This is a genomic window from Nonomuraea sp. NPDC005501 (genome assembly GCF_040605905.1).
Classification (GTDB): domain Bacteria; phylum Actinomycetota; class Actinomycetes; order Streptosporangiales; family Streptosporangiaceae; genus Nonomuraea.
This window is the reverse complement of record NZ_JBEXDT010000059.1, coordinates 1-57671: the sequence shown is the minus strand read 5'-3', so window position 1 is coordinate 57671 and position 57671 is coordinate 1. Positions and strand designations below refer to the sequence as shown.

Annotated in this window: 47 protein-coding genes and 1 pseudogene (1 of these 48 running past the window's edge); 23 read left to right on the top strand and 25 right to left on the bottom strand. The window is 72.8% G+C overall.

Annotated elements, in window-relative coordinates; all coding sequences use genetic code 11:
• Positions 1 to 261, bottom strand: partial view of an alpha/beta hydrolase gene (locus ABZS51_RS26290; RefSeq protein WP_355446056.1) — the start only. The gene continues 594 nt to the left of window position 1, outside the view; the window shows 261 of its 855 coding nt (coding positions 1–261); it begins with the start codon at positions 259 to 261; its stop codon lies off the left edge, out of view.
• 47 nt (positions 262 to 308) lie between these two features.
• Here ABZS51_RS26290 and ABZS51_RS26285 point away from each other — a divergent pair, with 47 nt between their 5' ends.
• Positions 309 to 911 (top strand): TetR/AcrR family transcriptional regulator, encoded by a 603-nt coding sequence (locus tag ABZS51_RS26285; protein ID WP_310708852.1) that lies wholly within the window; start codon positions 309 to 311, stop codon positions 909 to 911.
• 12 nt (positions 912 to 923) lie between these two features.
• Here ABZS51_RS26285 and ABZS51_RS26280 read toward each other — a convergent pair whose 3' ends face one another.
• A complete protein-coding gene (locus tag ABZS51_RS26280; protein WP_310708851.1) occupies positions 924 to 1913 on the bottom strand; it encodes a LacI family DNA-binding transcriptional regulator in 990 nt (329 codons plus the stop codon).
• 193 nt (positions 1914 to 2106) lie between these two features.
• On the opposite strand from ABZS51_RS26280, the gene ABZS51_RS26275 reads away from it, so the two are divergent.
• Both ABZS51_RS26275 and ABZS51_RS26270 read left to right on the top strand, forming a co-directional pair.
• Positions 2107 to 2997, top strand: a complete 891-nt coding sequence (locus tag ABZS51_RS26275; protein ID WP_355446053.1) for an amidohydrolase — start codon at positions 2107 to 2109, stop codon at positions 2995 to 2997.
• On the top strand, positions 2994 to 3683 hold the full coding sequence (locus tag ABZS51_RS26270; protein WP_355446050.1) for a cysteine dioxygenase family protein: 690 nt from the start codon (positions 2994 to 2996) through the stop codon (positions 3681 to 3683). Before ABZS51_RS26275 ends, ABZS51_RS26270 begins: the two co-directional genes overlap by 4 nt.
• A 152-nt stretch (positions 3684 to 3835) precedes the next feature.
• Here ABZS51_RS26270 and ABZS51_RS26265 read toward each other — a convergent pair whose 3' ends face one another.
• Positions 3836 to 4510 carry a (2Fe-2S)-binding protein gene (locus ABZS51_RS26265; protein WP_355446047.1) on the bottom strand — a complete coding sequence of 225 codons (675 nt, stop codon included), beginning with the start codon at positions 4508 to 4510 and terminating at the stop codon, positions 3836 to 3838.
• A gap of 126 nt (positions 4511 to 4636) precedes the next feature.
• On the opposite strand from ABZS51_RS26265, the gene ABZS51_RS26260 reads away from it, so the two are divergent.
• Entirely contained in the window at positions 4637 to 5692 is a 1056-nt protein-coding gene (locus tag ABZS51_RS26260; RefSeq protein WP_355446044.1) for a LacI family DNA-binding transcriptional regulator, read from the top strand.
• Here ABZS51_RS26260 and ABZS51_RS26255 read toward each other — a convergent pair.
• The gene (locus ABZS51_RS26255) at positions 5658 to 7010 is read right to left on the bottom strand and encodes an MFS transporter (RefSeq protein ID WP_355446041.1); all 1353 of its coding nucleotides are present in this window, start codon (positions 7008 to 7010) and stop codon (positions 5658 to 5660) included. The two genes, ABZS51_RS26260 and ABZS51_RS26255, sit on opposite strands and share 35 nt — an antisense overlap.
• Before the next feature lie 112 nt (positions 7011 to 7122).
• Here ABZS51_RS26255 and ABZS51_RS26250 point away from each other — a divergent pair, with 112 nt between their 5' ends.
• From ABZS51_RS26250 to ABZS51_RS26210, 9 genes are all read left to right on the top strand, one after another.
• Positions 7123 to 8100, top strand: coding sequence for a DUF5937 family protein (locus ABZS51_RS26250; protein ID WP_355446038.1), 978 nt, complete (start codon positions 7123 to 7125; stop codon positions 8098 to 8100).
• A 137-nt stretch (positions 8101 to 8237) separates the two neighbouring features.
• The gene (locus tag ABZS51_RS26245; protein ID WP_310708844.1) at positions 8238 to 9197 is read left to right on the top strand and encodes a sugar-binding domain-containing protein; all 960 of its coding nucleotides are present in this window, start codon (positions 8238 to 8240) and stop codon (positions 9195 to 9197) included.
• Positions 9198 to 9536: 339 nt separating this feature from the next.
• Positions 9537 to 10628, top strand: a complete 1092-nt coding sequence (locus ABZS51_RS26240) for a sugar ABC transporter substrate-binding protein (RefSeq protein ID WP_355446035.1) — start codon at positions 9537 to 9539, stop codon at positions 10626 to 10628.
• Between the two features lie 46 nt (positions 10629 to 10674).
• Complete coding sequence (locus ABZS51_RS26235) at positions 10675 to 11496, top strand: ATP-binding cassette domain-containing protein (RefSeq protein WP_310708842.1); 822 nt, start codon at positions 10675 to 10677, stop codon at positions 11494 to 11496.
• Between the two features lie 5 nt (positions 11497 to 11501).
• A complete protein-coding gene (locus ABZS51_RS26230; RefSeq protein WP_355446062.1) occupies positions 11502 to 12728 on the top strand; it encodes a sugar ABC transporter permease in 1227 nt (408 codons plus the stop codon).
• On the top strand, positions 12728 to 14215 hold the full coding sequence (locus ABZS51_RS26225; protein ID WP_355446032.1) for an FGGY-family carbohydrate kinase: 1488 nt from the start codon (positions 12728 to 12730) through the stop codon (positions 14213 to 14215). Before ABZS51_RS26230 ends, ABZS51_RS26225 begins: the two co-directional genes overlap by 1 nt.
• 49 nt (positions 14216 to 14264) lie before the next feature.
• Positions 14265 to 15713, top strand: a complete 1449-nt coding sequence (locus ABZS51_RS26220) for an FGGY family carbohydrate kinase (RefSeq protein WP_310708840.1) — start codon at positions 14265 to 14267, stop codon at positions 15711 to 15713.
• The gene (locus ABZS51_RS26215) at positions 15710 to 16324 is read left to right on the top strand and encodes a histidine phosphatase family protein (protein WP_355446028.1); all 615 of its coding nucleotides are present in this window, start codon (positions 15710 to 15712) and stop codon (positions 16322 to 16324) included. Before ABZS51_RS26220 ends, ABZS51_RS26215 begins: the two co-directional genes overlap by 4 nt.
• Positions 16321 to 17340, top strand: coding sequence for a 2-hydroxyacid dehydrogenase (locus ABZS51_RS26210; protein WP_355446025.1), 1020 nt, complete (start codon positions 16321 to 16323; stop codon positions 17338 to 17340). Before ABZS51_RS26215 ends, ABZS51_RS26210 begins: the two co-directional genes overlap by 4 nt.
• 38 nt (positions 17341 to 17378) lie before the next feature.
• Here the strand turns inward: ABZS51_RS26210 and ABZS51_RS26205 are convergent, their stop codons facing one another.
• From ABZS51_RS26205 to ABZS51_RS26195, 3 genes are all read right to left on the bottom strand, one after another.
• Positions 17379 to 18236, bottom strand: coding sequence for a carbohydrate ABC transporter permease (locus ABZS51_RS26205; RefSeq protein ID WP_355446022.1), 858 nt, complete (start codon positions 18234 to 18236; stop codon positions 17379 to 17381).
• Positions 18233 to 19114: a sugar ABC transporter permease gene (locus ABZS51_RS26200; protein WP_310708836.1), complete on the bottom strand. Its 882-nt coding sequence runs from the start codon at positions 19112 to 19114 to the stop codon at positions 18233 to 18235. The genes ABZS51_RS26205 and ABZS51_RS26200 overlap by 4 nt, the downstream gene beginning before the upstream one ends.
• 100 nt (positions 19115 to 19214) lie before the next feature.
• Positions 19215 to 20513: an ABC transporter substrate-binding protein gene (locus tag ABZS51_RS26195; protein WP_355446018.1), complete on the bottom strand. Its 1299-nt coding sequence runs from the start codon at positions 20511 to 20513 to the stop codon at positions 19215 to 19217.
• Positions 20514 to 20754: 241 nt separating this feature from the next.
• Between ABZS51_RS26195 and ABZS51_RS26190 the strand changes: the two genes are divergently transcribed.
• On the top strand, positions 20755 to 22617 hold the full coding sequence (locus tag ABZS51_RS26190) for an ABC transporter ATP-binding protein (RefSeq protein ID WP_355446015.1): 1863 nt from the start codon (positions 20755 to 20757) through the stop codon (positions 22615 to 22617).
• 156 nt (positions 22618 to 22773) lie between these two features.
• Here the strand turns inward: ABZS51_RS26190 and ABZS51_RS26185 are convergent, their stop codons facing one another.
• Positions 22774 to 24213, bottom strand: a complete 1440-nt coding sequence (locus ABZS51_RS26185; protein WP_355446012.1) for a penicillin-binding transpeptidase domain-containing protein — start codon at positions 24211 to 24213, stop codon at positions 22774 to 22776.
• Positions 24214 to 24249: 36 nt separating this feature from the next.
• The gene (locus ABZS51_RS26180; RefSeq protein WP_310708832.1) at positions 24250 to 24609 is read right to left on the bottom strand and encodes a MerR family transcriptional regulator; all 360 of its coding nucleotides are present in this window, start codon (positions 24607 to 24609) and stop codon (positions 24250 to 24252) included.
• An 89-nt stretch (positions 24610 to 24698) separates the two neighbouring features.
• Between ABZS51_RS26180 and ABZS51_RS26175 the strand changes: the two genes are divergently transcribed.
• The gene (locus tag ABZS51_RS26175) at positions 24699 to 25634 is read left to right on the top strand and encodes an aldo/keto reductase (RefSeq protein WP_310708831.1); all 936 of its coding nucleotides are present in this window, start codon (positions 24699 to 24701) and stop codon (positions 25632 to 25634) included.
• Between the two features lie 12 nt (positions 25635 to 25646).
• On the opposite strand, the gene ABZS51_RS26170 is transcribed toward ABZS51_RS26175, so the two are convergent.
• Complete coding sequence (locus ABZS51_RS26170; protein WP_355446008.1) at positions 25647 to 26285, bottom strand: TetR family transcriptional regulator; 639 nt, start codon at positions 26283 to 26285, stop codon at positions 25647 to 25649.
• Between the two features lie 92 nt (positions 26286 to 26377).
• On the opposite strand from ABZS51_RS26170, the gene ABZS51_RS26165 reads away from it, so the two are divergent.
• A complete protein-coding gene (locus tag ABZS51_RS26165) occupies positions 26378 to 27727 on the top strand; it encodes a GH1 family beta-glucosidase (protein ID WP_355446005.1) in 1350 nt (449 codons plus the stop codon).
• 22 nt (positions 27728 to 27749) lie between these two features.
• Here ABZS51_RS26165 and ABZS51_RS26160 read toward each other — a convergent pair whose 3' ends face one another.
• Entirely contained in the window at positions 27750 to 28646 is an 897-nt protein-coding gene (locus tag ABZS51_RS26160; protein WP_310708828.1) for a hypothetical protein, read from the bottom strand.
• Between the two features lie 302 nt (positions 28647 to 28948).
• Here ABZS51_RS26160 and ABZS51_RS26155 point away from each other — a divergent pair, with 302 nt between their 5' ends.
• Positions 28949 to 30382, top strand: coding sequence for an aldehyde dehydrogenase (locus ABZS51_RS26155; RefSeq protein ID WP_355446002.1), 1434 nt, complete (start codon positions 28949 to 28951; stop codon positions 30380 to 30382).
• Between the two features lie 349 nt (positions 30383 to 30731).
• Here ABZS51_RS26155 and ABZS51_RS26150 read toward each other — a convergent pair whose 3' ends face one another.
• Genes ABZS51_RS26150 through ABZS51_RS26140 form a run of 3 tightly spaced genes read right to left on the bottom strand, consistent with a single transcriptional unit; the run spans position 30732 to position 36423 of the window.
• A complete protein-coding gene (locus tag ABZS51_RS26150) occupies positions 30732 to 31493 on the bottom strand; it encodes an alpha/beta fold hydrolase (protein ID WP_355445999.1) in 762 nt (253 codons plus the stop codon).
• A 42-nt stretch (positions 31494 to 31535) separates the two neighbouring features.
• Positions 31536 to 35627 carry a LuxR C-terminal-related transcriptional regulator gene (locus tag ABZS51_RS26145; protein WP_355445996.1) on the bottom strand — a complete coding sequence of 1364 codons (4092 nt, stop codon included), beginning with the start codon at positions 35625 to 35627 and terminating at the stop codon, positions 31536 to 31538.
• A 52-nt stretch (positions 35628 to 35679) separates the two neighbouring features.
• Positions 35680 to 36423: a hypothetical protein gene (locus ABZS51_RS26140; protein ID WP_355445993.1), complete on the bottom strand. Its 744-nt coding sequence runs from the start codon at positions 36421 to 36423 to the stop codon at positions 35680 to 35682.
• A 232-nt stretch (positions 36424 to 36655) separates the two neighbouring features.
• Here ABZS51_RS26140 and typA point away from each other — a divergent pair, with 232 nt between their 5' ends.
• Together typA and ABZS51_RS26130 are read left to right on the top strand one after the other, a co-directional pair.
• Positions 36656 to 38506, top strand: a complete 1851-nt coding sequence (gene typA / locus ABZS51_RS26135; protein ID WP_355445990.1) for a translational GTPase TypA — start codon at positions 36656 to 36658, stop codon at positions 38504 to 38506.
• A gap of 219 nt (positions 38507 to 38725) precedes the next feature.
• Positions 38726 to 41260 carry a hypothetical protein gene (locus ABZS51_RS26130; protein ID WP_355445987.1) on the top strand — a complete coding sequence of 845 codons (2535 nt, stop codon included), beginning with the start codon at positions 38726 to 38728 and terminating at the stop codon, positions 41258 to 41260.
• A 9-nt stretch (positions 41261 to 41269) separates the two neighbouring features.
• Here the strand turns inward: ABZS51_RS26130 and ABZS51_RS26125 are convergent, their stop codons facing one another.
• The 5 genes from ABZS51_RS26125 to ABZS51_RS26105 all read right to left on the bottom strand — a co-directional run bounded on the left by ABZS51_RS26125 (position 41270) and on the right by ABZS51_RS26105 (position 45557).
• The gene (locus tag ABZS51_RS26125) at positions 41270 to 42871 is read right to left on the bottom strand and encodes a DUF2079 domain-containing protein (RefSeq protein ID WP_355445984.1); all 1602 of its coding nucleotides are present in this window, start codon (positions 42869 to 42871) and stop codon (positions 41270 to 41272) included.
• On the bottom strand, positions 42796 to 43449 hold the full coding sequence (locus ABZS51_RS26120; protein ID WP_355445981.1) for a DUF2461 domain-containing protein: 654 nt from the start codon (positions 43447 to 43449) through the stop codon (positions 42796 to 42798). Before ABZS51_RS26120 ends, ABZS51_RS26125 begins: the two co-directional genes overlap by 76 nt.
• A 42-nt stretch (positions 43450 to 43491) precedes the next feature.
• Entirely contained in the window at positions 43492 to 44283 is a 792-nt protein-coding gene (locus ABZS51_RS26115; RefSeq protein ID WP_355445978.1) for a polysaccharide deacetylase family protein, read from the bottom strand.
• 61 nt (positions 44284 to 44344) lie between these two features.
• Entirely contained in the window at positions 44345 to 44650 is a 306-nt protein-coding gene (locus ABZS51_RS26110; protein WP_310708818.1) for a hypothetical protein, read from the bottom strand.
• A gap of 319 nt (positions 44651 to 44969) precedes the next feature.
• Complete coding sequence (locus ABZS51_RS26105; protein ID WP_310708817.1) at positions 44970 to 45557, bottom strand: sigma-70 family RNA polymerase sigma factor; 588 nt, start codon at positions 45555 to 45557, stop codon at positions 44970 to 44972.
• A gap of 242 nt (positions 45558 to 45799) precedes the next feature.
• On the opposite strand from ABZS51_RS26105, the gene ABZS51_RS26100 reads away from it, so the two are divergent.
• Complete coding sequence (locus ABZS51_RS26100) at positions 45800 to 46873, top strand: PLP-dependent cysteine synthase family protein (protein ID WP_310708816.1); 1074 nt, start codon at positions 45800 to 45802, stop codon at positions 46871 to 46873.
• 4 nt (positions 46874 to 46877) lie between these two features.
• Here the strand turns inward: ABZS51_RS26100 and ABZS51_RS26095 are convergent, their stop codons facing one another.
• The gene (locus tag ABZS51_RS26095) at positions 46878 to 47870 is read right to left on the bottom strand and encodes an iron-siderophore ABC transporter substrate-binding protein (protein WP_355445974.1); all 993 of its coding nucleotides are present in this window, start codon (positions 47868 to 47870) and stop codon (positions 46878 to 46880) included.
• A gap of 103 nt (positions 47871 to 47973) precedes the next feature.
• Between ABZS51_RS26095 and ABZS51_RS26090 the strand changes: the two genes are divergently transcribed.
• From ABZS51_RS26090 to ABZS51_RS26080, 3 genes are read left to right on the top strand one after another with little or no spacing between them, the layout of a single operon-like run.
• Positions 47974 to 49008 (top strand): iron ABC transporter permease, encoded by a 1035-nt coding sequence (locus ABZS51_RS26090; RefSeq protein ID WP_355445971.1) that lies wholly within the window; start codon positions 47974 to 47976, stop codon positions 49006 to 49008.
• Positions 49005 to 50072, top strand: a complete 1068-nt coding sequence (locus tag ABZS51_RS26085; RefSeq protein ID WP_355445968.1) for an iron chelate uptake ABC transporter family permease subunit — start codon at positions 49005 to 49007, stop codon at positions 50070 to 50072. The genes ABZS51_RS26090 and ABZS51_RS26085 overlap by 4 nt, the downstream gene beginning before the upstream one ends.
• On the top strand, positions 50069 to 50857 hold the full coding sequence (locus ABZS51_RS26080; protein WP_355445965.1) for an ABC transporter ATP-binding protein: 789 nt from the start codon (positions 50069 to 50071) through the stop codon (positions 50855 to 50857). Before ABZS51_RS26085 ends, ABZS51_RS26080 begins: the two co-directional genes overlap by 4 nt.
• Here ABZS51_RS26080 and ABZS51_RS26075 read toward each other — a convergent pair.
• From ABZS51_RS26075 to ABZS51_RS26055, 5 genes and pseudogenes are all read right to left on the bottom strand, one after another.
• On the bottom strand, positions 50793 to 51518 hold the full coding sequence (locus ABZS51_RS26075; protein ID WP_355445962.1) for an MFS transporter: 726 nt from the start codon (positions 51516 to 51518) through the stop codon (positions 50793 to 50795). The two genes, ABZS51_RS26080 and ABZS51_RS26075, sit on opposite strands and share 65 nt — an antisense overlap.
• Positions 51519 to 51585: 67 nt before the next feature.
• Positions 51586 to 52074: pseudogene (locus tag ABZS51_RS26070) on the bottom strand (MFS transporter); the annotation flags it as partial.
• A gap of 3 nt (positions 52075 to 52077) precedes the next feature.
• A complete protein-coding gene (locus ABZS51_RS26065) occupies positions 52078 to 53748 on the bottom strand; it encodes a tetratricopeptide repeat protein (RefSeq protein ID WP_355445959.1) in 1671 nt (556 codons plus the stop codon).
• A 335-nt stretch (positions 53749 to 54083) separates the two neighbouring features.
• Entirely contained in the window at positions 54084 to 55265 is a 1182-nt protein-coding gene (gene ftsY / locus ABZS51_RS26060; protein ID WP_310708809.1) for a signal recognition particle-docking protein FtsY, read from the bottom strand.
• Between the two features lie 185 nt (positions 55266 to 55450).
• On the bottom strand, positions 55451 to 57671 hold a 2221-nt coding region (locus ABZS51_RS26055; RefSeq protein WP_355445956.1), incomplete at its 5' end, for an AAA family ATPase.

Genomic DNA, 57671 nt, shown 5'->3' with positions numbered 1-57671 from the left:
CTCCCCCACGAGCAACGCGAGACCACGCAGCGACAGGTCGGCGTCGGGCCTCATCGGCCGCCGGTGGCTGCCCAGCGGCAGGGTGGGCAGCACGCACCGGTACTCCCCCGCCAGCCCGGGGACGACCTTCCGCCAGACCGTGGAGTCGATCGTCAGCCCGTGCAGGAAGACGATGACCGGCCCCTCTCCCCCGGTGTCCTCGTACTCGATGACTCCCGCGCTCAGCTCGATCTCCGGCACGCCCGCCTCCGTTCCGTCCATGACCCATGAACTTCTAGATAGATCGCTCTAGCGATAGAGTAGCGACCATGAACGCAGGCCCCGCGACGGGCAGACCGTCTACCAAGGAGCGCATCATGGCCGCCGGCGCCGAGCTGTTCCGGCGTCAGGGCTACACCGGCACTGGGCTCAAGCAGATCGTGGCCGAGGCCGAAGCACCGTTCGGCTCCATCTACCACTTCTTCCCCGGAGGCAAGGAGCAGCTCGGGGCCGAGGTCGTGCGCAGGTCGGGAGCCGGGTACGGGCGCCTGTTCACCGCCGTCATGGAGGAAGCGCCCGATCCGGTGACGGGGGTCCGCGACTTCTTCGCGGGCGCGGCGCGCACCCTGGTGGAGACGGGCTACGCCGACGCCTGCCCGATCGCCACCGTGGCCCTGGAGGTGGCGAGCACCAGCGAGCCGCTGCGCCAGGCCACCGTCGACGTCTTCACCGAGTGGATCGCCCTGGGCACGGGCTTCTTCACCCGGGCGGGGGCCGGTGAGCGGGAGGCCCGCGAGCTGGTGATCACGTTGCTGTCGGCGCTGGAGGGCGCGTTCGTGCTGAGTCGGGCGCTGCGCACCACCGAGCCCCTGGAGATCGCGGGCGAGTCGATCGCGGCACGCACCGCCGCCCTCTTCACCCCCACTCCCTGACGCCAGGTCCGCTCAGGTCAGGTCGCGGACCGAGCCACGCTCCTTGAGGGTCGGCCGCTGGACGACGCGGCGGCGGCGCGCGCCCCCGTCGGCCGCCGCCGACACCAGCCGCACGGCCGCCTTGACGATGCCGTCGATGTTCCAGTCCACCGTGGTGAGCCCCGGCGTGAGCAGCCCGGACATCGGGTGGTCGTCGTATCCCATGACCGAGATGTCGCCGGGCACCGACAGGCCGAGATCCCGGGCCGCCGCATAGACCCCGTACGCGATCGAGTCGGAGAAGCAGAACACCGCCGACGGGCCGCCCGGGCGCAGCGCGTGGTGCGCGGCCTCGGTGGCTGCGGCCAGGCCGTGGGGGGCGATGACCACCTCGATGTCGAGCCCCAGCCGCTCGGCCTCGGCCGTGACGTGCACGTCGGCGGGGCGGTCGGGGGTGCTGTCGCGGGTGGGGGTCAGCACGGTGACCCGCTGGTGCCCCAGCTCGCGCAGGTGCTCCAGGGCCAGCGTGACGCCGCTGCGGTTGTCGAAGACGACCTCGGCGGCCGTGCCCGCCAGCGAGTCGCCGATCGCCACGACCGGCACGGTCTCGCACAGCTCCGGCCAGAACGGCGCCGCCGGGTCGAGCGGCTGCACGATCATGCCGTCGACCCGCTGGTCGCGCAGCTGCTGGGCGAGCGCCCGCTCGCGGGCGGGGTCGCCGACGGCGTCGAGGATGAGGGCGTAGCGGTCCTTCTCGCGCAGCCCCCTGCTGATGCCGACGGCCAGCGACTGCTGCCAGAGGTCTTCGAGGGAGCCGCACAGCAGCCCGATCATGCCGGTGCGCCCGCTGGCCAGGGCGCGGGCGATGGGATCGGCCTCGTAGCCGAGCTCGTCGGCGGCGGCGCGCACCCGCTCCATGGTCTCCTCGGAGACCTGCAGGCCACGTAGCGCGTAGGAAACGGCCGCCGGCGACAGGCCGGTCGCCTTGGCCACTTCCCGGATCGTCGCTCTCTTCCGGGGCATTGAATCAGCCTATTGCGTGGCGCTGACAGAAACCCGCACCCACGGAGGTTCGTGACCCTCACCCGTTGACATGTCGGAGGTGAAGCGGTTCACTGAACCGTATCACTGAAACGGTTCACCACCCTTCGTGGCGTTTCGGTCGATCAGTAACCTATATTATCAGTAGGAAATGCCGGGAGGAGGCGATCAAGTCGTGACCATCGACGTGCACCAGCACCTGTGGACGCCCGAGTTCATCGAGGCTCTGCGCGCGCGCACGGCCCCTCCCCGCCTCGACGGCTGGACCCTGTACCTCGACGGCGAGCCTCCCTACGAGGTGAACCCGGCCGACCACGGGCCCCGCGACACCACGGGGCTGGAGCTGGCGCTGGTGTCCCTGTCGAGCCCGCTCGGCATCGAGCTCCTGCCGCCGGAGGAGTCCTGGCCGCTGATCGACGCCTACCACGAGGGCGCGCTCGCCCTGGGCGAGCCGTTCGGCGCGTGGGCCGCCACCTGCCACGCCGACCCCGACCCCGGCCGCCTGGCCGACGACCTCGACCGGGGGTTCGCCGGGCTGCAGATCCCGGCCACGGCCGTTCCGGACGACCGGCTCCTGAAGGTCCTCACCGAGCGCGACCTGCCCCTCTTCATCCACCCGGGCCCCGCCGCACCGCCCCACCCGGGCGGCCCGGTGCAGCCGCAGCCGGGCGGGACGCCGCCGTGGTGGCCGGCCGTCGTGCCGTACGTGCAGCAGATGCACGCGGCCTGGCACTACTTCCACGCCGTCGTCCGCCCGCGCCACCCCACGCTGCGCGTCTGCTTCGCGCTGCTCGCGGGCCTGGCGCCGCTCCACGCCGAGCGCCTGATCGCCCGGGGCGGCGGCGGGCGCGGCCGGGTCGATCCCGGCTTCTTCGTGGAGACGTCCTCGTACGGCCCGAGGGCGATCGACGCGATCGTCCGTGAACTGGGCGTCGACGTCGTCGTCAACGGCTCCGACGCCCCCTACGCCACCGCACCCGACCCGGGCCTCGGCGCGGCCGCCGCGCACGCCATCCGGGTCACCAACCCCCGTCGTCTACTCGCCAGAAAGGAGACTCGTACGTGAACGAGGGCACTCGACCCACCGGCACCGTCGGTGACCCGGCCGTCAACCTCGCCAGTGACCCGGCCATCGACCACGGCAGCGCGCGCCAGACCCAGGACGGGGGCGTCTGTGCCGACCTGCCGGAGCGGACGCTCGACCGGCGGGAGCTGCGCGGCCTGGTCGACACGCTGGCCGCCCACCCGCAGGAGTGGGAGCACGAGGTGGACTTCCCCGCCGACGGCGGCCGGCACTACGCCTCGCTCTACCGGGACGCGTACGTGGACGTGTGGCTGCTGTGCTGGCGGCCCGAGGACGACACGGGCTGGCACGACCACGACGTGTCGTCCGGAGCCGTGCACGTGGTGCGGGGCGCGCTGCTGGAGTGCAACCCGCGCATCGGCGGCGAGCACCTGGAGACGGTGGTGCCCGAGGGGCGCTCGTTCTCGTTCGGTCCCGACCACATCCACCGGCTGACGGGCGCGACGGACGGCAGCGTCTCCATCCACGCGTACTCGCCGCCGCTGTGGCGGCTCGGGCAGTACTCGATCGACGGCACCGGCGTGATGCGCCGCGTCTCGGTCAGCTACGCGGACGAGCTGCGGCCCCTCGACGACATGGCGCCGCCGGCTGACGAGGCCGTCGCCCGGAGCGGCGCGGGCACACAGACCTCGCCGGAGCCGGAGCTGGGGGACGCGGCCGTCGCCTGAGGCGACGGCCGTCCACGGGCGTGGCCGGCTGGGAGAACAGCCGGCCACGGACGGAAAAGGCCACGCCCGGAAAGGCCACACCCGGAAAGGCCAGGCCCGGAAAGGCCAGGCCCGGAAAGGCCACGCCCGGAGAAGGCCACGGACGCGGGCGGCTACGGACGCGGGCGGAGCACGCAGCAGCTTCCGCACGCCTCGGCGTCGGGCAGGGTCACCCACAGGCAGCAGGTCCTGCGGAAGTACGCGTCGCCGGCGGGCTCGACGAGCCCGTCGACCGGCCGCCCGATCGCGCGCAGCAGCGCCATGTAGTCGCCGGGCACCATGAGGGTCAGCGGGTGGGCGAACGCCTCGGCCGTCGAGCCCCACAGGGTGCGCTCGCCCACCTTCGCCATCCCGCTGAGAATCCGCACCAGCGGCGCCTGCGACTCGGCGAGCGCCTCGCGGATCGCCTCCGGCCCGGAGCCGTGGCGCACCCGCGTGGCCCCGATCGTCACCCCGGCCTCGGAGACCTTGAAGTACGTCTCGGCGAGCGGCATGACGGGGATCGGCGCGCCGAGCGCCCAGGCCAGCGCCATCGGCATGGTGTGCCAGTAGCCGTACGTCTTCCAGAACAGCGCCGCGCCGACGTGACGCGGGGCGCTCCAGCGGGCGGCGGTCTGCTCCACGAGCTCGTCCAGCAGCGTGTACGGCGGGCGGAGCAGCTCGGCGGCGGGCGTCCACGTCTCGTCGGGCGTGACGAGGAGGCCGGGCGGGACGCCGATCACCCCGCCCCGCTCGGCCGCGACGCGCTCCAGCACCCCGGTGACATCGCGTACCTCGGTCGCCACCACGCCGCCGCACCCCCGCCTCGATAGGTAAGCCTTACCTAAGGTATCAGCAGTTTCCACTCCAAGGTCAACCGCGCCGACCGAGGTGACAACGTTGTCCACACTGCCGGCATGGGACATGATCCAGGCGTGAGACCGACGATGAAGGACGTGGCCTCGGCCGCCGGCGTGGCGCTCAAGACCGTGTCCCGGGTGGTGAACGGCGAGCCCGGCGTCCACCCCGGCACGGCCGAGCGGGTGCGCGAGGCCATCGACCGCCTCGGCTACAGCCGCAACGAGAGCGCCCGCGTGCTCCGGAGGGGTCACACCTCCACCGTCGGCCTGGTCATCGAGGATCTCGCGGACCCCTTCTACGCGGCGCTCGGCCGGGCCGTCGAGGACGTCGTCATCGGACAGGGCTGCCTGCTGCTGAGCGCGTCGTCGAGCGAGGACCCGGACCGGGAGCGGGAGCTGGTGCGCACGTTCTGCGCGCGCCGGGTCGACGGGCTCATCGTGGTGCCGGCCGGGCACGACCACTCCTACCTGCGGCGGGAGCTGGAGGCGGGCACGCCGGCGGTGTTCGCGGACCGGCCGCCGGGGCCGGGGATCGACGTGGACACCGTTCTGTGCGACAACGCGGGCGGCGCGGCTCTGGCGACCCGGCACCTGCTCGCGCACGGGCACCGCAGGATCGCCTTCCTCGGCGACCACCCGTCCATCTTCACGGCCGCGCGGCGGCTGCACGGCTACCGCTCCGCGCTGGGCCACCTGTACGACGAGCGGCTGGTGTCCATGCGGACGCCCTCGCCGGACGGCGTGCGGGCCGACCTCGACCGCATGCTGACCCTGGACCGGCCGCCCACGGCGCTGTTCACGGGCAACGGAAGGCTCACGGTGACGGCGCTGCGCGCACTGGCGGGCCGGACGTCGGCGGGCCGGACGACAGCGGGCCGGACGACAGCGGATGGAACGACAGCGGGTGGAACGGCGACAGGGCAGCCGATCGCGATGGCCGGGTTCGACGACTTCGAGCTGGCCGACCTGCTGACGCCCGGCGTGACCGTGGTGGCCCAGGACCCGGCGGGGATGGGCCGGATCGCCGCCGAGCTGCTGTTCCGCCGCCTGTCGGGCGACGGCGACCAGCCGCGGCACGTCACCCTCCCGGTGCGCCTCATCCCTCGCGGCTCGGGTGAGCTGCCCCCGTGACCTCCCGTACAGGACCGCCTCCGGCCGCGGGCCGCAGCACGCGGGCGAGGGCCAGCGCCGCCACGACACCGGCCGCGCCCGCCGCGGCGATCGCCATCCCTGGCCCGGCCGCCTCGCCGAGCACCCCCACCAGCGCCGCGCCCGCCGCCTGACCGGTCATCAGCCCCGCCGACAGCAGCCCGAACGCCTGCCCGCGCGCCTCCTCCGGAACGGCCTCCAGGAACCTGCGCTGCAACCCGAGCTGGTACGCCAGCCCCGACGTGGCCACCGCCGCCAGCACCGACGCCCATCCCATCTCCGGGCCGGCCAGGAACCCCAGCCACGGCAGCCCGAGCAGCACGGCGAGCGGCAGCGACAGCCGCTCCCTGAGGCCGGGCGCCGCGAACCGGCCGACCGCGAACTCCCCGGCCGCCATGCCCACGGCCGCGGCCGCCAGCACCGTCCCGGCCCGCCCCTGCCCGCCGAGGTACGGCACGACCATCGCCTCGGCCCCGGCCAGGCACGCGGGCGGCAGCCAGCTGGCCAGCAGCAGCCCCCGCACCCGCCGGTCCCGCAGCAGCAGCCCGTTCACCCGCAGCGTCACCCGCACCGCACCACCCGGGGCCCCCTGACCGGGCCCGTCAGCGGGCCCACCCTCGGGACCGTCCCCGGCCTGGTCCGCGGACGCCGCGTTCCTGGCCTGATCCGCGGACGGCGCGTTCCTGGCGGGGGCGGCGGACGTCGCGTTCCTGGCGGGCCGGCGCGGCAGCCCCACCCACAGCACCGCCGCGCCCATCGCCGCCAGGGCCGCCGTGACCCCGAGCGCGCCGCCCGGCCCCGCCGCCGCGAGGAACGCCCCGCCCAGCGCGAGCCCCGCGATCTGCGCCCCCGCCGAGGTCACCCCCATGAGGGAACGGGCCAGCACGAACCCGTCCCCCGGCAGCACCTCGGGCAGCATCGCGCTGCGCGCCGCGCCGAACACCGGCGAGAACAATCCCGTCACCAGCACCAGCGCCAGCATCGCCCACACCGGCAGACCCCCGTAGGCGAGCGCCAGGCAGACCGCCACCCTGACCAGCTCCCCGGTCACCATGAGCGGCCGGGCGGGCAGCCGGTCGGCCAGTGACAGCAGGAAGATCCCGCCGAGGATGTACGGCAGCCACCCGGCCATGTACGCGGCGGCCGACAGCCCCGGCGACCCCGTCCGCGCGTACACCAGCACCGACAGCGCCAGCATCTTGACCGAGTCGCCCGCGATCATCAGCGCGAAGCTGCCGAACAGCACCCGGAACTCCCGGACCGCGAAGACCTCGCCGAACGTCGCCCCGCGTTCACTCACACCGCACTCCCTCACTCACCGCGTCCTCACTCACCGCGTCGGCCCCCATGGCCGAATCCCGATGCTCGCGGGCGCCCCCGGCGCAGGCGAACTTTTCGGATATAACCGAAAGGTGTTTACGATCGAGGTCACCCCGCAGGACGTGGCCGCCAGCCGGTTCGCCGTCTCGCCGCTGATCGAGACCATGCACGCCCAGTGGGTCCTGGCCGGACGGGTCGAGGCGGGTCCGCACCGGCACTGGGCCGAGCGGTGGCGCGGGCCGTACCTGGAGCTCGAACGCGCCCTCCCCGCGCTGCGCGCCACGGCCGCGATCACCGGCAACCGGGGCGACAACGTGGACTTCGTCGCCCCGCCGCCCGCCGGGATGAGCGTGCCGTTCGAGACGGAGCTCGCGGCGATGCGCGCCACCCCGGTCGCGCAGGCGCACGCGGAGATCACCGCGGTGCTGGCCGGGCGGCCGCCGGTGCCCGCGTGGGTGCGGGAGCTGCTGCTCGGGCCGGACGTGGTGGGAGTGCTGGCGGACGCGTTCGAGGTGCTCTGGCGGGAGGTCGTCTCGCCGTCCTGGCCGCGCTTCCACGCGACTCTGGAGCGGGACGTGATCCAGCGGGCCGGGCGGCTGGCCACGTACGGCTGGGCCGCGGCGCTCGGCGACCTCAGCTCGCAGGTGCGCTGGCGCGAGGGCCGCATCGAGATCCGGATGGGCCGCGCCGACAAGCACCACCGGCTGGGCGGGCGCGGGCTGCTGTTCCTGCCGTCGGTGTTCACGGGCAACGTCGGCGCGTACCTGGAGGAGGCGTGGCCGTACGCGCTGGTCTACCCGGCGCGGGGGGTGGCGGTGGAGCAGCCGGAGGCGGACGCGGGCCTGGCGGCGCTCGTCGGCCGCACCCGCGCCCGCATCCTGGCCGAGCTGGCCGTGCCTGCCACGACCACGCACCTCGCGGCCCTGCTCGGGCAAAGTCTCGGCACCACGGGCGGGCATCTCGCCGCGCTGCGCGGCACGGGGCTCGTGGCCGGCACCCGCTCCGGCCGTTCCGTCCTCTACGCGCGCACGCCGCTCGGGGACGCGCTGGTCGCCGGGGCTCTTCCCTGAGGCCCGTCACGTCCCGGCCGCGGGCTCGCTAGCCTTTGCTCGGGGGGCACAGAGGTATAGTCGGTGCGCATCCGTTCTGCACACGTGTTCACGCACCTGATCCGGCAGTTGAACTCGCACCCAGGGAGACCGCGCGCATGAATGCCGCCGACGTCGCACCGGAGGTCCAGACCCGGTTCCCTCAGGAGCTGATGTACGCGGCCGCCTCCCAGTACTACCTGGAGGACGCGACGCAGGCCGACATCGCCAAGCGGCTGGGCGTGAGCAGGGCGACCGTGAGCCGCCTGCTGACCGAGGCGCGGCGCCACGGCATCGTCGAGATCCGGGTCCACCGCCCCGCGACCCTGGAGGAGGGCCCGCTCGCCGCCGAGGTGGCCGAGGCCCTGCGGCTCCAGCGCGTCTACCTGGTGCCCAAGGTCAGCGGGCCGGCACTCGGCCCGTGGCTGGCCCCCGGCCTGGCCAGGGCCCTGACGGGCGTCGGGCTGAGATCGGGTGACACGGTGCTCGTCTCCTCCGGCAGCACGGTGTACGAGTGCGCGCGCGAGAGCCTGGGCCACTTCCCCGGCGTGACGATCGCGCCGGCCGTGGGCGGGCAGGAGGACCCGCAGCCCTGGTTCCAGACCAACGAGACCACCCGCCTGCTCGCCGAGCGGGTCGGCGGCGTGCCCAGCTACCTCTACGCGCCCGCCCTGCCGGGGCCGGAGCTGTTCTCCTCCCTCCAGCACGAGCCGTCGGTGCGCCGCGTCATGGACCTGTGGGCGCACGCCAAGTGCGCGATCGTCGGCGTGGGCTCGCCCCCGCTGATGCGGCAGGTCACGCCCGCCTTCGTGCCCCGCTACGCCGACAGCCTGCGCCACGCCGTGGGTGACGTCTGCTCGCGCTTCTACGACCGCGACGGCGAGCCGGTGAGCTACCCCGGCAGCGAGCGGCTGGTCGCCACCGGCCTGGAGGAGCTGCGCCGCATCCCGTTCTCGATCGCGGTGGCGGCCGGCCCGGAGAAGGTCGTGTCCATCGTCGCCGGCGCCAGGGGCGGCTACTTCAACCAGCTCGTCACCGACGCCCTCACGGCCGAGAGCCTGCTCGCCGCCACCCGCTGAGCCGGCCTCCGAGCCGGCCCCCGAGCCGGGGCCTCCGGCCCGCGGTCCCGGGCCGCGACCCCGGGCCGCGATCCCCTGCTGTCACGGCGCATCCGCTCCGCCGCGCCCGTCCCCGCTCCGTCCTTCCCGGCTTCGTCATGCCTTCCCGCGGCTCACTCCAGGTGAACCGCAGGTCAAACGCATGGAAATACCGTGAACACTTTTGCTGGACAAATATTCCGCAAGCGCGCTAGCGTGAAACGCACCACAGCACGGTGCCGTTTGTGCGGTCCGTGCGTGGCCGGGATCCCGACCCCGACCGGCTCCGCGAGGACCTAGCAAGTAGTGAGGAAGCGACCCGTGAACAGAGCCAAGATCCGGACCTCCGCGTTCGCCGCGGCGGCAGTCGTCGCCGCCGTCTCCCTGACCGCCTGTGGCTCCGGCTCCAGCGGCGGGGGCGGCAGCACCGCCTCCAGCGGCGGCGGCGTGGAGAACGCCAAGGTGGCCTTCCTCATGCCGGACCTGGCCTCCACCCGGTACGAGCTGGCCGACAAGCCGCTGTTCGAGGCCAAGATGAAGCAGCTCTGCCCGAGCTGCACGGTCATCTACCAGAACGCCGACTCCGACGCCGCCAAGCAGCAGCAGCAGGCCAACTCCGCGCTCGCCCAGGGCGTCAAGGCCATCGTGATCGACCCGGTCGACTCCGCCGCGGCGGCCACGATCGTCAAGTCCGCGCAGGCCCAGCAGGTGCCGGTCATCGCCTACGACCGGCCGATCCCGGCCACGCCCGCCGACTACTACGTCTCGTTCGACAACGAGAAGATCGGCGCCATGATCGCCCAGTCGCTGGTCGACCACCTGAAGTCGCAGAACGCGCAGGGCGGCCTCCTCCAGGTCAACGGCTCCCCCACGGACGCCGCGGCCGGCCTGATCAAGAAGGGCATCCACAGCGCCGTCGACCCCAGCGGCTTCAAGCTGCTGGCCGAGTACGACACCCCCGACTGGCAGCCGGAGAAGGCGCAGACGTGGGTCAGCGGCCAGATCACCCGCTTCAACGACCAGATCGTGGGCGTGGTGGCCGCCAACGACGGCACCGGCGGCGGTGCGATCGCCGCGTTCAAGGCCGCGGGCGTGAAGGTGCCGCCGGTCACGGGCAACGACGCCGAGGTGGCCGCCGCCCAGCGGATCATCGCGGGCGACCAGTTCAACACCATCTCCAAGCCCATCAAGATCGTGGCCGAGGCGGCGGCGAACGTCGCCTTCCAGTTCATGAAGGGCGAGAAGCCGGCCGGCAAGACCACCCTCTACAACACCCCGTCGGAGCTGTTCGTCCCCACGGTCGTCACCAGGGAGAACATCAACGAGGTGCTGTTCCAGAGCGGGATCATGAAGGCGGCGGACGCCTGCACGGGCGCGTACGCCAAGGGCTGCGCCGAGCTCGGGATCAAGTAGCCCTTGATCAGGCAGCGCGGCATCAAGTAGACCGACAGGAGATTCCTTGTCCTCCATCCGGCAGAAAGACGGCGAGCAGGCGGACGCCCCGCGCGCCGAGAGCGTCCTGTCACTGCGCGGGATCAGCAAGACCTTCGGCGCCGTCGCCGCGCTGACGGACGTCGAGCTGGACGTGGCCGCCGGTCAGGTCGTGGCCGTCGTAGGCGACAACGGCGCCGGCAAGTCCACCCTGGTCAAGATCCTGTCAGGGGTGCACCCCCCGGACTCGGGCACGATCACGTTCGCGTCGCGTGAGGTGCACATCCCGACGCCGGCGGCGGCGCACAAGCTGGGCATCGCCACCGTCTTCCAGGACCTCGCCCTGTGCGAGAACCTCAACGTGATCCAGAACCTCTTCCTCGGCCAGGAGATGCGTCCCCTCCGGCTCAACGACGTGGCGATGGAGACCCGCTCGTGGGAGCTGCTGCGGCAGCTCTCCGCGAAGATCCCCAGCGTTCGGGTGCCGGTGGCGTCGCTGTCCGGCGGCCAGCGGCAGACGGTCGCGATCGCCAGGTCGCTGCTCGGCGACCCGAAGGTCATCATCCTCGACGAGCCGACGGCGGCGCTGGGCGTCGCCCAGACGGCCGAGGTGCTCAACCTCGTCGAGCGGCTCCGTGAGAACGGCCTCGGCGTCATCATGATCAGCCACAACATGGCCGACGTGAAGGCCGTGGCCGACACCGTGGCCGTGCTCCGGCTCGGCCGCAACAACGGTGTCTTCGACGTGGCCGACGTCTCCACCGAGGACATCATCGCCGCCATCACCGGCGCCACCGACAACGTGGTGACGCAGCGGCAGGCGCGCAGCAAGGAAGGGCTCTCGTCGTGAACAGCATGGTCACCACCGATCGCCAGGACGAGCGGCTGCAGAGCCGCACCGGGCTGCGCGGCGCGATCACCGACGTGGTGGAGCGCGCCCGGGGCGGCGACCTGGGCGTGATCCCCGTCGTGGTCGGCCTCGTCGTGATCTGGACGGTGCTCCAGATCCTCAACCCGGTCTTCCTGTCCAGCGCCAACCTGGTGAACCTCACGCTGGAGTCGGCCGCGGTCGGCGTCATCGCGCTCGGCATCGTCTGCGTGCTGCTCGTCGGGGAGATCGACCTGTCGGTCGGCTCGGTCAGCGGCCTGTCCGCCGCGGTGCTCGCGGTCCTGTTCGTCGGGCAGGGGCTACCGGTGTGGCTGGCGATCGCCGCCTCCGTGATCATGGGCGCGGTGATCGGCTGGGTGTACGCCCAGCTGTTCAACCGGTTCGGGGTGCCGAGCTTCGTCATCACGCTGGCCGGCCTGCTCGCCTTCCTCGGGCTCCAGCTCTACGTGCTGGGCACCAGGGGCTCGATCAACCTGCCGTTCGACTCGGGCCTGGTGGCCTTCGCCCAGCTCGACTTCGTGCCCGCGTGGCTGTCGTACACGTTCGCGGTGCTCGCGGCGGCCGGGCTGTTCGCCACCGGCTACCTGCACGCCCGCGAGCGTCACCGGGCGGGGCTGTCGGCCAAGAGCGTGCCGATGCTGGCCGCGCGGAGCGTGGCGCTGCTCGTCGTGCTGCTGTTCGTGGTCTGGTACCTCGGCCAGACGCGCGGCGTGGGCTGGATGTTCGTGTTCTTCGTCGCGCTCGTCCTGATCATGCACTACATGCTGTCGCGGACGAAGTGGGGCCGGTCGGTCTACGCCGTCGGCGGCAACGTGGAGGCGGCCCGGCGGGCCGGCATCAACGTCAGGGCCGTCTACACCTCGGTGTTCGTGCTCTGCTCGTCCTTGGCCGCCGTGGGCGGCATCCTGGCCGCCGCCCGGCTGGCCGCGGCCAACCAGAGCAGCGGCGCGGGCGACGTCAACCTGAACGCCATCGCGGCGGCGGTCATCGGCGGGACGAGCCTGTTCGGCGGGCGCGGCACCGCGTTCGGCGCGCTGCTCGGCATCATCGTCATCCAGTCCATCTCCTCCGGCCTGACGCTGCTCAACCTCGACTCCTCCATCCGCTTCGTCGTGACGGGCGTCGTGCTGCTGCTGGCCGTGGTCGTGGACTCGGTGGCGCGCAAGTCCCGCACCTCTCACGGAAGGGCCTGATGGCGGCCATCTGCGTCGACGCCGGCACCACGGTGATCAAGGCGGTCGGCTACGACGAGGAGGGCGCCGAGGTCGCGGTCGCCCGCCGGGAGACCCGCGTGTCCCGGCCCCTGCCCGGGCACACCGAGCAGGACATGGACGACGTCTGGGACGCCGTCGCGCACACCGTGCGTGAGGTGGCGTCCCGGATGGACGGGCCGGTCGACTTCGTCGCCCTCACCGCGCAGGGCGACGGGGCCTGGCTCGTCGGCCCCGACGGCCGCCCGACCGGCCCGGCGGTCCTGTGGAACGACGCCCGCGCCGCCGCCGTGGTGGAGCGCTGGGCCCACTCCGGGCTGTCGGAGCGGGCCTTCCGGATCAACGGCTCGTCGGCCGCCTCCGGGCTGCCGCACGCCATCCTCACCTGGCTGCGCGAGCACGACCCCGACCGGCTCGACCGCTCGGCCGCGCTCCTGACGTGCGGCGGGTGGATCTTCTCCCGGATGACCGGGGAGATCGCGGCCGACGAGTCGGACGCCTCGGCCCCGTTCATGGACCTGCGGACCCGCGCCTACTCCACCGAGCTGCTGGGGCTGTTCGGCCTGGAGTGGGCGGCGCGGCTGCTGCCGGAGGTGCGCGACGACGAGCACCGGGTGGCCGGGCTGACCGCCGAGGCGGCCGGGCCGCTGGGGCTGCCGGCCGGGACCCCCGTCGTGATGGCCCCCTACGACATCGTCTCCACCGCCATCGGCGCGGGGGCCGTGCGCGCCGGCCAGGCGTGCAGCATCCTCGGCACCACGCTGTGCACCGAGACGGTCGTGGCCGAGCCCGAGCTGGACGGGCCGCCCGTGGGCATCACCATCGCCGTTCCCGGCGGCTACCTGCGGGCCTTCCCCACCTTCGCCGGGGTCGAGGTGCTGCACTGGGTGTGCCGCATGCTCGGGCTCCCGGGCCCGGCCGAGCTGGGCGAGCTGGCCGCCGGCGCGCCGCCGGGCGCCGCCGGGCTGGCGTTCCAGCCGTACTTCTCGCCGGCGGGCGAACGGGCGCCGTTCTCCGACCCGCTGGCCCGCGGCGCCTTCCTGGGCATGTCGTTCGAGCACGGCCGCGAGCACGTCGCGCGGGCCGTGCTGGAGGGACTGACCCTCGTCGTCCAGGACTGCCTGGCCGCCACCGGCGCCCCGGCCCGCGAGCTGCGGGTGTGCGGCGGCGGCTCCGCCAGCGACCTGTGGGTCCGGATGATCGCCGACGTCAGCGGCGTGCCCGTGCTCCGCTCGGGCGACGCGGAGGTCGGCGCCCGGGGCGCCTACCTCGTCGGGCTGGCCGCCACCGGCGCCGCCTCCGGGATCGCGGCCGCCGCCGACCGGCACGTACGGCTGCGCGACGCCGTACGGCCCGAGCCCGGCGCGTACCGGACCGCGTACAAGGACTTCCTCGCGCTGCGGGAGACCACCGCCGGGTCGTGGCCGCTGCTGGCCGAGATGCGCACCCGCACGGGGAGCCGGTCGTGACGGGGAGCCTGGTGATGACGGGGAGCCTGGCGATGACGGGGAGTTCGACATGAGCGTGTGGATCGGCGTCGACCTCGGCACGCAGAGCGTGCGGGCGATGGCCGTCGCCGCCGACGGACGGGTGCTGGGCGCGGCCGGCAGGCCGCTGACCAGCCACCGCGACGGCCCCCGGCACGAGCAGGACCCCGAGCAGTGGTGGCGGGAGCTGGCCGCGGCCACCCGCGAGGCGCTGCGGGACGTCCCGCCGGAGCGGGTCAGGGGCGTGGCCGTGGACGCCACCTCCGGCACGATCCTGCTCGCCGACCGGGACGGCCGCCCGCTGACGCCCGGCCTCATGTACGACGACCGGCGCGCCGCCGACGAGGTGGAGCGGGTCAACGCGGTGGGCGCGCACGTGTGGGAGAAGCTCGGCTACCGGCGCATGCAGGCCAACTGGGCGCTGCCCAAGCTGCTGTGGCTGCTCCGCGACGCCCCGGAGGGCGCCAGGCTGGCCCACCAGAACGACTTCGTCAACCGCCGTCTGGCCGGCCGGGAGGTGGCCACCGACCTGAGCAACGCGCTCAAGACGGGCGTGGACCTCATCGAGGAGCGCTGGCCGCACGACGTGCTGGACGCGCTGGGCGTGCCCGCCGCGATGCTGCCCGGCGTCGTACGGCCGGGCGGGGTGATCGGCGAGGTGTGCGCCGAGGCGGCGGAGGCCACCGGCATCCCGGAGGGGACCCCCATCGTCGCCGGCACCACCGACGGGTGCGCGGCCCAGCTCGGCGCGGGCGCCCTGCGGCCGGGAAGCTGGAACTCCGTCATGGGCACCACGCTCGTCCTCAAGGGCGTCACCCCCGAGCTGGTCCACGACCCGCTCGGCGTCGTCTACTCCCACCGCGCGCCCGACGGCTCCTGGCTGCCCGGCGGCGCCTCCAGCACCGGCGCCGGGGTGCTGGCGCGCGACCTGCCGGGACGCGACCTCGACGCGCTCGGCGAGGAGGCCGCCCGCCGCTTCGGCCCCGGCGGCAGGAAGCCGGCGGCGACCACGTACCCGCTGGTGTCGCGCGGCGAGCGGTTCCCGTTCGCCGCGCCGGAGGCGGAGGGCTTCACGCTCGGCGAGGTGAGCGACGACGTGGACCGCTACGCGGCGATCCTGCGCGGCGCCGCCTACGTCGAGCGGCTCTGCTTCGACTACCTCGACCTGCTCGGCGCCCCCGTGGACGGCGAGATCATCCTGACCGGCGGCGCCACGCGGAGCGCCTACTGGAACCGGCTGCGCGCGAGCGTCCTCGGCCGCCCGGTGACGCTGCGGGAGAACGCCGAGCCCGCGCTCGGCATGGCCGCCCTGGCCGCCGGCCCCGGCGCGACCGACGGGATGGTCCGCACCCGCGAGATCGTCCACCCCGACGGCGCCGACCTGAGCGAGCACTACCTGCGCTTCGTCGAGGAGCTGGAGACCCGCGGCTGGCTGCCCGCCACGGCCGCCGCCCACGCCCGTGAGAGGACCACACCTTGACCCGTCTAGTTCTGGTGCGCCACGGCGAGACCGTCTGGCACGCGGAGAACCGCTACGCCGGGCTCAGCGACGTCGCGCTGACCCCGCTCGGCCACGAGCAGGCCGGCCGGCTGGCCGGCTGGGCCGCCACCGCGGGGCTCACCGGTGTCTGGGCGTCGCCGCTCAGCCGGGCCTCGATCACCGCCGCGCCCAGCGCCGAGGCCGCCGGTGTCGAGCTGCGCGTGGACGACCGGCTGCGCGAGATCGACTTCGGCAAGGGCGACGGCCTGACCTCGGCCGAGATGCACGAGCGCTTCCCCGAGGAGCGTGCCGCGTTCGAGGCCGACCCCGCCGCCCATCCGCTGCCGGGCGGCGAGGACCCGCACGCCGTGGCGGACCGCTTCGTGGCCGCGCTGGACGACGTCCGCGCCGCCCAGCCGGACGGCCGGGTGCTGGTGGTGGCCCACACGACCGCCATCAGGCTCGCCCTGTGCCGGCTCATCGGGCTGCCGCTCGGCTCCTACCGCCGGCTGTTCCCGCGCCTGGACAACTGCGCCGTCACGGAGCTGCGCCTCCGGGACGGGCAGGTCGCCATGCTGCAGTTCAACTCCCCGATTGGAGCCGACCGTTGACCATCCGAGTCCTCGCCGCAGGCGACCACTTCGTCCAGAACCGCCTGCTCATCGACGCGCTCAAGCGCGAGGTGCCCGGCGACCTGGACATCAGTGAGCTCACGCTGCCGTGGCCGGTCGTGCCGTTCGGTCCCGTGGGCGAGGTGAACGAGGCGTCCGACGTGGAGGACGAGCTGATCGAGGCGCTGCGGGGCGTGGAGGTGTGCGTCACGCAGATGGCGCCGCTGACCCGGCGCGTCCTCGACGCCAGCCCCGGGCTGCGGCTGTTCTGCGTCAGCCGGGGCGGCCCCGTGAACGCCAACCTGGAGGCCGCCACCGAGGCCGGCGTCGCGGTCACGTTCGCGCCCGGCCGCAACGCCGTCGCCACCGCCGAGCACACGCTGGCCATGCTCCTCGCCGCCACCCGCCGTATCCCGCAGACGCACGCCGACCTGGCCGGGGGCGTGTGGCGGGGCGACTACTACCGGTACGACAAGGTCGGGCCCGAGCTGGACGGGAGCACGGTCGGGCTGGTCGGCTACGGCGCGATCGGGCGGCGCGTGAGCCGCATGCTGGCGGGGTTCGGCGCCGAGGTGCTGGTCCACGACCCGTACGTGGACGTGCCCGGCAAGGTGGAGCTGGAGGAGCTGCTGTCGCGCTCCCGGTTCGTGTCCCTGCACGCGCGGGCCACGCCGGAGACCACCGGCATGATCGGCGCCGCGCAGATCGCGGCCATGCCGGCCGGGTCGGTGCTGGTCAACTGCGCGCGGGGGGCGCTGCTCGACTACGACGCCCTGTGCGACGCGCTGGACTCCGGTCACCTGTTCGGCGCCGCCATGGACGTCTTCCCGGAGGAGCCGATCCCGGCCGGGTCACGCCTGCTGACCACGCCGAATCTGGTCATGACCCCGCACCTGGCGGGGGCGAGCAAGGAGACGGCGGTCAAGGCGGCCCGCATCGTCGCGGCGGACGTGGCCCGCTACGTGCGCGGCGAGCCGCTGGCCCACTGCGCCAACCCGTCCCTGGCCTCCTCCTGACGGTGACGTGTCCCCGCCGGTCGCGGCGGGGACACGCGTCAGCCCTTCAACGCCCCGGCCATCAGGCCGCGCATGAAGAAGCGGCCCAGCAGCACGTAGATGAGCATGGTGGGGATGGACGACAGGATCGCCGCCGCCATCTGCTGGCTGTACGGCGTGGCCTGCGCGCCCGCGATGTTGTTCAGCATCACCGTGGCCGGCCAGCTCTGCGGCCCCGTGAGGAACACCGCGAACAGGAAGTCGTTCCACAGCGAGGTGAACTGCCAGATGACCACCACGGCGATGGCCGGGGCGGAGACCGGCAGCACCACCGACCAGTACGTCCGCAGCATCCCCGCGCCGTCCACCCGCGACGCCTCGATCAGCTCGTCGGGGATCGTGACGTAGTAGTTGCGGAAGATCAGCGTGCAGATCGGGATGCCGTAGACCACGTGGGCGAGCACGAGTCCCGGGATGCCGCCGTAGAAGACGCCCTGCAGCCCGGTCAGCTCGTTCAGGTCCACGAGCAGCTGCACCAGCGGGATCATCACGCCCTGGTACGGGATGAACATGCCGAACAGGAACAGCGTGAACAGCACGTCCGCGCCGGGGAAGCGCCACTTGGACAGCACGTACCCGTTCATCGACCCGAGGGCGCACGACAGCAGCGACCCGGGGACGGCCAGCAGCACGCTGTTCCACAGGCCCGGCGCCAGCTTCTCCCAGGCGACCCGCCACGCCTCCAGGGTCCACGTCCCGGGCAGGTTCCACGCCTGGCCGGGGTCGGCCTCGGTGAGCGGCTTGAAGCTGGTGACCAGCAGGACGTAGATGGGGATCAGGAAGACCACCACGAAGGCGACCAGCACGACCAGCCGCACCCCGGTGAACACCCGCCCGCGCGGGGCGACCGCCGTCATGAGCGCCTCTCCTTGCGCACGGACCAGACCAGGTACGGGATGACGAAGACCGCCACGCTGAGCACGATGTACGAGGCGATGGTGGCGCCCTTGGCGGGGTCGTGGGAGTCGAAGACCGCCACCCACATGAACACCGCCGGCACGTCCGTGATGATCTGCTTGCCCGACACCGCCACGATCAGGTCGAACACCTTCAGCGAGATGTGGCCGAGGATGATCAGCGCCGACAGCGTGACGGGGCGCAGCAGCGGCAGCACCACGTGCCGGTAGACGCCCCACTCGTTGCAGCCGTCCACGCGCGCCGCCTCACGCAGCTCCTCGGGGACGCCCCGGAAGCCCGCCAGGAACAGCGCCATGACATATCCCGACATTTGCCAGATTGCCGGGAGGGCCATCGCGGCCATCCCCCAGTCCGGGTCCCGGAACCACTGCCACTGCGGCAGCCCGATCGCGTCGAACAGCCGGTTCAGCCCGACCGCCCGCTCCTCCATGCCGGAGTTCATCAGCCACCGCCACACGATGCCGGTGGCGACGAACGAGATGGCCATCGGGAACAGGTAGACGGCCCGGAACGTGCCCTCGCCGCGGATCCCCTTCTCCATGAGGAAGGCGAGGAACCAGCCGAGCACCAGCGCGCCCAGCACGAACACGACCGTGAACATGATCGCGTGATTGACCGACAGGTGCCATCTGGGCTGGTCCCAGATGCTGACGAAGTTGTCCAGCCCGACGAACGTCCCCTCGGACACCTCGTCGTGCTTGTCCGTCATGGCCAGCCGGAAGTTCCAGCCCAGCATCCCGTACACGAACACGCCGATCGCCACGATCGACGGCGCGACGAGGAGCAGACCCGGCAGCCAGGTGCGTGCCCGCCTCACGACGACTCCCTCCAGAACCCTCTCCCGCACAGCGCTCTCCCGCACGGCCCTCTCCCGGCGGCACGGCGGGCGCCGTCCGGGCGCCCGCCGTACCCGTGACTCACTGGGCGTTGGCCTTGGCGGCGTCGGCCAGCGCCTTCTGAAGGGCGGCCACGTCCTTGCTGCCGATGAACAGCCCGACCGCCTCGGTGATCGCGGCCAGCCACGGCTGGTTCACGGACACGCCGTGCTGGATGGAGCCGGCGAGCTTGTCGCTCGACCAGTCCTTCAGGGCGTCGGCCAGGTAGTCGGTGTAGAGCGACTGGTCGGCGTCCTTGCGGGCCGGGATGGAGCCCTTCTTCGGGTTGAAGGCGTCCTGGCCCTCCTTGCTGGCCGCGACCTTGAGCCACGCGATGGCCCCGTCACGGTTCTTGGCGCCCTTGGGCAGGGTGAAGCTGTCGGACAGCCACAGGTAGGTGCCCTCGGTGCCGGGCGAGGGCGCCCAGTCGAAGTCCGTCTTCGACGTCTTGCCGAGGCCGCCGTCCGGCGGGTTGTGGAAGTAGCCGTAGGCCCAGTCGCCCATGATGTTGAACGCGGCCTCGCCGTCGGCCACCTGCTTGGCCGCGGGCTGCCAGTCGTCCTGCGGGTCGCCCGCGTACGACAGGATCGTCTTGAACGTCTCCAGGGCCTTGGTGACCTGCGGAGAGCTCCAGTCGGCGCCCGGCTTGAACAGCGCGTTGTAGGCGTCCGTGCCCAGCGAGCCGAGCAGCACGCTCTCCATCAGGTGCGTCACCGTCCACTCGGAGCCGATCGAGAGCGGGATCTTGCCCTTGGCCTTGACCTTCTCCAGGTCGGCGACGAACTCCTCCAGTGTCTTGGGCGCGCCCGCGACGCCTGCCTCCTTCAGCATCGACGGGTTGAACCACAGGACGTTCGAGCGGTGGATGTTCACCGGCACGGAGTAGATCTTGCCCTGGACGCTGATCTGGTCGACGAGCTGCGACGGGAAGACGTCGCGCAGCTTCAGCTCGTCGTACAGGGAGTTCAGGTCCTCCAGGTCGCCGGCCTTGATGTAGCCCTGCAGCTCGGCGCCCGCGTGGCCCTGGAACGTGTCGGGCGGGGTGTCGGCCTGGAGTTTCGACTGGAGCAGCGCCTTGGCCTTGTCGCCGGAGCCGCCCGCGACCGCCGCGTCGAAGAACGAGTACGACGGGTTCTTCTGCTCGAAGATCTGCCGCATCGCCTTGAGTCCGTCGGCCTCACCTGGTCCCGTCCACCAGGAGAACACCTCCACCTGTTTCTTGGCGTCGCCACCGCCCGTGGAGGGCTGTGCCGCCTTGTCCCCGCCGCCGCCGCAGGCCGACAGGGTCAGCACGCTCGCCAATGTGATCGCGACGGTGGCCGTCCACCTACGCCGCATCATGCACCGTCCCTTCGAGAAAACCCCCGAGAACGCGTGTTGATGACGTGGTCAGATTGACAACGTTGTCAGTAGGCATCAACCCACTTCGCACTCGTGGCCGTCAAGGCGTGTGCGGTAACAGCTCCGCATACCCACTCGGACCATGAGGAACGTCGCGTAACACCTTCGCAAGATCGCTTTCTTTGCTTTCCCGGACCTTCGCGGAGGGGAGAACGTCGGTGCCGCCGGGCACACTCACCCCATGGCCGACGAGCCCCTCGAACTCGGTGAGATCGCCAACCCCGACTGGTACGCCCACACGGACACGATGAACCAGGTGAGCTTCCTCGCCATCGCCCGGCGGTTACCCTCGCTCGTCCGCCAGGCCATGGGCATGGCCTGGCGGGCCAGTCCCCACGACACGGCGGCGACCGTCGCGCTCCAGCTCCTCGGCGGCGTCTTCACCGCGTTCGGGCTGCTGGCCACGACGGGAGTTTTGACAGCGCTGTTCCAGCAGGGGCCGACACCCGAGCGGGTGCGGGCCGCGCTGCCCAGCCTCGTGCTGGTGGGCGTGGCGGCGGCGCTGCGCACTGCCGTACAGGCCGCAGCGGGCTGGGCGCAGGCGCGCCTGGAGCCGCAGATCTCGCGCCAGAGCGAGGAGCGCCTGTACGGGCTGTCCAGCCGGGTGGAACTGGTGGCCTACGACGACCCCGAATTCCACGACTCGCTCGATCGGGCCCGCTCGCGCGGCGTCGCCACGGCCGACAACGTGGTGTCCTCGGCCATCGACGTGATGACCGCCGCCGTCGGCATCGTCGCCGTGGCCGGCGTGCTCGGCGTGCTCCACCCGGTGCTCCTGCCGCTGTTGCTCCTCGCCGTGCTGCCCGACGCGTGGGCCGCCGTGCGCAGCGCCCGCATGCGCTACTCGACGATGCACGCCCTCATCCCGGCGCGGCGCCGCAAGTGGATCATCGCCGACCTGCTGGCCGACCGTGACCCGGCCGCCGAGGTCCGCTCGTTCACCATGCGCGGCTTCCTGCTGCGCATGTACGACGCGGTGGCGCGGGCCGAGCAGGAGGTGCTGCTACGGCTGGCCAAGCGGCAGGCCGTGGCCAGGGTCGTCGGCGAGGCGCTGGGCGGGCTCGGCAGCGGTCTGGTCTACGTCGCGCTCGGCGTGCTGCTCGCGGCCGGCGCGATCCCGCTGGCCGTCGCCGGCACGGCCGTGCTGGCGATCCGATCCGGCCAGAGCGCGCTGGCCCAGCTCATGCACTCGACCAACGGGCTGTACGAGGAGGGGCTGTACTTCACGGACTTCCTGGAGTTCTGCGCCGACGCCGAGCGCCGCCTCACCGGGCCGCGCCCGGCCGCGCCGCCGGAGCGCTTCCAGCGGATCGGCGCGGAGGACATCACGTTCACCTACCCCGGCGCCGACGCGCCCGCGCTGCGCGGGGTGTCCGTGGAGGTCAAGCGGGGCGAGGTCATCGCGTTCGTCGGCGAGAACGGCTCCGGCAAGACGACCCTGGCCAAGATCCTGTCCGGTCTGTACGAACCCGATCGCGGCGCCGTCACCTGGGACGACGTCGACCTACGCGACGTCGACCCGCGCGCGGTCAGGGAGCGTGTCGCCGTCATCGCCCAGGACCACACCCGCTGGCCGCTCACGGCCCGTTACAACATCACCATGGGCACCGAGCGGGGCGAGCCCGCGCTGCACGCCGCCGCGGCGGTCGCGGGGGCCGCCGAGGTGATCGACGAGCTGCCCCACGGCTATCGCACCCTGCTCGACCGGCGCTTCAAGGACGGCCACGAGCTGTCGGGCGGCCAGTGGCAGCGCATCGCCGTGGCCCGGGGCTTCCACCGCGACGCCGAGCTGCTGATCTGCGACGAGCCCACGGCCGCCCTGGACGCGCGGGCCGAGCACGCCCTCTTCGAGCGCATCCGCGACCACTCCGAGGGGCGCACGGTCCTGCTCATCACGCACCGCCTGGCCTCGGTCCGCTACGCCGACCGCATCTACGTCCTCGACCACGGCGAAGTCGTCGAGCAGGGCGACCACGCCACCCTGCTCGCCCTGTCCGGCCTGTACGCCGACCTCTATACGCTGCAGGCCGCGGCTTATCGCTGAATCACCATCTTCTACGGCACAGCCGGCCTGACCCGCACGCGCCGACGTCACTGTCCGACTGTCATGGCCGGTCGTGAGGGCTCACGGGGTGCGCGCCGTTACGACGCGTCTTCTTGACCAGGGCCGGGGGCACCGCGACCCCAACGACCCTCGCGGCTACGACAGAGCCGCCTTCAGGATCGTGCGGGCCAAGGGGGCGGCCGCCGAGGGACTGGCGTCCTCCAGGACGACCCCTACCGCGACCTGGGGCGCGTCCGCCGGGGCGAAGGCCGTGCAGGCCGATGGGCCGGGGCCGGGGCCCGTGGTCGTCTTGGCGGCCACCTCCATCCCCGGCAGCGCCACCCCCGCCGCCGGCCCGCCCGGGACCGTGGTGGTGGTCATCATGGCCGCGAGCTGCCCCGCCGGCAGCGACGGCATGACCGTCCGGTACGGCGCCGGCTCGGCCCGGTCCGTGACCGAGCCGTCCGGCAGCCGTACCTCCTCCACCAGGTAGGGCCGCATCAGCAGCCCCCCGTTGGCCACCGCCGCCGACAGCATGGCCAGCATGAGCGGCGTGGCCCGGACCTCGTCGCGGCCGATCGCCGACAGGGCCGCGCGCGACTGGTCGAGGTCGCCCGGGTACGTGCCGGTCCGGGCGGGGAGCGGGACGGAGAGGTCGTCGGCGTTGAAGCCGAACGCCTCCGCCTGGTCGCGCAGCAGGTCCGGGCCGAGCTGGAGCCCGAGGTTGGCGAGGGCGGTGTCGCAGGAGAGCTGGAAGGCGTACGCCAGGGAGGGCCGCCCGTCGCCGCACGGCCGGCCGGCCGAGGCGGTCAGGTAGGCGGGCGGGCCGGGCAGCGCCAGCCGGGCCGGTGCGCCGACCCGCGAGATGACCGTGTACTCCCCCGAGCCGAGAGCGGCCGCCGTGGTGACCAGCTCGAAGACGGACCCCGGCGGGTACGTCCGGTCGAGGGCCCGGTTCAGCAGCGGCCGGCGCGGATCGGCGCGCAGCCGCCGGTCGGCGGCGGCCGTGGCCCGCGGGTCACCGGGGATGTAGACGCCGGGGTCGTACGACGGGTAGCTGGCCAGCGCGAGGACCGCGCCGGTCTCCGGGTCGAGCGCCACCGCGGCGCCGGGCCGCCCGGTGGCCTTCAACGCCTCGTACGCGGCCCGCTGCACCCGCCCCCTGATCGTCAGCCGGACGTCGGCGCCGCCATAGGCGTGGTCCTCGACCAGCGTCCGCACGCGCACCTTCGGGTCGCTGCCCGACAGCACCGCGTCGCTCGCCCCCTCCACGCCGGTGGCCCGCTGGAGCGAGGCGTAGCCGGTGACGTGCGCGTACATCTCGCCGTGGTCGTAGACCCGCAGATGATCGTACGGCCCGCCGTCCGCGCGGCGGCTGGTGGCGACGACCGCGCCCTCGTGGGTGAGGATGTCGCCGCGCGGATGGCCGAACCTGGCGAGCAGCGCCCACGCGTTGCGCGGGTCGGCCTCCAGGTCGTACCGGCCGAACGCCTGGAGGAGCGTGAGGTCGGCCAGCAGCACGAACAGCATCGCGGCGCAGGCCAGGCTGACGCGGCGCAGCGGGATGTCGATGCGTCGCGCCCTGGACCCGGCCATGGCTCCTGGTCTAGCAACCGCGTACCCAAGACGGGGCTAGAGGACGCTGCGGTAGTAGGAAATCTTGTGGTGGATGTAGCTCTGGCGCTCGGTGAGGTTGGCGATCTGCCCCTGGACGCGGCGGTCGTGCTCCTCCAGCAGCCTGATGCGGTCGGGGATCGTGTGCTGACCGGCCCGCACCAGCTCGGCGAAGCGCAGCATCTCGGCGATCGGCATGCCGGTGTCGCGCAGGCAGCGGATCATGCCGAGCCAGCTCAGGTCCTCCTCGCTGAAGCGGCGCTGTCCCGCCGCGTTGCGCTCGACGGGCTCCAGCAGGCCGATCTTCTCGTAGTAGCGCAGGGTGTCGAGGGTGAAGCCGGTCTCCTCGACGGCTTCGGCGGGTGTGTAGACGCTCACGCGGTAGAGCATCTCACCTGGAGCCGACTCCAGGTCAAGGTCGAATCCCGCTTGACATGGAGCGCACTCCAGGTCTGAGAGTCGTGCCCATGAACACTGGCTTGAACATCGTTCTCGGCACCATCCCGTTCGGCACCGCCGTCAGCGAGGAGGACTCGTTCGCGCTGCTCGACCGCTTCTTCGAGGCGGGCGGGCGCATGCTCGACACGTCGAACAACTATCCCTTCTGGGTGGAGGGCGCCACGGGCGACGAGAGCGAGGCGACGCTGGGCGCGTGGATGGCCGCCCGCGGGAATCGCGACGAGATCTTCCTGAGCACGAAGGTGGGCGCCCGGCCCACGGTCCCCGGCGACACCACACTGGCCTCGGCCGAGGGACTGTCGGCGGCGGCCGTCGCACGGGGCGTGGAGGGCAGCCTGCGCCGCCTGCGGACCGACCGCGTCGACCTGTACTGGTCGCACATCGAGGACCGGTCCGTGCCGCTGGAGGAGAGCCTCGGGGCGTTCGGGGAGCTGGCCGCGCAGGGCAAGATCCGCGAGCTGGGCGCCAGCAACATGCCGGCCTGGCGGCTGGAGCGGGCACGCGCCGTGTCGGCCGCGCACGGCTGGATCCGCTACACGTACGCGCAGCAACGCCACACGTACCTGCGCCCGCGCCCGTTCACGAAGCTCGCCGAGGGCGGGCACATGCTGGCCACGGACGACCTGCTCGACTACCTGCGCTCCGAGCAGGACCTGACGCTGTGGGCGTACAACACGCTCATGTCGGGCCGCTACACCCGCGCCGACCGGCCGCTGCCGGAGTCGTACGACCATCCGGGCACGGACCGGCGGCTGGCGACGCTCCGCGAGGTGGCCGCGGAGGTGGGCGCGACCGCCAACCAGGTGGTGCTGGCCTGGCTGATGGCCGACGGGCACGTGCCGATCGTCGGGGCGTCCACGGCCGCGCAGCTCGACGAGGCGATCGGCGCGGCCGAGGTCAAGCTGGACGACGACGTCCGCGCCCGCCTCGACGCCGCCTGCTAGGGACTCCCGGGGTCAGGGGAGGTGCTCGGAGAGGTAGCGGCGGACGAGCTGCTTGCACTCGGCGATCATGCCGGTGTCGCCGGCCGGGTCCATGCGGAAGGCCAGCTTCAGCACCGCGTCCGTGGCCTCCACCGCGACGAGCAGCGCCCGGTCGAAGCCCTCGCCGGCGGGGGCGCCCAGCAGGTCGCGCGCGATCGTCCGCAGCCGGTCGGCGACGATGGCGTTGTTCTCCAGCGCCGAGTCGAGCATCCGGTTGGTGCCCTCCAAGGCGGGCCCGCCGGGCGTCACCAGCACCTCCCCGAAGTCCACCACCCCGAACCCGGGCGTGGTCCGCTTCATCGCCACGAACTCGTCGATGGACAGGTCGATCAGGTCGGTCCAGTGGCCGGGCCGCGCCGCGGAGATCCGTTCGGTCACCCGGCGCAGGAAGGCGTCGAGGTTGCGCCGGGCCAGCGCGCGCACCAGTCCCTGCTTGTCGGGGAAGAACTGGTAGAACGTGCCGATCGGCACCTCGGCGCGCCGGGCGACCTCCTTGGTGGTGAGTGCGTCGTAGCCGATCTGGTCGAGCAGCACGGCGCACTCGTCGAGCATCCGCTCCACCCGCTCAAGGCTGCGGCGTTGGGCGGGACGGCGCCGCAAGGTACTGGTCATGCCCTCCATCCTGGCCCATTACCGGTAGGTAGAGGATCTCGCTTTGCCGTCAGTTAACATGAGCGGCACTCGCAAAGTACGGAGGAGCCGGGATGTTCCTGTGGGGTACGGCCACGGCCGCCTACCAGATCGAAGGAGCCGTCGCCGAGGACGGCAGGGGCGCGTCCATCTGGGACACGTTCTCCCACGACCCCGGCCGCACCCGCGACGGGCACACCGGCGACGTGGCCTGCGACCACTACCATCGCTGGCGCGAGGACGTGGCGCTCATGTCGGGCCTGGGCGTCAACGCCTACCGCTTCTCCGTCGCCTGGACCCGCGTCCTGCCCGACGGCTCCGGAGCCGTCAACGCCAAGGGCCTCGACTTCTACGAGCGGCTGGTGGACGGGCTGCTGGAGGCGGGCGTCACGCCGGTGCCGACGCTGTTCCACTGGGACCTGCCGCAGGCGCTGGAGGACCGCGGCGGGTGGTTGAGCCGTGACGTCTCCGGCCTGTTCGCCGAGTACGCCGCCGTGGTGGGCGAGCGGCTCGCCGACCGCGTCCCGATGTGGATCACGCTGAACGAGCCGTTCATCCACATGGCCTTCGGCTACGGCCTGGGCATCCACGCGCCCGGCCGGGCACTGCTGCTCGACGCGCTGCCCGTGGCCCACCACCAGCTCCTCGGCCACGGCCTGGCCGTGCAGGCGCTGCGGGCGGCGGGGGCACGCGAGGTGGCGATCACCAACAACTGCACGCCCGTCTGGCCGGCCTCCGGCGCCGAGGGGGACGTGGCCGCCGCCGCGGCCTACGACACGCTGCACAACCGGCTGTTCAACGACCCGGTGCTGCTGGGGGCGTACCCGGACCTGACGGCGTTCGGCATCCGGCCGGACGGCGCGGCCGGCGAGGGGCCCGAGCTGAGCTCCGTGCTGGGCGTCCGGGACGGCGACCTGGCCGTGATCTCCGCCCCGCTCGACGGCCTCGGCGTCAACTACTACAACCCCACCCGCATCTCCGCCCCGGCGGACGACGGGCTGCCGTTCACCGACGCGGGCGTCACCGGCTACCCGACCACCGCGTTCGGCTGGCCCGTCGTGCCCGACGGCCTGCGCGAGCTGCTGACGGGGCTGCGCGACCGGTACGGCGAGGCGCTGCCGCCGGTGTACGTCACGGAGAACGGCTGCTCCCAGGCGGACGAGCCGACCCCGGAGGGCGTCGTGGACGACCCGGAGCGGATCGCCTTCCTCCGCGACCACATCGCCGCCGTGGAGCGGGCCCGCGCGGAGGGCGTGGACGTGCGGGGCTACTTCGTGTGGTCGCTGCTGGACAACTTCGAATGGGCGGAGGGCTACCACCAGCGCTTCGGCCTGGTCCACGTGGACTTCGCCGGCGGGAAGCGCACCCCCAAGGCGTCCTACCACTGGTACCGGGAGCACATCGCCGCCGCGCTCCGCCCGTGAACGCCGCCCCCTGACCCGCCGGTCAGAAGACGGACACGTGGACGTGGTCGTAGTGGTTGGCGGTGACGCCGCCCCGGTCGGACATGGGGTCCCAGCCGCCACCGGACCGGATGTCGTAGTACCGCTGCTTCCAGATGATGTACATCACGCCGATCCGCGAGCCGTTCTGGATCAGCCACTCCGCCAGCGCGTCACCGCGCTCCTCGTCGGCGCCGGAGGCGGCCCGGCCGCCGCTGGACATCATGAAGTCGCAGGCCCGGCCCTTGCCGTGCTCTCCGGGGTCGCCGGGGCGCAGGCAGCCGACCCCGTACGGCATGGGGAAGTTGGACATGACGGCGGCCCGGACCGCGACCATGCGCGCGGTGAGCCCGTCGGAGCCGCCGGGCTGCTGGAAGCCGTACTTGGCGAGCAGGCGCTCGATCTCGCGGCGCCTGCCCTGCATGTTCTTGATCTCGCGCCTGAGCTTCTCCACCTTGTCGTCGGCCGCGACCTCGGCCTTCTTGGCGTCCTCGATGAGCCGCTGGATGGCCCGGACGCGGCCGGCGCGCTCCTCGGCGATGTAGGACATGGTGGCCGCCTGGCCGAGCGCCACTGACGGGTCGCCGTCGAGGCCGAGGAGCTGCGTGCCGTCGATGGGGCCGTTGATGTACGCGTGCCGCGCGATGGCGGACACGTCGGCCTTGGCGCGGTCCAATCGGGCCTTCAGGGCGCCCGAGGTCGTGATGGCCTTCTTGACCTGAACCTTGATCTCCTCAAGGCTCTGGATCTGGCCGCGGTAGCGCTCGTTGAGCTGCTGCGCCTGCTTGGTGAGCTTGCGCAGCTCGGCGGGGTTGGGCGCGGCCGTCGCCGCCTGCGGGACGGGGAGCAGGAGCAGGCCGGAGAGAGTGGCGACGAAAAGGGCGATGCGACCGACTCTCACGCCCGTCCTCCCTCTATAGACGGTCCGAAACTATAGAAGATGATCTTGAATGCTGTCACCCGAACGACCGAACCTGCGCCCTCTTGGCGAGCTATATCGCCATAAATCACTGTTTGTCGGTTCTAAGGAGCAGATAAAAGAGCGGTCGCCGAAGCACCTGATCGGCGGCCCGCCGAGACGCCACGGGAGGGTTACGGCAGTGCCGCCGCACCCCTCTTGCGCGTCCGCACAGAACATGATTCGGTCGCCTTGAGGACCGCCCCGAGTCAACCAAGCATCCGGTCAAGCAGGAGGCTCACGACATGCGCCAGCACGACACGCTGTTCATCGGAGGCGAGTGGGTGACCCCGGCGGGCACCGGGACGATCGACGTGGTCTCCCCCCACACCGAGGAGGTCGTCGGCCGGGTGCCCGACGGCACGGCCGCCGACATGGACCGCGCCGTGGCCGCCGCGCGGCAGGCGTTCGACCAGGGCCCGTGGCCGCGCCTGACCTTCGCCGAGCGCGCGGCGGCGATCTCCCGGCTCGCCGAGGTCTACGCGGCCCGGCTGGGCGAGATGGCCGATCTCATCACCGAGGAGATGGGCTCGCCCATCACCTTCTCCCAGCTCGCCCAGGCGCCGCAGCCGCTCGGCATGCTGCAGTACTACGCCGAGCTCGGCACGACGTTCCAGCAGGAGGAGCAGCGGCCCGGCCTGTTCGGCCCGACGACCGTGCGGCGCGAGCCGGTGGGCGTCGTGGCGGCCATCGTCCCCTGGAACGTCCCCCAGTTCGTCGCCATGACCAAGATCGCGCCCGCGCTGCTGGCAGGCTGCGCGATCGTGCTCAAGCCCGCCCCCGAGACGCCGCTCGACGCGTACCTGCTGGCCGAGATCGCGCAGGAGGCCGGCATCCCGGCGGGCGTGCTCAACATCGTGCCCGCCGGACGTGAGGCGGGCGAGCACCTGGTGTCCCACCCGGGCGTCGACAAGGTGGCCTTCACGGGCTCCACCGCGGCCGGCCGGCGCATCGGCTCCATCTGCGGCGAGCAGCTCAAGCGGGTCAGCCTGGAGCTCGGCGGCAAGTCGGCGGCCATCATCCTCGACGACGCCGATCTGGCCGCCAGTGTCGGCATGCTGGCGATCGCCTCCCTGATGAACAACGGCCAGGCGTGCGTCGCGCAGACCCGCATCCTCGCCTCCCGCAACCGCTACGACGAGGTCGTGGAGGCCGTGGCGGGCATGGTCACCTCGCAGCAGGTCGGCGACCCGGCCGACCCGGCCACCGGCATCGGCCCGCTCGTCGCCAGGCGCCAGCAGGAGCGCGTCGAGGGCTACATCAGGATCGGCATGGAGGAGGGCGCCAAGGTGGTCGTCGGCGGCCTCGACCGGCCGTACGACCGCGGGTGGTACGTCGCGCCCACGGTCTTCTCCGGTGTGAGCAACGACATGCGGATCGCCCGCGAGGAGATCTTCGGGCCGGTGCTGGCGGTCATCCCGTACGAGGACGAGGCCGACGCGATCCGCATCGCCAACGACAGCGACTACGGTCTGGCCGGCTCGGTCTGGACGGCCGACGCGGACCACGGCATGGACGTCGCCCGCCAGGTGCGCACCGGCACGTACGGCGTGAACTGCTTCATGCTGGAGGCCAACGCGCCCTTCGGCGGCTACAAGTCCAGCGGCGTCGGCCGGGAGCTGGGCCCGGAGGGGCTGGCCGGCTACCTGGAGCACAAGTCGATCACGCGCCTGGGCTGAGCGGACGCCCGTTCCGTCCGGCACCACGGACGACCGGCACCACGCGACGACCGGCGCGATGCGGGGCCCCGGCACTCATGTGCCGGGGCCCCGCTCCGGTCGGATGGCACCCAGCGCGCCCCCGCAACGCTAGGTGCCGCTCACGCGGCTACCTGTGGAGGCCGCTGAACGCAGGCCACCCCAGGTCCCCACTCCGTCCACCCGCGGCGACCCGCCGAACGCGGACCACTCTGGGCGACCAACCGGATACAAGAAGTATGTCCTACGGATACCGCCGAAGGCGGTTTCCTTCCCCAAGGACTTTCTCCCGGCGGATTTCTTCCTTACGTCCTAGGTAGACGCTTGTTACTCACGAAAGGTTCGTTCTGATCCACTTTCCGATTCGATGGATTAGTTCGGGCGTCGCCGCGGACTCCGCGTGGCCGTATCCGGGCTCGATCCAGAGCTCCTTCGGCTCCCGCGCGCCGTCGTAGATCTGATGGGCGTGCTCCAGGGGGAAGAACGCGTCGGCGTCGCCGTGGACGACCAGCAGCGGGACGGGTGAGATGAGCGCGGCGGCCTCGTACGGCGGCATGGGCATCGGGTCCCACTGGCCCCGGGCGATCCTCGTGCGCTTGGCCACGCGCGCCGCCCACCGGCCGAGCGGCCGCTCGATGGCCCAGTGGACCTGGCGCATCGGCTTGGTGCCCCGGTAGTACCAGCGGGCCGGGCCGCTCACCGACACCACGGCGCCCACGCCGCCGCGCAGACCCGCGTGGCGCAGCGCCACCGACGCCCCCATCGAGAACCCCACGACGGCGATCCGCTCGTAGCCGACGACCCGGGCGTGGCGCACCGCCGCCTCCACGTCGAGGATCTCCAGGTCGCCGACCGTCGTCTCGCCGCCGGAACGGCCGTGGCCCCGGAAGTCGAACGCCATCACACCGCCGTACCCGCTCAGCACGTGCACGATCCGCCGCGCGGTGCGATCCCGCCACGACCCGGTGAACCCGTGCGCCATCACGATCCCCAGGCCGCCGCCCGGTCCGGCGGCGGGCGGCGTGTGGGCGGCGTCGATGCGGACACCGTCCTCCGTGCGGAGCATGACGGGGAAGTTGGGCGCGAACGGCATGAGACCGAGCCTACGACCCGCGACCACCGTCCCCGCAGGTCGCTAGAGGGGTGTCCCCAGATGTCGCGTCGCCCAGACCGCGATCTGCGCTCGGGAGCTGTGGCCGAGCTTGTCCATGATGTTGGCGATGTGCCGGGCCACGGTCGCCGGGCTGATCACCAGCTCGGCGGCGATGGCACGGTTGGACAGGCCACGGGTCAGCAGCGCGGCGATCTCCCGCTCACGCGCCGTCAACGGCGCCCGCTGGACCGTCCCCTTCGGCGAGGACGCGACCGGCGCACCTGACGGGGACACGACCGGCGCACCGGTCGGGGACACGACCGTCCCGCCCGACGGGACCGCGACCACGGGGCGGCCGGCGCCCTTCACGACCTGACGACCACCGCCGTCCAGAACGTGACGAGCCACATCCACCGGGTCCATGGCCGCCCCGTGCACCCACAGCAACGCGGCGCGGCCCTCACCCAGCGCGGCACGGGCCCGGCCGAGCAGCTCCTCGACGCGGGCGCCGTCGGGACCCTGGTGGATCACCTCGCGCAGCGCGACCGCCGCCCCGGCGGCCAGGACCGCGCCCTCCAGGTCGCCCTCGGCCTCGGCCAGCACCGACAGCCCTACCAGGCAGCGGGACAGGCCCCGGTGCTCGCCGGATCGCGTGCTCAGCGCCAGGCTCGCCGCCAGCCGGTCCCGCGCCGACTCGAACTCCCGCAGCATGGCCGCCACCCGTCCCAGCCGCGCCAGGCAACGGGACAGCGCGACGCCGGTGCCCGGCCCCTCCCCCAGCTCCCGCAGCCAGGGCACGGCCGCCTCGTAGTGGGCCATGGCCGTCACCAGGTCGCCGCGCGCCTCGGCCACCGCGCCGAGCTGCACCGCCGTCCGGGCCATGATCCAGCGATGGCCGTGCTCGCACGCCCGCCGCAACGCCTCCTCGCCGTGCCGCTGCGCCTCCCGCAGCCGGCCGCGGACCAGCGCCACCGCCGACAGGCCGGCCAGCGCGGCGGCCTCGTTCCAGGGGTCACCGCAGGCGCGGGCCAGCGCCAGGCCGTCCTCGGCATGACGCTGCGCCTCGTCCGCCCGTCCCAGGCGCAGCAGCACCAGGACGGACAGGCTGTGACTCACCCCGGCGGCGAACGGCCCGGCGCCGTCGAGCCGCCCCACGCTCTCCGTGAGCAGCTCCAGCGCCCGGACCAGCTCGTCGCGCTCCTCCAGCCCGTAGGCGAGGTACGCCTTGGCCCGGGCGACCTGCTCGGGCGGCACCTCGTCCAGGTCGAGGGCGAGCAGCCGCTCCACCCAGCCGACCACCTCGGTGGGGCCGCTCACGGGGAGCAGGCTCGTGCTGTGGAAGCACAGCCACAGGCCGCGCCGCGCGTCAGCGGACTCGATCGCCCAGTCGAGCGCCGCCCGCTGGTCGTCGGCCAGGGCCCGGCAGGCGTTGAGCGCGGCCAGCCGCCGCCCCCACGGCAGGCGCGGCTCGACCAGCTCCTCCCTGAAATGGCGCTCCTGCAGCTCGCACAGAACGCCGAGATGGCGGTCGCGCACCATCTCCCGCTCCCCCGCCTCGCGCAGCCGCCCGGCGGCGAACCGCCTGATCGTCTCCAGCAGGTGGTAGCGGACCCCGTCGTCGTCGCGCAGCACCAGCGACTTGTCCACCAGCCCGCCGAGCAGCTCCACGATGTCGGCCGGAGCGATGGGCTCGTCCCCGCACACCCGCTCGGCCAGCTCCAGATCGAACGCCCCGGCGAACACCGACAGCCGCCGCAGCAGCACCCGCTCGTGCGGCGACAGCAGGTCGTGACTCCACTCGATCGCGGCCAGCAACGTGCGCTGGCGCGCCGGGGCGGTACGCCCGCCCGTGGTCAGCAGCGAGAACCGGTCGTCGATGCGGTCGGCGATCTGGCCGGGGGTGAGCAGGCTGGTACGGGCCGCGGCCAGCTCCAGGGCGAGCGGGAGACCGTCGAGGGCCCGGCACAACCGCACCATGTCGGGCAGGCTCTCCAGGCCCAGCCGGGTACCCGCGGCAGCGGCCCGCTCGCGGAACAACCGGACCGCCTCGGCGTCGTACGCGCTCCGCACGGCCCACCGCCCGCACCCCGGCCCCTCCCAGGCCGCGGACCGAACGCCCCCTCCGAGAAGGAGGCACCCTCCTCCGGCCCCGGCTCCGGCCGCCGGCTCCACCGACCCGGCGAAGGCATCCCCTTCGGCTGACTCGGTCTCCGGCGACATGGTGATCCGTCCGGGCCAGGCATCCCACTCAGGCCCGTCGGCCCCCGCGAACGTGGCGGCCCGCCCTGACCACGCACCCCACGGAGACTCCTCACCATCCGCAGGCCCGGCCGCTCCGCTGCGGACCGCGCGCCCGGACAGAGCGGTCGGCTCGGACAGAGCGGTCGGCTCGGACAGAGCGGTCAGCTCGGACAGAGCGGTCAGCTCGGACAGAGCGGTCGGCTCGGACAGAGCGGTCGGCTCGGACAGGGCATGCCGGCCGGACGCGGCGCGACATCCCGACAGGGCGTCCCGCTCGGACAGCTCAGCCCCCGCGGAGCCGGCGGCACCCGCAGCCGGTGGTGCCGGCTCAGGCATGGCATGCCGACCGGCCGCGGCGGGTCGCTCGGGGAGAGCAGAGAGACCGGGGAGGGCATGCCGCGCCGGGGAAGCGCCTGGGCCGGCTGTGTCCGGCCGTTCGGGGGAAGCGGGTAGGCCAGGCGTGTCCGGCCGTTCGGGGGAAGCGGGTAGGCCAGGCGTGTCCGGCCGTTCGGGGGAAGCAGGTAGGCCGGGCGTGCTGCCTGACGCGGGCGAGCCGCCGGACAGGGACGGAATGCCGTACCAGGTCGACCAAGAGGGCCAGGCGGGGCAGGAAAGGCCATCGGGGCATGGGGGCCGGGCGGGTAGCGGGTCTCGTTCCGTCTCGGCGGTTCCCCCCGGAGGGGAGGCGTCCAGGGGGTGGGTGGCGTCGAGGGGCGAGGCCGGATGAGGGAGGCGGAGGGCGTCGGCCGGGGGAAGGGCGAGGGGCGGCACCCGCCATACGATCTCCCCGGCGATGCGGAGCGGCTCGCGGCTGGTGGCCAGGATGCTGACCAGCCGGCAGGAGGCCACCAGCTCGGCGCTCACCCGGGCGCACGCGTCGATCAGGTGCTCGCAGTTGTCCAGCAACAGCAGGCAGCGGGTGTCGCCCAGCCGGGCCGCCACGGTGTCCAGCAGCGCCCGTCCCGGCTCCTCGCGTACGCCGAGCACCCTGGCGATCTCGCCCGTGACCAGCTCGGGCCGGTTGATCCGGGCCAGCTCGACCAGCCACACGCCTCCCGGGTACGCGGGCACGAGCCGGGCGGCCACGCGCAGCGCCAGCCTGGTCTTGCCGATTCCGCCGACCCCGCACAGGGTCACCACCCGCGCCCCGCCGACCGCGCACCCCGCCCAGCCACGACGTCCGCCCGTGTTCGCTCGCTCCGGCTTCCGGATCGGCTCGATCCCGTCGTCCCGCTCGCCCGGGGCGAGTCGATCAGCCTGATGCGGCAGGTCGAGCCGGCCGTCCGTACGTGACAGAAGGTCCGGGTCGCCTCTGTGAGGGAGATCCAGCCAGTCGTCCCACCCGGCCAGGTCCAGCCGGACATCCCGCCCGGGCACGTCCAGGCGGTCTTCCCGCCCGGCCAGGTCCAGCCGGTCGTCCCGCAGAGGCAGGTCGAGCCGGTCGCCGCCCTGACGCGGCACCGCGACCGTTCCTCCGGCCGCCCGGACCACCGCCTCACCGCCGCCGGACGCGCTCCCGCCCCCGGTCCCCATCTGGCCCAAGGCCCTCAGCCGGGCCCGAGCGAGCCCTCCCACACCCGGCCCCGAACCGAGATCCTCCCGCTCAGGTCCCGCCGGCCCAGCCCGTTCCCATCCCTCCGGGGCGGGCCCGTCCAGGCGGGTCAGTGCGCGGGCGTCGTCAGGGACCCATTCCGCCGGCCCGCCGGCCCACGCCCCGTCCCCCGCCGTCCCGTCCCGGCACTCCGCCCCCGCAGGCGCCCCGTCGGGGCACGCCTCATCTCGGGTGGGTGGCGGTGCGGCCGCGAGGAGGGCGCAGAGGACGGCGAGGTCGCGCTCGCGCCCCACGAACCGGTTCGGCTCGGCCGGAAGGTTGTGCATGAGGGAATGCGGCATGTGGTCACCCTGCGTCGCGGAAGGATCACACTTTTGCATAGTGTTGCACTTCTCACAGGGCCAGCGCTCTCACGATCGCTCTTTCGTCCAGAACGCGTAGATCCGGATCGCAGGCCAGCCGGCGGGCCAGCTCGGGCGAGGCCACGGTGAGCGTGACCTCGTGCTCCTCGATCAGCACCCGGCACCCGATGAGCGACGGCTCGTGCGCGATCACCACGCTGGAGGCGGCCATCATGGCGATGTCGAACGCCCGCAGCCCCCTGAACGTGTCGCTCACCGCGGCGAGCACCACGTCCTCCTCCTCCAGCAGCAGCTCCTCGTCGATCTGGCGCAGGTCCTCGGTCAGCTCCTCCAGCCTCAGCGTCCGCCCGCCGTACAGGACCAGCGCGGGCCCGGCCAGCGGGCCGAAGTCGACCGCGCGCTCGCCCATCAGCTCGGCGAACTGCTGCGCGCCCGGCGAGGGCTCCACGGTGAAGACGCGCTCCACGTCGGTCCTGACGGGGCCGTGGGCGCGCTGGGCGATCAGCATGCGGGCCGGTCCACGGGTGTGGAGGGCCGCCACGCCGCCCGCCCAGACGACGGCGTGGACGGCGGTGGCCAGCTCGATGCCGAGCGGAAGGTCGATCAGCACCTGGTCGCCGTAGCGGAGCCCCTGGCCCCGCAGCCCGCCCGCCACGCGCGTGACGCGTCGCGCGAACGCGGTGCGGGTCAGGACCTGGCCCGTGCGGACGTCAGTCATCGTCGGGTCGCCGTCGTGCTCGTCCGCGGCCCCCATAACCAGCTCCGTCCAGGTCATGGCGACAATGTAGGGACCCCAGACCTCCCTGGCATGCGCACAATTGTGCATCCTGATATGTACATCCGCCCGACTGGCGTTGAACGCGTTCCCAACCTGTCCTGGTACGCCCCGGATGGGGGTCTACGTCCTTCACCTGCCGTCCGCACGTGCCATGAGCTGGGATCAACTAGACTTGACTGAGCCGCGACATCGCGCGGCGGCCCCCACCGACACAGAGCGAGACGTCATCATGCCCTTGAACAGCCGCGACGACCTGCGGAACATCGCGATCATCGCGCACGTCGACCATGGCAAGACCACGCTGGTCGACGCCATGCTCTGGCAGTCCGGGGCCTTCCGCGCCAACCAGGACGTGGACGACCGGGTCATGGACTCCAACGACCTGGAGCGCGAGAAGGGCATCACCATTCTCGCCAAGAACACCGCGGTCAAGCACGGCGGCATGACCATCAACATCATCGACACCCCGGGCCACGCCGACTTCGGCGGCGAGGTCGAGCGCGGGCTGTCCATGGTCGACGGCGTCGTCCTCCTCGTGGACGCGTCGGAAGGCCCGCTGCCGCAGACGCGGTTCGTGCTGCGCAAGGCGCTGGCCGCCAAGATGCCGGTCATCCTGTGCATCAACAAGGTCGACCGGCCCGACGCGCGCATCAAGGAGGTCGTCGACGAGGTCTACGAGCTCTTCATGGACCTCGACGCGACCGAGGAGCAGATCGACTTCCCGATCGTCTACGCCTCGGCCAAGGCCGGCCGCGCCTCGCTCAACCGTCCCGAGGACGGCGGCATGCCGGACTCCGAGGACCTGGAGCCCCTGTTCGACATCATCAAGTCGACGATCCCGGCCCCGACCTACGACCCGAACGCCCCGCTGCAGGCTCACGTCACCAACCTCGACGCGTCCTCCTACCTCGGCCGCATCGCGCTGTGCCGCATCCACCAGGGTGTGATGCGCAAGGGCCAGCAGGTGGGCTGGTGCCGTACCGACGGCACGATCCAGCGCGTCAAGATCACCGAGCTGCTGATGACGGAGGCGCTGGAGCGCAAGCCGGCCGAGGAGGCCGGTCCCGGCGACATCATCGCCATCGCCGGCATCCCCGACATCATGATCGGCGAGACGCTGGCCGACCCCGAGGACCCGCGCCCGCTGCCGCTGATCACGGTCGACGAGCCCGCCATCTCGATGACCATCGGCACCAACACCTCGCCGCTGGTCGGCAAGGTCAAGGGCTCCAAGGTCACCGCCCGCATGGTGAAGGACCGCCTGGAGAAGGAGCTCGTCGGCAACGTGTCGCTGCGCGTGCTGCCGACCGACCGGCCCGACGCCTGGGAGGTGCAGGGCCGCGGCGAGCTGGCGCTGGCCATCCTGGTCGAGCAGATGCGCCGCGAGGGCTACGAGCTGACCGTCGGCAAGCCGCAGGTGGTCACCAAGCTCGTCGACGGCAAGGTCCACGAGCCGGTCGAGCGGCTGACCGTCGACTGCCCGGAGGAGTACCTCGGCGCGGTCACCCAGCTCCTGGCCGTCCGCAAGGGCCGCATGGAGCACATGACCAACCACGGCACCGGCTGGATCCGGATGGAGTTCGTGGTGCCGGCGCGCGGCCTGATCGGCTTCCGCACCGAGTTCCTCACCGAGACGCGCGGCACGGGCCTGGTCCACCACGTGTTCGACTCGTACGAGCCGTGGTTCGGCGAGCTGCGCACCCGTAACAACGGCTCGCTGGTGGCCGACCGGTCCGGTCCCGTCACCGCGTTCGCCATGCTCAACCTCCAGGAGCGCGGCACGCTGTTCGTCTCGCCCACCACCGAGGTGTACGAGGGCATGATCGTCGGCGAGAACTCCCGGTCCGACGACATGGACGTCAACATCACCAAGGAGAAGAAGCTCACCAACATGCGCTCCTCCACCAGCGAGGAGACGGAGAAGGTGATCCCGCCGCGCGTCCTGTCGCTGGAGCAGGCGCTGGAGTTCATCCGCGAGGACGAGTGCGTGGAGATCACGCCCGACCACGTGCGCATCCGCAAGGTGGTCCTCGACGCCGCCACCCGCGGTCGCGCCGTCGCCCGCGCCAAGCGCTCCTGACACAGCGACCTGACACAGCGGCCTGACACAGAGGCTTCTCCCGCGACGCCTCCGCGCGCGCCCACCGGGTGGGCGGCGCGGGGCCGGTCCGGGCGGGACCGGTCCGAGCGGGACCCGTTCGGGCATCGGTGTGACGACACAGGTGTGACCACACAGGTGTGACCACACCGTTACCGCACCGCGGAGAACATCCGGCCGTGCCCGTGGATCATCCACACTGTGGGAAAGCTCCGGATCGTCGTGGCGTTCGGGCTGGCCTTGGTCTCGCTGGGCGCGATCCTCTGGTGCCTCGTGGCGGCCAGACCGGTCGAGTGGTCCACGCGTACCCCGAGCCCCGAGGTGCCCGACACCTGGGAGCTGACCGCCGGGCGCACCGCGGCCGGCTACGCGGCCGAGCGTGAGGCCACGACCGAGGTCGTGGTGGGGCGGGCGAGCCGCGCCGACCTGACCGGGGTGCCCGCCGGTCGCATCGACGAGCGGCTGCGCCAGGTCAAGGTCACGGTCAGGCACCGGCTGCGGATGCGCGCCGAGGACGAGCTGGCCGCGACGCTGCGCCAGGGCAGCGAGTTCCCCGGCGGGATCCAGCGCTTCACCGACGACGGGTTCGGCGCGATCAAGGTGCTCGGTGCCGTGCTGGCCCCGACGAAACGGCTCGCGCCGGTCCTGACCACCTCCGCCGGGCACACCACCGTCGAGTTCCAGGTGACGATGCTGCGGCAGTTCCAGCAGGGTGAGCTGATGGAGCTGGCGTTCCAGGAGCCCGCCGGCCGGCCGCTGATCGTGCTGCGGCGCGCCGTCACGGTGCTCCCCGGCGAGTGGACGCCGCTGCGCGTCCAGGGCGTGCGGCCGTCGCGGGAGGACCCGGAGCGCCTGGAGTTCGCCGTCGGGTTCTACCCGGTGAGCGTGACGCTGGCCCAGGACTCCTACGGCTTCCCCGACCGCCAGGAGGAGGACGACTTCTCGTGGGCGACGGCGCTCGGCATCGGGACCGCCGTGGTGCTCGTGTGGTACCTCGTGCGGGCCATGGGCATGGCCTGGTGGCAGCGGACGGCGAACCGCGAGTTCGCCATCGGCCTGCTGCTGGCCGCGCCGACCCTGCTGATCCCCCTCGTGGCCGAGGATTTCACGCCGTTCGCGTACGTGATCCTGTTCGGCGCGGTGCCGGCGCTGGCCGTGTGGCATGCCGGGCGGGTCCTGCCGACGAGCCCGCCGTGGACGGCGCGGGAGGCGCTGGGCGTGACCGCGCTCGGCGTGCTGCTGAGCCTGGGCATGCTGACCTGGTCGTGGCTGCACGAGCAGCTCCCGCCCGGCACGCTGCTGACGGGCTCCGCCATCGCGGCGCTGGCCGCCGCCGGGTCCGCCGTGGGGTTCAGCTCCGACCTCGGCATCCGCATGGTCGCGGTACGGCTGGCCGCGTTCGCCGCCGGGTCGGCCGTCGCGCTGCTGGCCCTCGCGCTGTGGACGCGGGCGCTGGTGGACGGCGTCTACCCGCCGGACAGCGTCCGGCTCGTGCTGGGCCTGGGCTGGGCGCTCATCCCCGTCACCGCGGTCGCCGTGGCCACGCGGCGATGGTCGCGGCGGGCGGTGGTGGTCGCCGTGGTGGCGAGCCTGCTCGTGCAGGGCTGGCCGACCGAGTGGCTGGACGCCGGGTCGTGGAGCCTGCCCCTGGCCTCGCCGGGGGAGCCCAAGCTGGGCGATCTGCCGCTGAGCCCGCTCATGCGTGGCGTGCTGGGCCTGCTGCTGCTCGGGTTCGGGCTGCTGCTGCTACGGCTGTGGCGGCTCGGCGGGTCCATCGAGGCGATCAGCCACCCGGCTGCCGAGGCCACGATGATCGCCGGGCTGATGGTCCTGTACCTCACGCCCCGGGGCAGCATCACGATCGCCGACAGCGACGTGCCGCTGCCGCTGCTGTCGATCACCTCGATCGTCGCCTGGCTCGCGGCCCGCTGGCTGCTCGTCACCCCGCACCCGTCCGTGGTCGAGCCCACCTCCCCCGACGAGCACCGCGAGCTGATCAGATCCGCGCTGCACAAGCGGCTCCTGCTCATCTCCGAGCAGGAGCTGTACCGGCTCGGCCGGGGCAGGATCGGCGCGGGCGAGATGACGATGGCCGACTTCGACGAGCGGCGGCAGGCCCTGGAGGAGGCGCTCCGCCGGCACGGCCGCGACCCGGAGACGGCCTTCGCCACCGCCGCCGGCTGCCCGCCGTGGGTCAACGGCGTGTACGGCTTCGCGGTGAGCCTGCTGCTGAGTGTGCCGTTCGCGCTCCTGTACGGCAGTCCCGCCGGGGTGGACCTGAGCAGCTTCGTGTTCGACATGCGCTACCTGCTCACCCTGCCCGCCTTCGGGTTCCTGTTCGGGTACTTCTACCCCCGCGTCCGCGGCACCCAGCCCATGACCAAGGCCCTCTACCTCATGGCCGCCGCCCTCGCCACCGAGCTGTCCGGGTACCTGTCGGCGCTGGTGGAGCCGGACATCGGCGGGCTCGACAAGGTGCAGGTGGTGGCGATCGTGGGGGGCGAGGTGGCGCTGGTCTGCATCGGGCTGGGGCTGTACTGGGAGTGGCGGCTCATGCACCTGGCCGGGGAGCCGTGGGCGCGGGTACGCAACATCCGCAGCGTCCGCAGCCTGGCCACGCCGCTGCTGGCGGTGGTCATCGCGGCGGTCACCACGGCCGCGACCTCGGCGGCCGGCCAGACGGTCGACCGCATCCTCCAGGGCGACGAGCAGGTCACCACCACGGCTCCGAAGTGACCGCCCGCCCTAACGGGACCCGCCCCCGCTTCTCTCCGCGCTCGGCACACCGCTGTCCTCCGTGCTCAGCACACCGCTGTTCTCCATGCTCAGCACACCGCTGTCCTCCGTGCTCAGCACGAGGTAGCCGTCGCGGGAGAACCGTACCCGGTAGCCGTGCTGGAGGAGGGTACGCACGCGGGCCCGCTGCTCCTCCACGCCCGGGAACGGGAACGTGCGGCGGCGCACGTCGGCCACCACCCACGGGGCCCAGCGCGGGGTGCGGTCCCACAGCAGCACCGTGTCGCGGCCGGACAGCGCCGGGGCGAGGTTGTTGGCCGCCTCCACCAGCACCCCGCCGGGCACGGCCGACACGGCCGCGGCGGCGGCGCTCTCGCGCCCGTCGCGCCGGTAGGACGCGGGGTCGGCCAGCTCGGCCAGCGCGAAGAACGGCACGGTCACGACCGCGAACGCCACCACGCCCGCCGCCCACCACCGCACGATCCGCTCCTCCCCCAGGCGGTCGCGCAGGCGGCGGACCCCGTCCACCCCCGCGGCGAGCACGACGACAACGACGAACGCGTTGTAGTGGTACCCCGGCACCCACCAGTTGGGAAAGGAACTGGCCAGCATGCGCTCGGCCAGCAGGGGCACCGCCACGAGCAGGAGCGGCGAGCCCAGCGCCGCCAGCAGCGTGGTGCCGAGCAGCAGGGCCAGCGTGAGCAGCTTCACCGGCGGGCTCGCGAGCTGCGCCACCACCGCCAGCGGGTCCGTCAGCGCGGTGCGGGCGGCGGCCCCCGCGTCGGCCCCCAGCGCGCCGTACGCCCAGTAGTAGTCGGGCCGTCCCCCGAACAGCGGGATCAGCACCTGCGAGGCCAGCCACGTGTAGACGGTGCCGCCCACGACGAACGCCCCGCCCATGACCCGCCGGCCGCGCTGCCCGAGCAGCACCAGCCCGAAGCCGGCGACGAGCAGCCCCATGTCCTCCTTGACGCACAGCAGCGCCAGGGCGACGAGCACGACGTGGGCCCGCCGCCCGGCCTGGTGGCGTTCGAGCAGCAGGCCGGTGAGCAGCGGCGCGAACGCGGCCTCGTGGAAGTCGAACGCCGCCGTCTCCACGACCGGCCACGACAGCGCGTACGCCACCGCGACGAGGTGCGCGGCGCGGACGCCCAGGGCCCGCCTGGTGAAGACCCACAGCGGCACGGTGGCGGAGGCCAGCAGCACGGCCTGCGCGGCCAGCAGCGTGCCGGGGCCGTCGTGGATCCAGTAGAGAGGCGCGAGCACGGCCAGGATCGGCGACCAGTGGTCACCGAGGACGGTGAAGCCGGGCCCGAAGTCGTTGTGGACGCCCTTGACGACGGCCACCGGCAGGCCGAACCGTGAGTAGGACCGGACCGCCTGATCGAAGATCACCAGGTCGTACGCCCCGGCCCGGAACCCGGCCAGCCGCACGAAGGAGACTGCGCCGTACAGCAGGGCCGCCACGGCGGTGATGACGGCCAGAACGCCCCGCTCCCGCCGCCGCCCGGTCTCGCCGTCGGGCCCGCCGCCGGTCAGCGGCGGCGGGGCAGCTCGCTGCCCCGGACGTGCGTGGCCAGCCAGTCCACCAGCGGACCGTAGGCCCGCCACGTCTCCCGCACCCGCTCCACGACGTCCTTCGTGTGGACCCACGGCTCCGGCGGGAAGCGGCGGCCGGCGTGCAGGGAGCGGTGGCGGAGCAGGTCGATGCGGGGATGGTCGGCCGGGTAGTCGCGGGGCCTGGTCTTCAGCCGGTCACCCGCCGGCTGGTAGCCCGCCGCCCGGAGCTCGGCCATCACCGCCTCCAGCGGCTCGCCCGACAGGTCCTCGGCGACCGCCGCGCGGTAGCGGGCGATCTGGTCGGGGGCCTGGGTGTAGCAGCCGCCCGCGGTGTAGAGCCCGTCGGCGCCGATCTGGACGTACAGCCCGATCCCCGGCATGCGGTCGACGAAGGCGCCCTGGTGGGTCTTGTACGGCGACTTGTCCTTGGCGAAGCGGACGTCCCTGTGCGGCCGGAACAGGTGGGCCTGCCCGAACTCGGCGGCCAGCTCCTCGGCGAGCGCGAGCATGGGCGCCCGCACCGCCTCCTCGTAGAGGTCCCGGTGCCGGGTGAAGTACGTCTTCGTGTTGTCCGCCTCCAGGCCCTCGTAGAAGACGAACGCCTCGTCGGGGAAGCCGGTGAAACCCATACGGGCCAGCCTGCCATGTCGCACCGACACCATGGCACGCGGTCACCGGGCCTCCGCCGGCTCGGCGGACTCGTACGTCCGGCCCGGCAGCAGCGCTCTGCCGTACAGCTCGGGCACCGTGACGAAGTGGTAGCCCTTCCTGGTCAGCGTGTCGAGCACCCGCGGGACCGCCGCGACGCTGGTCGGGTGGATGTCGTGCAGGAGCACGATCGCGCCGGGAGGGGCGTGGCCGGCGCGCCGTGCCACGATCTCGGCATTCCGGTCGCGCCAGTCGAGCGTGTCGACGCTCCACAGGATCTGCGCCAGCCCCTCCTGGCGCGCCTGCTCGGCGACGCGGGCGTTCGTCGCCCCGTACGGCGGCCGCATGAGCCGCATCCGCACCCCGGTCGTCCGCTGGACGATCTCCTCGGTGTCGGCCAGCTCGCGCCTGAGCCGCTCGTCGGACAGGGCGGTCAGCGGCGGGTGGCTCCACGAGTGGTTGCCCAGCTCGTGCCCGTCCTCCACGATGCGGCGGGTGAGGCCGGTGTGGTCGGCGGCCACCATCTGCCCCAGGACGAAGAACGTGGCCCGTACCCGCCGCTCGCGCAGCAGGTCGAGCAGCTTGCCGGTGTACTCGCCGGGGCCGTCGTCGAAGGTGAGGGCGACGCACTTGCGCCGCCGGCAGTCGACCACGCGGCGGGCGGGCCAGTCGGGCTGGACGGCGGCCAGCCGCCGGGCGAGCACGCCGGGGTCGATGACGGTGGGCGGGCGCGGCGCCGCGACGGGCGTCGTGGAGGTCGTGTGCGTGGTGCCGCATCCGGCCATGGCGGCGGCGAGCGCGGCACAGGCCGTCACGACGGCCCGGCGGACCGAGTCCCGGCGGGCCGGCCCACCGGCCAGGCCCGCTGTGACACCGCTACGGGTAGTCCTGCGCCAAGTGCCCGCGCAACTCTTTGGCCAGGTCATTCCACCACAGTGGTACATCAGCCTGGAGCTCCGCGAAGCGACGCGCCACCCTTATGGCACATCCGACCGCATCCGTACCCAAATGTCGACGTTTCACCGGTCCTTCCTGCCAGCGGTAAAAACCGTGCCGGTAGCGGACGACGAGGCCGATCCAGACGGGAAGTGTGGCGTCGTCACCCAGCTCGTACGCGGTGGTGACGCCGAGCTCTCGCAGCTCGGCCCGGAGCTTCTCCGTCGCCGCGCGGGCCTCGGTCACGCGTCACCCCCCGCCGGTGCTCGAACGCACACACAGGGATGTACCCACCCACGGGCCACAACCGACAATGACATGCCGTCATCATGGGACTCCGTTGGGTGACAGTGGGGGCTGTTCCGCGTTATTGGCCCCATCGGGCAGGGTCCGACCGCCCGATCCGGGGCCGTACAGCAGCAGAGCCCGAATCCCCACGGGGATCGGGCTCTGGATCAGCCGCCGGCTCCGCGGCCTTGGGGAGGCGCGTACGGAGAACGGGGCGCTGCGCGTGCGGCTCCGCACGCGCCTGGCGGGACGTCTGGGGCGGGGACGGGGTGCGGGCTCAGGCCGCCGTGCGCTGCGCCGGAGGGCGGAAGGCGCCCTCCTCCATCGCGTACGGCTCCAGCATGGTCCGGAGCTGGCGGCGGCCCCGGTGGAGGCGGGACATCACGGTCCCGATGGGGGTGCCCATGCGCTCGGCGATCTCCTTGTACGCGAACCCCTCGACGTCGGCCAGGTAGACGGCCACGCGGAAGTCCTCGGGCAGGGAGCGGAGCGCGTTCATCACGACGTTGTCGGGCAGGCGCTCCAGCGCCTCGGTCTCGGCCGACTTCAGCCCAGTCGAGGAGTGCGACTCGGCGGCGTGCAGCTGCCAGTCCTCGATCTCCTCGGCGGCCGACAGCTTCGGCGAGCGCTGCCGCTTGCGGTAGTCGTTGATGAAGTTGTTGGTCAGGATGCGATGCAGCCACGCCTTGAGGTTCGTGCCCTCGCGGAACTGGTGGTAGGAGGTGTAGGCCTTGGCCACCGTCTCCTGGACGAGGTCCTCCGCGTCGGCGGTGTTACGGGTCAGGCGCATGGCGGAGGCGAACAGCTGCGACGTCACGGGCACGACATCGCGCTCGAACCAGTCCTGACGCTGCTCTTCGGTCATAGTGATCAAGTTTCCCCCTTGCGCTATCCCATCTCGGCACAGGTCGGCCCGCATCGAAGTCCATGGTGTCAACACCCACGTAAGGGCCGCGTTAACGATTGCGCCTGGTCAGAGAGGTGAGAAGTCCGTCTGCTCGCGGCGTGCGTTATCACGTCCACGGCTGGACTTGTCTCAGTACCATAACACTATCCACCCAATTTCGTGGAAAAAGTGGCCAGAGTCACATGAGATAGCGTATGAGCATGGATTTTGTGGATCGTCATAACACGAGGACGCGCCACTGGGTGGCCGAGGCCATCCGCACAGTGGAGGCCGACGCCAACCGGAGTTGTGACACGCACCTTCATGTCTTTCCGCTGCCCCCGCAGTGGGGGGTAAACCTCTACTTGAAAGACGAGTCGGTGCACCCCACCGGTTCACTCAAACACCGGCTGGCCCGCTCGCTCTTCCTGTACGGCCTGGCCAACGGCTGGATCGGCCCCGACACGACGATCGTCGAGGCGTCGAGCGGATCGACGGCGGTCAGCGAGGCGTACTTCGCCCGGCTGCTCGGCCTGCCGTTCATCGCGGTGATGCCGGCCTCGACCTCACCGGAGAAGTGCCACCTCATCGAATTCTACGGCGGCAAGTGTCACCTGGTCGACGACCCCACCACGATCTACGAGGAGTCGCGCCGCCTGGCCGCGGAGTCCGGCGGCCACTTCATGGACCAGTTCACCTACGCCGAGCGGGCCACGGACTGGCGGGGCAACAACAACATCGCCGAGTCCATCTTCGCCCAGATGGCCTTGGAGCCGCACCCCGTGCCCGCCTGGATCGTGGTCGGCGCCGGCACCGGCGGCACCTCGTCCACGATCGGCCGCTACATCCGCTACCGGCGGCACTCCACCCGCCTGGCCGTGGCCGACCCCGAGGGGTCGGCCTTCTATCCGGCCTGGGTGTCCGGCGACGCCTCGGTCACGGCGCGGGGCTCGCGGATCGAGGGCATCGGACGGCCCCGGGTGGAGCCGTCGTTCCAGCCGTCGGTGATCGACCGCATGCTTGCCGTACCTGACGCCCGGTCGATCGCCGCCATGCACTGGGTGCGCGAGGTGACCGGCCGCGACGTCGGCGGCTCGACCGGCACCAACGTGGCGGCCTGCGTGGAGCTGATCAAGGAGATGCGCGCCGCGGGCGAGCGCGGCAGCATCGTCACCCTCATCTGCGACGGCGGCGAGCGCTACCGGGGCACGTACTGCGAGCCCGCCTGGCTGGCCGCCCAGGGCCTGGACATCCACCCGCACCTGGACGACCTGCGCGCCTTCCTGGCGGGCTGAGCCGTCAGGCGGACCTGGCCGGGTCCACCGAGAAGAACCCGGCCAGGTCGTCCAGGATCGCGTGCGCACCCTGGATGCCGACCGCGGTCATCCACGTCTGGTCGTCGACCTCGTGCTTCTCGCCCTTCAGCCTGCCCCACAGCGGGTTGGCGGCGAACTTGTCCTTGTACTCCGTGGCCGCGGGGTCGCCGTAGGTCGCCACGAAGATGTGCTGGGCGTCCAGGTCGGCGATGCGCTCCTGGCTGACGTCCACCACGATCGAGTCCTCGACGGTGGGCTGGCCCTTCGGGCGGGGGAAGCCGACGTCCTTCAGGACGATGCCGGAGTAGGACTTCTCGACGTACAGGCGGGCGGTCGGCTCGCCGGCGAAGCGGACGATCGAGACGGTGGGCAGCTCGCCGCCCTCCTTGGCCTTGACCGCCTCGCCGATCTTCGCGGCGCGGGCCTCGTACTCCTTGATCCTGGTCTCGGCGAGGTCCTCCTTGCCGAGCGCCTGGCCCATGAGGCGGACGTTGTCCTTCCAGATGGCGCCGGTCGTCTCGCTGAAGACCGTCGGCGCGATCTTGGAGAGCTTGTCGTAGAGCGCCTCGTGGCGGACCTTGGCGGAGACGATCAGGTCCGGCTTGAGCGCGATGATCTTCTCCAGGCCGGGCTGCTCCAGCGTGCCCACCGCGACGGCCTCCTTGCCGTACCGGGCGGCTACCGCGCCGAGGTAGTCGGGCAGCTTGGTCTCGATCGAGCGGTAGGTGGTGTAGCCGACGACCGGCGTCTCCAGCGTGAGGACCGCGTCGACGAAGCTCTGGTCGAGGGCGACCACCCGCTTGGGCTGGGCCGGGATCACGGTCTCGCCCATCGCGTGCTTGACGGTGCGGAACGGCGTGCCGGCCTGGCTGGACGCCGGGGCGCCGGCTCCGGTCGACTCCGTGCCGGCCGAACCGCAGCCGGCGGCGAGCCCCGCCACCAGCATCGCGCTCACCAAGGCGCGCAACCGTCTCATCGAAACCCCTCCCAGGGCAAAAAGTTAGGCAACCCTTATTTAGGTTAGCCCTGCCTAAGCTGGCATACTTCAGCGGGACGGGCAACTGCCGGAAGGGGTCAATGTGAGCGCAACCGCCGTCGCGCCGCGCCTTCACGGCATCCGCCGGCGCCGCGGCCTGCTGCTCGCCGCCCTGCTCGCGGCCGTGTGCGTCGCGGTGCTGCTGAGCGTCACGATCGGCGCCAAGGCCGTTCCGCTCGGCGACGCCTGGCAGGCGCTCACCGCCCCGACCGGCACCGAGAACGACATCGTCATCCGCTCCCTGCGCGTGCCCAGGACCGCCCTGGGCGTGCTGGCCGGGCTCGCGCTCGGCGTGGCCGGGGCGCTCATGCAGGGCCACACGCGCAACCCGCTCGCCGATCCCGGCCTGCTCGGCGTCACCCAGGGGGCCGCGTTCGCGATGGTCGCCTCGATCATCCTGCTCGGCACCCAGAGCCTGCTCGCCTACATCTGGTTCGGCCTGGCCGGCGCGCTGGTGGCCAGCGTGGCCGTGTTCGCGCTCGGCATGGTCGGCGGCCGGGGCGGCCCCACGCCGGTGACGCTCGCGCTCGCGGGCACCGCCGTCAGCGCCTTCCTGTACGCCCTGACCTCCGCGATCGTGCTCCTGGACGAGCAGGCCATGGACGTGTTCCGGTTCTGGCAGGCCGGCTCGGTGGCCGGACGTGGCCCGGACGTGGTCTGGCAGGTGCTGCCGTTCATCGCGGCAGGCCTGGTGCTGGCGCTGGTCAACGCGCCCGGCCTCAACGCGCTGTCCCTCGGCGAGGACGTCGCGCGCAGCCTCGGCCAGAACATCGCGCTCACCCGGGGCATCGGCGTCGCCGCCGTCACGCTCCTGACGGGTGCGGCGGTGGCCGCCTGCGGGTCGCTCGCGTTCGTCGGGCTGGTGGTGCCGCACCTGGCCCGCCCGCTGTCGGGCACCGACCACCGCTGGCTGCTGCCGTACTCCGGCCTGATCGGCGCGGCGCTGCTGCTGCTCGCCGACGTGATCGGCCGCGTCGTCGCTCCTCCCGGCGAGCTGGAGGTCGGCGTGGTGCTCGCGCTGATCGGCGCGCCGTTCTTCGTGGCGCTGGTCCGCCGCAGGAAGCCGGTGCGGCTGTGACCCGGACCTCCGCGCGGGTGAAGCCGTCGTTCCCGCTGCGCGCGGGCGGCCTGTCGTGGCGGGTCCGGCCCCGCGGCGTCGCCGTGACCGTGGCCGGCCTGGTGCTGCTCGCCCTGCTCATGGCCCTGAACATGCGCCTCGGCGACCTCCCCCTCGGCCTGGCCGACGTCGTGCGCGCCACGTTCGACCCGTCCGTGCCCGAGCACTTCGTGGTGATGGAGCTGCGCCTGCCCCGCGCGCTGACCGGGGCGCTCGTCGGCGCCGCGCTCGCCCTGTCGGGCGCGATCATCCAGTCCATCTCGCGCAACCCGCTGGCCAGCCCCGAGATCCTCGGCGTCACCACCGGCGCCTCGGTGACCGTGGTGGCCGGCGTCGTCATGAGCGGCAGCGCGTACGGCGGCGCCAGCGGCCTGTTCTCCGCGCTCGGCATCCCGGCGCTGGCGCTGCTCGGCGGCCTGGCCGGAGCCGCGGTGGTGTACGCGCTGGCCTGGCGGCGCGGCCTCGACGGCTACCGGCTGGTCCTGGTCGGCATCGGCGTGGCCGCGGTGTTCACGAACGTGAAGTTCTGGCTGCTGACCGTCGGCGACGTCAACGACACCACCCGCGCCATGGTGTGGATCAGCGGCTCGCTCAACGGCCGCGGCTGGGAGCACGTCGTGCCGGTCGGCCTGGCCCTGGCCGCGCTGATCCCGCTGACCCTGCTCGGCACCCGCTCCCTCGACGCGCTGCGCTACGGCGACGACACCGTCACCGCGCTCGGCGTCCGGGTCAACCTGTCGCGCGCGCTCATGCTGCTCGCCGCCGTGCTGCTGGCCGCCGTGGCGACCGCCTCGGCCGGGCCGATCGCGTTCGTGGCGCTGGCCTCGCCGCAGATCGCGCTGCGCCTGGTCCGGTGCGCCCAGCCGCCGCTGCTGTCGTCCGCCGTGACCGGCGCCGTCCTCACGACCGGGGCCGACCTGATCGCGCGCACCCTGTTCTCCCCCATCGAGCTGCCCGTGGGCGTCGTCACCGCGGTGCTCGGCGCGCCGTACCTGATCCACCTCATCTGGAAGGCACGCGCATGAGGCTCCAGGCCGCCGGCGTCACGCTGGGCTACGGCGACCGGGTCGTCGTCGACGGGCTCGACCTCGGCGTCGAGGCGGGCACGGTGACCACGATCATCGGTCCCAACGGGTGCGGCAAGTCCACGCTGCTGCGCGCCCTCGGCCGGCTGCTCAAGCCGCGCGGAGGCGAGGTGCTGCTCGACGGCCGGCGCATCGACCGGATGCCGACCCGGGAGGTGGCCAAGGTGCTCGGCGTGCTGCCGCAGTCCCCCACCGCGCCCGAGGGGCTGACCGTGGCCGACCTGGTCGCGCGCGGCAGGCACCCCCACCAGACGTGGTACCGGCAGTGGTCGTCCGACGACGAGACGGCCGTGGCCCTCGCCCTGGAGCTGACGGGCCTGGCCGACCTGGCGGAGCGCCCGCTGGACGAGCTGTCGGGCGGGCAGCGGCAGCGGGCGTGGATCTCCATGGCCCTCGCCCAGGGCACCGACCTGCTGCTGCTGGACGAGCCGACCACGTTCCTCGACCTGGCACATCAGGTGGAGGTGCTGGAGCTCGTACGGAACCTGCACCAGGAGGCGGGCCGGACCATCGTGATGGTCCTGCACGACCTCAACCTCGCGGCCCGCTACGCCGACCGGCTGGTGGCCATGCGCGCCGGCCGGGTGGTCGCCGCGGGCACACCGGAGGAGGTGCTGACCGAGGAGCTGATGCGCGAGGTGTTCGAGCTGGACGCCAAGGTCATCCAGGATCCGGTCGCGGGGACTCCGCTGGTGGTGCCGATCCGGCCGCTGTCCCGGTCCTGAGATCATCGGCGGTCAGCCGCCGCAGGGGCGAGCGGGCCACCCCGGCGGCGATCGCCAGCCAGCTCAGGCCGGCGAACACCATGACCGCGTACGCGTCCCGCACCGCCGACTCGAACAGCCCGGCCGCCAGCGCCGCCGGCGGGATCGACGCGAACGCGATCATCCGGGCCGTGCCGAGCACCCGGCCCAGCAGGTGGTCGGGGACGAGCCGCTGCCGTACGGTGGCCGTCGCCACGACCATCGCCCCCGCCGCCGCGAACTGCCCCGTCCAGGCCAGCCCGATCAGGACCGGGCCGCGGGCGGCGGCCATGAGCAGCATCGCCGCCCCGCCGCCCGCCAGCGACCAGGTGACGATCGGCCCCGGCGGCCACGACCGGATCAGCCGCCCGCCGAGCAGCGCCCCCACGACCGCCCCCGCCCCCTGGAAGGCGTAGACGACGCCCACCTCGCCCGGCGTGAACCCGTGGTAGGAGCTGAGGTAGTAGACGAGGTTCGCCAGCAGCAGCCACACGCCGAAGTTGCAGGCGAAGGAGGTGACCGCGGTCGTCAGCACGGCCCGGTCCCCGCGCAGGAACCGCAGGCCCTCCCGTACGTCCGCAGCCATCGACCACCGCCCCTGCCCCTTCGCCTGCCGGGACGCGGTGGCCCGTGGCGGCCGCACGCCCGCCGCCGATGAAGCCGGTGAGCAGCGCCGACAGCAGGAACGACCCGGCGTCCACGTACACCGCGGCCTGGTAGCCGAACGCCACCACCAGCGCCCCGCCGGCCACCGGCCCCGCCGTGTTCACCGCGTGCTCGCCGATGTGGACGCGCGCGTTGGCCTGCGGCAGCCGCTCCGGCGGCACCAGCGACGGCAGCACGGCCCGGAAGGCCGGCTGGTAGAGCGGATCGACCGCCGCCAGCAGCAGCGCCACCAGGTAGAGGGGCCACAGCCGCCGCACGCCCAGCGTCACCATCGTGGCCAGCACCAGCGTGACGACCCCGGACACCACGTCGCCCAGCACCAGCAGCCGCCTGCGGTCGAACCGGTCCGCGAGCACCCCGCCGACCATCCCCAGCAGCAGGTACGGGACGTACTCCACGACGTAGACCACGCCGGTCGCGAGCGGCGACCCCGTCAGGTCGTACACCAGGAGGGGCAGCGCCAGCCGGTAGATCCACGTGCCCAGCGACGAGGTGAGGAACCCGCCGAGCAGGAGCCAGTAGGACCGGCCCACGCCTCACGCCTCCGCGAGCGCCCGCCGGATGTCGGGATCTCCGGGTGCCAGCCGCGCGGCCCGCAGGAGGTCGCCTCGCGCCGCCTCCGGCCGTCCCGCGGCGCTGTGCACCAGGGACCGGTTGAACAGCAGTTCGGCCGTCTCCTCCAGCTTCAGCGCCCGCGTGAGGTCGGACAGCGCGGCGTCGTGGTCGCCCTCCTCGTACGACACGGCGGCCCGGCCGGCCCAGGCGGCCACCAGGTCCTGGTCCAGGTCCAGCGCGGCGTCGAACGCGGCCACGGCCTCCGCCGGCCGGCCCTCGGCCGCCTCGACCTGCCCGAGCACGCACCGGAGATGCGGGCTGCGCGGGTCGAGCGCGAGCCCCCGCTCCACGTCGCGCCGGGCCGCGGCGTGCTCGCCCGCCGCCGCGAGCAGCCCCGCGCGGTTGACGTACGCGGGGGCGAAGTCCGGGTCGAGGTCGAGCGTGTGGTCGAGGTCGGCGAGCGCGCCGTCGAGGTCGCCGGTCGCGTAGCGGACCTCCGCCCGGTTGTAGTACGCCTCCGGGAACGGCGGGCTGAGGCGGATCGCGGCCTCGAAGTCGGCTCTCGCGTCCTCGTGGCGGCCCAGCTTGTGCAGCAGGGTGCCGCGGTCCAGGTAGTAGTCGGGGTAGCCGGGGTCGGTGCCGATGGCGATCGCGTAGTCGGCCAGCGCCTCCTGGGTGCGCCCGGCGGCGGCCAGGAGCTGGGCGCGGTTGGCGTACAGCACGAGCCGGTGGATCGGGTGCGTGCCGCCGAGATGCGCCTCGGCCAGGTCGATGGCCTGGCACACCAGGTCGAGCGCCGCCACCAGGTTGCCTCTGCGCACCTCGACCAGGGCCTTGCCGTTGAGGTCGAAGCCCAGGTGGAAGGCGCGCTCGCGGGCGTCGGGCAGCAGCGAGGTGATCGTGACGGCTTCGTTGACCCAGGCCAGAGCCTCCTCGGGGTCGCGCCGGGCGAGGTCGTGGTGGCGTACCAGCAGCATGGCGGTGGCGTACGCGATCGTGGCGCGGTGCTTGGGGTCGGTGCTCAGGCGGCGGGACCCGTCGTACAGGGCGCGGGCCTCGTCCTCCCGCTCGATGGCCTCCAGCGCGGCGCCCACCCGCTGCACCAGCAGCCGCCGGCCCTCCGGGTCGCCGTCCTGGGAGAGGCCGCGCAGCGCCTCCAGGCCGGCCTCGGCCATGGCGTGGTGGAATCCCTCGTCGCGGAAGCGGTCGAAGTCGGCGTTCAGCGGCTTGTCCGCGGGCGCGCGCCGGCCGGCGACGACGCGCAGCAGGCCCGGGTCCACCCGCCTGCGCAGCACCTCGACCAGCTCGGCGTCGGTCGGGTCGGCCTCCCCGAGGTTGTCGGCGGTGACGGTCAGGGGACCGGTCCGGCTCAGGTGGTCGCGGACGAACTCGGCCAGCCCGTTCGCGACGCGCAACGTCCGGCGGGCGCCGGGGATGAGGATGCGCTGTCCCCTGGGCAGGGTCTCGGCCAGGGTGCGCCTGCTCCGTGGAATCGCCAGGTGCGGCGCCGCGACCCCGATCTCGATGTCGTACGCGGCGACGAGGTCGGGCCGGCGGGCCAGCGCCTCGGGCACCAGGTGGTCCAGCAGCGCGGCTGCGAGCGTGTAGGGGCCGTGGAGCCTGCGGTCGGCGTCCAGGACGATCGTGTCCACCCGAACCTTCTTCCGTGATCCGTCTCCGGTCGCGCCTCGGCCGGCGCCCCTCGTGGGGACGCCGGCCGGGTGGGAATCAGTGGGTGTGTCGCGGAGCGGCCGCGCCGGAAGGCTTCACGGTTCCGGGCTTGTGGACGACGACCTTCTTCATCGGGTGCCTCTCGTGTTGCATGACGAGACCGTCGCGAACCGTCGCGGGGCGATCTCTCGGATGACCGGTTCATGTGAACACACGCCAAGTCCGGCGATCAAGGCTTTTCCGGGTAAATCAAATTTCCTATCCATTTTCGGAAGCCGTCATAATTTGGGCGGCTATATCCGAAAATATTGGGTCTTTATTCCCCGATGATCGCGTCCACGAACACCTCGGGGTCGAAGGGCGCCAGATCGTCGGGCCCCTCGCCGAGACCCACCAGCTTGACCGGAACCCCCAGCTCCCGCTGGACCGAGATGACGATGCCGCCCTTGGCCGTGCCGTCGAGCTTGGTCAGCGCGATGCCGGTGATGTTGACCACCTCGCCGAACACCTGGGCCTGCCGCATGCCGTTCTGGCCGGTGGTGGCGTCGAGCACCAGCAGCACCTCGTCGACCGTGGCCTTCTTCTCGATGACCCGCTTGACCTTGCCCAGCTCATCCATCAGGCCCGTCTTGGTGTGCAGACGGCCCGCCGTGTCCACGATGACGACGTCGGCCTTGTCCGCGATGCCCCTGGCCGTGGCGTCGAAGGCCACCGAGGCGGGGTCGCCGCCCTCCGGGCCGCGCACGACCTCGGCGCCGACCCGGTCGCCCCAGGTCTGGAGCTGGTCGGCCGCGGCCGCGCGGAACGTGTCGGCCGCGCCGAGGACGACCTTCTTTCCGTCGCCGATGAGGACGCGCGCGAGCTTGCCCGTCGTGGTGGTCTTGCCGGTGCCGTTGACGCCGACCACGAGCACCACCGCGGCCCGCTCACCGTGGGGCTGGACGTGCAGGGTGCGGTCGAGGTCGGGGTTGACCTGGACGAGCAGCTGCTCGCGTAGCAGCGCGCGCACCTCGTCGGGCGTGCGGCTGCCGAGCACCTTGACGCGGGTGCGGAGCTCCTCCACGATCGCCTGGGTCGGCGCGACGCCGACGTCGGCCTTGATCAGCAGCTCCTCGACCTCGTCCCACACGTCGTCGTCGAGCCGGTCACGGGACAGCAGGTCGAGCAGGCCACGGCCGAGCGCGCTCTGCGAACGGGCCAGCCGCGAGCGCAGCCGCACCATCCGCCCGGCGGACGGCGGCGGGATCTCCACCTCGGGCGTGACGACCATCGGCTCGGCCGGCTTGACCGGCGGAGGGAGCGTGGTGGTCGCTCCTTCGCCCTCCTCGGCCCCCGTGGCCGGGCGCTCCTTCTCCTGGTCCTCCGGGAGGGGCGCCGTCTCGGGCGGCTCGACCGGCGGCGCCGACCTGCCGCCCGGTCTGAAGAGCAGGAAGAGGCCGCCGGCCGCCACGAGGGCGACGACGACCACGATCACTATGACGCCGAGGTAACCATCCACAAGAAGTCAGTTTTCCAGATCGTCCGTCGTGGTCATGACCAGGGCCACGCCGATCGCGTCCCGGGCCGGGCGACCCGCCCGTGCCAGGCCGCGATCACGCCGCCGGCGAACCTGGTGCCCGCTCCGCGCGCCGTCACACCTGCCGCGAGGGCCGGATCACCTGTCCCGTGGGAGAAGAGGCGGGCTCAGGCGGGTTCGCGCTCGCGCATGCGCTGGCTGATCACCTGCGTCACGCCGTCACCGCGCATCGACACGCCGTACAGGGCGTCGGCGATCTCCATCGTCCGCTTGTTGTGCGTGATGACGATGAGCTGCGAGCTCTGCCGCAACTCCTCGAAGAGGGTGAGCAGCCGCTGCGTGTTGGTGTCGTCGAGCGCCGCCTCGACCTCGTCCATGACGTAGAACGGCGACGGCCGCGCCTTGAAGATCGAGACCAGGAACGCCACCGCCGTCAACGACCGCTCGCCGCCCGACAGCAGCGACAGCCGCTTGACCTTCTTGCCCGGCGGCCGGGCCTCCACCTCGATGCCGGTGGTCAGCATGTCCTCGGGGTCGGTGAGCACCAGCCGGCCGTCGCCGCCCGGGAAGACCCTGCCGAAGATCTGCTCGAACTCGCGGGCCACGTCCTCGTAGGCGGAGGCGAACATCTGCTCCACCCGGTCGTCGACCTCCTTGACCACGGTCATCAGGTCGCGCCGCGTCTTCTTGAGGTCCTCCAGCTGGGAGTTGAGGAACGCGTGCCGCTCCTCGAGCGCCGCGAACTCCTCCAGCGCCAGCGGATTGACCTTGCCGAGCTGCTGCATCTGCCGCTCGGCCGCGCGGGCCCGCTTCTCCTGCTCCTCCCGCACGTACGGCACGGGCGGCTCGCCCGGCACCGGGGCGTCGGGGCCGTACTCGGAGATCAGCGTCTCGGTCTCGACGCCGAACTCGTCCATCGCCCGCTGCTCCATCTGCTCCAGGCGCAGCCGCTGCTCGGTGCGGGCCATCTCGCTGCCGTGGACGCTGTTGACCAGCTTGTCCAGCTCCTGGGTGAGCTCGCGCACCCGCAGGCGGACCTGCTTGAGCTCGGCGTCGACGGCGACGCGGGCCAGGTCGGCCTCGTCGCGCTCGCGCGCCGCCAGCTCGACGGAGGCGGCCAGGGCGGCCAGCACCTGCCGGGCGCCCTTGCTCACGGCCTCCGCCACGCTCGCCTGACGGCGGCGGCGGGCGCGCTGGGCGGCCGCCTGGGCCCGCTCCTGGCGCTCCCGCTGCGCGGCCCTCAGCAGGCCGTCCGCGCGCCCCTCGATGCCCTTGACCCGCTCCTCGGCCGTGCGCACCTGGAGACCGGCCTCCATCTCCCGCTGCCGGGCCGCCTGGCAGGCCGCCGCCAGCTCGTCGCGGGCCTCGGTGGTGGGCTCGGTCTCCAGCTCCTGGGAGTACTCGGCCTCGGCGAGCCGCATCTCCAGCTCGGCCAGCTCCTCCAGGCCCTCGGCACGGGCCTCCTCGGCGGTCGTGACGCCGCGGGCCAGGCGCTCGGCCTCGTCGTGCGCGGCCTTGGCGGCGGCTTCGAGCTGCGCCAGCCGGCGGGCGGCGTCGGCGTTGCGCCGGTCGGCCTCCCGCTGGCGGGCGCTGACCTGGTCCAGCGCGCCCTGCGCGGCGCTGACGCCGGCCTGGGCGGTGTCGGCGGCGGTCTGCGCCTCGGCCACGCGCGCCTGGGCGGCCTCCACGGCCGCCTGCGCCTCCTGCTCGGCGGCCAGCGCGTCGTCCAGGCCGGTCGCGGTCTGCTCCGCGCGGGCCTCGGCCTCCTCCAAATCGGCCAGGGCGTCATCGAGCGCGGCCCGTACCTGGAGGACCGAGGTGCCGCCCTCGGAGCCGCCGCTGGCCAGGTGGGCGGCGACGAGGTCGCCGCCCCGGGTGACGGCGCGCAGCCCGGGGTGCCCCTCGACGAGACGGCGCGCGGCGGCGAGGTCGTTCACGACGACGACGCCGTCGAGCACCCGGGCGACGGAGCCCCTCAGCGGGCCGGGCACGCCGACCAGGTCGGCCGCCCACTCCCCGCCCTCGGGCGCCGCGCCCCGCTCCTCGGCCTCTCCGGCCCCCGCCACGAGCAGGGTGGCCTGGCCGGCCTCCTTGCCGCGCAGCAGCTCCAGCGCCTCGACCGCCGCGCCCACCGACTCGACCGCGATGGCCTCGGCCACCGGCCCGAGCACGGCGGCGAGGGCCGCCTCGGCGCCCGGCGCGACCTGGAGCGAGGCCGCCAGCGGGCCCAGCACCCCCGACATGCCCGTCTCCACCAGCGCCGCGCCGCCGTCGGCACCCCGGGCCAGGCCCAGCTCCAGCGCCTCGGCGCGGGCCCGCAGCGCGGCCACGGCCCGCTGGGCCTCCTGGTCGGCGGCGCGGGCCGTGCCGACCCTCGATCGCGCGGCC

Bases quoted from the DNA above. Each gene is read 5' to 3' on its own strand.
- ABZS51_RS26185 (WP_355446012.1), bottom strand. From the start codon at position 24,213: ATGGCCGGGTCCAGGGCGCGACGCATCGACATCCCGCTGCGCCGCGTC.
- ABZS51_RS26230 (WP_355446062.1), top strand. From the start codon at position 11,502: ATGGTCACCACCGATCGCCAGGACGAGCGGCTGCAGAGCCGCACCGGG.
- ABZS51_RS26145 (WP_355445996.1), bottom strand. From the start codon at position 35,627: ATGCCGCATTCCCTCATGCACAACCTTCCGGCCGAGCCGAACCGGTTC.
- ABZS51_RS26150 (WP_355445999.1), bottom strand. From the start codon at position 31,493: ATGCCGTTCGCGCCCAACTTCCCCGTCATGCTCCGCACGGAGGACGGT.
- ABZS51_RS26095 (WP_355445974.1), bottom strand. From the start codon at position 47,870: ATGAGACGGTTGCGCGCCTTGGTGAGCGCGATGCTGGTGGCGGGGCTC.
- ABZS51_RS26080 (WP_355445965.1), top strand. From the start codon at position 50,069: ATGAGGCTCCAGGCCGCCGGCGTCACGCTGGGCTACGGCGACCGGGTC.
- ABZS51_RS26225 (WP_355446032.1), top strand. From the start codon at position 12,728: ATGGCGGCCATCTGCGTCGACGCCGGCACCACGGTGATCAAGGCGGTC.
- ABZS51_RS26245 (WP_310708844.1), top strand. From the start codon at position 8,238: ATGAATGCCGCCGACGTCGCACCGGAGGTCCAGACCCGGTTCCCTCAG.
- ABZS51_RS26140 (WP_355445993.1), bottom strand. From the start codon at position 36,423: ATGACCTGGACGGAGCTGGTTATGGGGGCCGCGGACGAGCACGACGGC.
- ABZS51_RS26165 (WP_355446005.1), top strand. From the start codon at position 26,378: ATGTTCCTGTGGGGTACGGCCACGGCCGCCTACCAGATCGAAGGAGCC.
- ABZS51_RS26280 (WP_310708851.1), bottom strand. From the start codon at position 1,913: ATGCCCCGGAAGAGAGCGACGATCCGGGAAGTGGCCAAGGCGACCGGC.
- ABZS51_RS26195 (WP_355446018.1), bottom strand. From the start codon at position 20,513: ATGATGCGGCGTAGGTGGACGGCCACCGTCGCGATCACATTGGCGAGC.
- ABZS51_RS26155 (WP_355446002.1), top strand. From the start codon at position 28,949: ATGCGCCAGCACGACACGCTGTTCATCGGAGGCGAGTGGGTGACCCCG.
- typA (WP_355445990.1), top strand. From the start codon at position 36,656: ATGCCCTTGAACAGCCGCGACGACCTGCGGAACATCGCGATCATCGCG.
- ABZS51_RS26100 (WP_310708816.1), top strand. From the start codon at position 45,800: ATGGATTTTGTGGATCGTCATAACACGAGGACGCGCCACTGGGTGGCC.
- ABZS51_RS26205 (WP_355446022.1), bottom strand. From the start codon at position 18,236: ATGACGGCGGTCGCCCCGCGCGGGCGGGTGTTCACCGGGGTGCGGCTG.
- ABZS51_RS26175 (WP_310708831.1), top strand. From the start codon at position 24,699: ATGAACACTGGCTTGAACATCGTTCTCGGCACCATCCCGTTCGGCACC.
- ABZS51_RS26285 (WP_310708852.1), top strand. From the start codon at position 309: ATGAACGCAGGCCCCGCGACGGGCAGACCGTCTACCAAGGAGCGCATC.
- ABZS51_RS26105 (WP_310708817.1), bottom strand. From the start codon at position 45,557: ATGACCGAAGAGCAGCGTCAGGACTGGTTCGAGCGCGATGTCGTGCCC.
- ABZS51_RS26220 (WP_310708840.1), top strand. From the start codon at position 14,265: ATGAGCGTGTGGATCGGCGTCGACCTCGGCACGCAGAGCGTGCGGGCG.
- ABZS51_RS26120 (WP_355445981.1), bottom strand. From the start codon at position 43,449: ATGGGTTTCACCGGCTTCCCCGACGAGGCGTTCGTCTTCTACGAGGGC.
- ABZS51_RS26190 (WP_355446015.1), top strand. From the start codon at position 20,755: ATGGCCGACGAGCCCCTCGAACTCGGTGAGATCGCCAACCCCGACTGG.
- ABZS51_RS26170 (WP_355446008.1), bottom strand. From the start codon at position 26,285: ATGACCAGTACCTTGCGGCGCCGTCCCGCCCAACGCCGCAGCCTTGAG.